Source organism: Streptomyces lincolnensis (genome assembly GCF_021173675.1).
Classification (GTDB): Bacteria; Actinomycetota; Actinomycetes; order Streptomycetales; family Streptomycetaceae; genus Streptomyces; species Streptomyces lincolnensis_B.
Genome location: NZ_JAIHON010000016.1, coordinates 172,258 through 223,844, shown reverse-complemented (window position 1 = coordinate 223,844; position 51,587 = coordinate 172,258). Strand labels below are relative to the sequence as shown.

Sequence of the window (51,587 nt, the reverse complement as noted above, 5' to 3'; positions counted from 1 at the left end):
ACGCGGCCGAGCGCGGCCTGGTCGACGACGTCATCGACCCGGCCGAGACCCGCGAGGTCCTCATCTCCTCCCTCGCCATGCTCCAGACCAAGCACGCCGACCTGCCCTCCCGCAAACACGGCAACCCCCCGCAGTAACCCACGGGTACCGCTGCGGAAACCTCTCTCACGGAGACTGTGACCTATGACCACGCCTGACATCCGCGTCGAGAAGGGCCACGCCGAGCCCGAGGAAGTCGCCGCCATCACGGCCCTCCTCCTGGCCCGCGCCGCCGCCCGGCCCGCCGACCCCGCCCCGACCCACCACGGCCGCCCCAGGGCCGGCTGGCGCCGCCTGGAGCGCGAGGGCGGCTTCCGCGCCCCGCACAGCTGGCGCTGACGCCTCCGGCGGTTAGCGGCCCCGTTCTCCCGTTGGGAGGGCGGGGCCGTTGGTGTGTGTGGCCGTCCGCCTGAGGGGTCGGGGGCTGGGTCTCGTGGGCGGCTGCGGGAAGTCGTGGGCTGGTCGCGCAGTTCCCCGCGCCCCTGAGTGAGTGGGGCCACTGGTCCCAGTTGAGGGGCGCGGGGAACTGCGCGAGCAACCACAAGGGCTGCCGCAGACGGCACACAACCGTCCGAGGCAGCCCAGTAGCCGCACGTACTACTACCTACCGCAGACGAGCCATCAACGCGTGCTCCACCAGCGTGATGAGCGCCGACTTCGCGTCCGCCCGATGCCGCGCGTCCGTCGTGATGATCGGGGTGTCGGGACCGATCTGGAGGGCCTCGCGGACCTCGTCCGGGTTGTACGGCTGGTTCCCGTCGAACCCGTTCAGGGCGATCACGAACGGAAGACCCGAGTTCTCGAAGTAGTCGACCGCCGGGAAGCAGTCGGCGAGACGCCTCGTGTCGACGAGGACGATCGCGCCGATCGCGCCGCGCACCAGGTCGTCCCACATGAACCAGAAGCGGTCCTGGCCGGGCGTACCGAAGAGGTACAGGATCAGGTCCTGGTCGAGGGTGATACGGCCGAAGTCCATGGCCACGGTGGTCGTGGTCTTGTCTCCGGTGTGGGTGAGGTCGTCGATGCCCGCCGAAGCTGACGTCATGACGGCCTCGGTGCGCAGCGGGTTGATCTCCGAGACGGCGCCGACGAACGTGGTCTTGCCCACGCCGAAGCCGCCAGCCACCACGATCTTCGCGGACGTGGTGGAGCGGGAAGGCCCTCCGCTAGAGCTTGCGAAGTCCACTGAGCACCCTTTCGAGCAGTGTCACGTCTGGCTGGCCGCCGGCGTTCTCGTCGCCGCCGGGCTGATGAATGGCGACCAGGCCCGCCTCCGCCAAGTCGGCGACGAGGATCCTGGCCACGCCGAGAGGGATCGTGAGGAGCGCCGAGATCTCGGCGACCGACTTGATTTCCCGGCAGAGATGGCAGATCCGCTGATGCTCGGGCAGCTGGCCCTGCATCTGGTGCGGCTGCGCGGTGGTGTGCACCAGCGCCTCGATGGCGAGCTGGTAGCGCGGGCGGGTCCGTCCGCCCGTCATGGCGTACGGGCGCACCAGCGGGTTGCTGGCGCCTCCCGCGGGTGAAGGCTCAGGGGTGCGTCGGTGTGGCTGCACGGGCTGGATGCGCGGGGCCGGCGGCTGGTCGTACGGCGACGGCCCGGGACCCTGGGGGCCCTGGGGCGCGTACGGCTGCTGACGCCGCTGGCTCGGTGCGGAGGGGAAGTTGTACCGGTTCGGGTTCTGCGAACCGTCACCCTGGCCGCCCTGGGCAGGGCCGTACGACCAGTCGCCCGCTGACGAACCGCCTGGGGGTGTTGCCACTTTCTCTCCTCCTCCGACTGTGCCGGGCACCCATCACTGTGGAGCCGCGTCCCGAAACCTTACGACTCCGGGACGCCAAAACGCACCGTCTGTCTGTCAGTTGAGCAGGCTCCCCTGGAGCTCCGCACGCAGATCGGGCGTCAGGACCGTACCGGCACGGTCCACCAGAAGCGCCATCTCGTAACCGATGAGGCCGATGTCCGCCTCCGGATGTGCGAGAACCGCGAGCGACGATCCGTCGGAGATGGACATGATGAAGAGGAATCCCCGCTCCATCTCCACAACCGTCTGGTTCACGCTGCCGCCCTCGAAGATGCGGGAGGCGCCTGCCGTCAGGGACGTCAGACCTGACGCGACGGCCGCGAGCTGGTCGGCACGGTCGCGCGGAAAGCCTTCGGACATCGCCAGAAGGAGTCCGTCGGCGGAGACCACCACGGTGTGGGACACCCCCGGGGTGTTGTCCACGAAGTTGGTGATCAACCAGTTCAGGTTCTGCGCCGCCTGGCTCATCGGGCTCACACTAACGCTCCTGGTTGTAGGTGCTGTCAGAACCGAAGCCCTGACCGTTCGTTTCACTGCCTGCGGTGCGTCCTCGCTGGACACCGCGGCGCAGGTTGCTCAGCCTGCCCCGGATGTCCTCGGGGGCGCGGGAGACCTGTGGGCCACCCTGTGGGGTCGATTCGGCGGCTCCCTCGACCAGGTTGGCCTTGGGCACCCGCCGCGGCAGGCCGGAGGAGGTGACCCCGCCCGCCTTGGGCTTCCGGAGCTGCGAGGCCTGCTGCCAGCGCTCGTCGTTGGCCGAGCGCCAGGAGTCGGTGCCGTTGCTCTCCGGCGTGGAGGCCGGCGGCTCCTGGTTCGCAGGCCGCGTGCCGTTCGAGCCGTTCGCGCCGCCCGCGGTGGATCCGCGGCGGGGAAGCCCGGCGTCGGTCAGCTGGTGACCCGCGGTGGAGGGGGCCGGTCCCGGACGGTCGAAGCCTACGCGGTCCTGCTCACTCACGTCAGCGGCCTGCGCAGATTCCGCTTCCGGAGCGTACTGGTCCGGGTATCCGTTGCGGTAACCGTCCGACTGCGGCCAGTCATCCTGGTAGGACGGCTCTTCGAACGCCGAGAACCTCTCCGGTGCGGCGGCCCGGGCCGACGCGGGCTCCTCCTGAACCGGCTCCGTATAGGAGGGCTCCGGGTAGCCGCCGTTCGAGGGGTACCCGCCGTTCTGCGGCACGGAGCCGTTCTGGCCGCCGTTCGGGGAGAACAGGTCGTTCTGCGGCAGACCGCCGTTCGGCGCGTAGTACTGCTCGTCGTACGCCGGCTGCTGCTGCTCTTCGTACGACGGCTGCTGCGGTTCCTCGTACGACGGCTGCTGCGGCTCCTCATAGCCGGGCTGCCGGTCGAACGCGGCGGTGTCGGGGTGCTGCTGCTCCTGGAAGTCGCCCTGGCCGGTGCCGTAGCCGGACCGGGCGTCGAAGCCCTCGGCGTAGGCGGCGCCCTCCGCGGACTCCTGGCCGTGCGTCTGGGCCTCCAGGGCCGCCCGGCGCTCCTCGCGCATCAGGGAGCGGCCCACCGGGTCCAGCTCGCGTATGTCGTCCGGGACCTCGGTGTAGCGGCTGTCGTCGAAGCCGAGCTCCGCGGCCGTACGCATCGGCAGGCCGTTGCTGAAGTCCTCGCCCTGGTAGCGCTGCTCCGGGATGATCTGCGAGACGGTGAACTCGTCCTGCAGCGGCTGCTGCTCGCCGCCGCCACCGCCGTGGGTGATCGCGTCGGGCAGCATGACCAGGGAGGTCGTGCCGGCCTGCTCGCCGGAGGGGCGCAGCTGGACGCGGATGCCGTGCCGGTCGGAGAGGCGGCCGACCACGAAGAGGCCCATGCGCTGCGAGATCGCGGCGTCCACGGTGGGCGGGTTCGCGAGCTTGTGGTTGATGTCCGCGAAGTCCTCGGCGGTCAGGCCGATGCCCTTGTCGTGGATCTCGATCATGATGCGGCCGTCGGGCAGCCGGGTCGCGGTGACGCGGACCTTGGTCTGCGGCGAGGAGAACGTGGTGGCGTTCTCCAGCAGCTCGGCGAGCAGGTGCACGAGGTCGGTGACCGCGCGGCCGTGGATCTCGGCCTCCGGGACGCCGGACAGCTCGATGCGCTCGTACTGCTCCACCTCGGAGGAGGCGGCGCGCAGCACGTCGACCAGCGGGACCGGCTGGTCCCAGCGGCGGCCGGGCTCCTCGCCGGCGAGGACCAGGAGGTTCTCGCCGTTGCGGCGCATACGGGTGGCCAGGTGGTCCAGCTTGAAGAGGTTCTCCAGCTGGTCCGGGTCGGCCTCGTTGTTCTCCAGGTCGGTGATGAGGGTCAGCTGGCCCTCGATCAGCGACTGGTTGCGGCGCGAGAGGTTGGTGAAGATCGCGTTGATGTTGCCCCGCAGCAGGGCCTGCTCGGAGGCGAGCCGGACCGCCTCGCGGTGGACCTGGTCGAACGCGCGGGCGACCTCGCCGATCTCGTCCCGGGTGTTGATCGGGATCGGCTGGACACGGGTGTCCACCCGGCCCGGGTCGGTGCGCGAGAGCTGGTCGACCAGCATCGGCAGCCGCTGCTCGGCGATGCCGAAGGCGGCGTTGCGCAGCTGGCGCATCGCGCGGGACATCTGGCGGGCCACCATGCCGGCCAGGATGAACGCGGCGAGCAGGGCGACGACGACGGCCGCACCGGTGATCAGCGCGTCCCGCTTGGCGCTGTCGGCGATGTCGGAGGCCTCGTTCACCGCGGTGTTCGCGAGTTCCGTCTCGATCTTGTTGTACGCGTTGAACTTGAGGGTGTTGACCGCCCACCAGTTCTCCGCGGTGATGCCGTCCTGGGCGAGGGCGGCCCGCTCGCTGGTGTCGGTGGAGGTCAGCGCGCCGAGCCTGGTGACCATCGTGGTGTCGCCCGCCGGCGGCGGCACGTACTCCGGGTCCTTGGCCTTGGCCTCCTTGGCCATCCGCTCACCCTCGGCCCGGATCTGCGTCGCGGCCGTGGTCAGCTTGGCGTTGTCCTCCTCGGTGCCACCGCTCTGGTACTCCTGGACGGCGATGCCCTCCAGGTAGGCGTACGAGGTCAGGGCGACGCGCTGCTTGGCCAGGTCCGCGGCGTCGGGGCCGGGCTTGATCAGCATGTGCATGCCGATGGAGCGGTCCAGCGAGACCGCGCCCTTGGCCAGCGAGATGGCGTAGACCGTACGGCCGTAGCTGGTGATGTTGCCGGTGCCCAGGCCGAGCTCGTTGGCGAACTCCAGCAGGCGGTGCTCGGTCTCGACGTAGCCCTCTTCGGTCTCCACGCCGTTGAGCCGCTCGGTGTAGGCGGCCTTGCGCAGGTCCGTCAGCTTGGGCTCGACCTCGCGGAAGCGGTCCAGGCGCCGTACCAGGTTGGGCCGGTCCGGCATGCTCTTGACGGCCTCGTCGAAGGCGTCGGCCGCCCGGTCGGTGTTCGCGCGGGCCTGGACGACCGTCGGGTCCTTCTCGCCCTTGCCCTGGAGCAGGGGAGCGGCGGTGACGTCCCGCTCGACGAGGAGTTCGTTGCCGTAGGCGAGCGCGGCCCGCACCACGCGCGCGGTGTTCTCCGCGTCCTCGGCCTCCTGCCAGGTGTCGATCGAGCTCTTCACCTGGAAGCCGCCCATGACGAGGCCGACGCCCACGGGTATGAGCAGGATCGCGTTCAGCCGGGTCGGTACCCGCCAGTTACGGGGGGAGAGGCGGCCGCCGCTCGGAGCGGGCACCGCCGTTGGTTCCGATCCGGGCACAGGGGCGGGCGCCGCTCCGCGCGGCGGCGGGGTGAAGTTGCCCCGGGCCGACGGCTCGGGACCGTTCTTGCTTCGCCTCACTCGACCAACAACCTTCCGGCGGTCGGCACCAACGTTGTGCCGCAGTGTCTCAGAGCCCAGTACGCCTCGACCGTGAGTACGTCTTTGACTATTGGGCAGTTCAGGCATTCCAGCACGTCCGCCTACGCTCCTCCAAACAGTGGAGGGCGTGGATTCGAAGTGATGTAAGCCCCAGATAAAACGGTCATAAAGAGCGAGCCCCGTCAAAAGACGGGGCCTTTGTGCGCGCAGCGGCATCGGTTGACCGCGACGCGTGGCCGTACCACCCGATTCCTCTGCCGAAACGTTATGAACACCGGGGCCGACCGTGTCAAAGGACACAGTCGGCTCCGCCGCATCTACGACAACTGCCGTATGGCGCTGCCGACTTGGGTACCCACTCGTGATGTGCCTGGGGAGTTACCGCAGGCGGGCCATCAAAGCGTGCTCCACCAGCGTGATCAGTGCGCCCTTGGCATCCGAGCGGTGTCGGGCGTCGGTGGTGATGATCGGGGTGTCGGGGCCGATCTGCAGGGCCTCGCGCACCTCTTCCGGCTGGTAGGGCTGGTGTCCGTCGAAGCCGTTGAGGGCGACGACGAACGGCAGACCGCTGTTCTCGAAGTAGTCGACCGCCGGGAAGCAGTCGGCCAGACGGCGGGTGTCGACCAGGACCACCGCGCCGATCGCGCCGCGCACCAGGTCGTCCCACATGAACCAGAAGCGGTCCTGACCCGGCGTACCGAAGAGGTACAGGATCAGGTCCTGGTCCAGGGTGATGCGGCCGAAGTCCATGGCGACCGTGGTGGTCGTCTTGTCCCCGGTGTGGGTGAGGTCGTCGATGCCCGCGCTCGCGGACGTCATGACGGCCTCGGTGCGCAGCGGGTTGATCTCGGAGACGGCGCCGACGAACGTGGTCTTGCCCACGCCGAAGCCGCCCGCGACCACGATCTTGGCGGAAGTGGTCGCCCGGCCTCCGTCAGAGCTTGCGAAGTCCACTGAGCACCCTTTCGAGCAGTGTCACGTCCGGAGCGCCAGTGGACTCGTCGCCGCCGGGCTGGTGAATGGCGACGAGGCCGGCCTCCGCGAGGTCCGCGACAAGAATCCGGGCCACACCCAACGGCATGGCCAGCAGCGCCGAGACCTCGGCGACGGACTTCACCTCACGGCAGAGGTGGCAGATGCGCTGGTGCTCAGGGAGCAGCCCCATGAGCGCCGCCGGGTCGGCCGTGGTGCTGATCAGGGCCTCGATGGCGAGCTGGTAGCGCGGCCGGGTCCGGCCGCCGGTCATCGCGTACGGACGTACCAGCGGCTGGTCGCCCTCATCCTCGTACGGCTCCGCGTACGGATCATGAGAGGCGGTGGGCGGGGTCATGAATCCTCCGGGCGGGACAGCAAGTCGGTCAGTCAAGCCGTCTGACGAGGCCGGTGGGGGGACTGTGGCGGCCGGACGGTGATGTGGTGAGGGGGGTTGGATTCGTGCGGGTCAGTGGAGCAGACTTCCCTGGAGTTCGGCGCGCAGGTCGGGCGTGAGTACCGCGCCCGCACGGTCGACCAGGAGTGCCATCTCGTAACCGACGAGACCGATGTCGCAGTCGGGGTGGGCGAGGACGGCCAGCGACGAACCGTCCGAGATGGACATGAGGAAGAGAAATCCCCGTTCCATCTCGACGACCGTCTGTGCCACGTCGCCGCCCTCGAAGATCCGGGAGGCGCCGGCCGTCAGTGAGGTCAGTCCCGACGCGACCGCCGCCAGCTGATCGGCCCGGTCACGCGGAAAACCCTCGGACATTGCCAGCAGCAGGCCGTCGGCGGACACGACGACGGTGTGGGACACCCCGGGGGTGTTGTCCACGAAGTTGGTGATCAACCAGTTCAGGTTCTGTGCCGCCTGGCTCATCGGACTCAACTAACGCTCCTGCTGGTGAGTGGGGCTCGGGAAGCTACCGGTCTGGCCGGTACCGGGGCCGGTACCCGCCTGTCGACCCTGCGCGATGCCCCGACGGAGATTGGTCAGCCGGCCGCGTACGTCGTCAGGCGCACGCGAGACCTGCGGACCGGCTTGGTGCTGTTGCTGCTGCGCCGTGCCCGGGACGAGGTTCGCCCGGGGTACCCGGCGCGGCAGACCGGAGGTGGTGACACCGCCCGCGGCCGGCTGCCGTACGCGCTCCGCCTGCCGAACGAGATCGTCGTTCGGCGAGCTGCGCCAGGAGCCGGTTGCGGGACGTTGAGGAGCGGCCGGAGCCGGGGACTGCTGCGGGGCCGCCGGAGCCGAGCCGTTGCCGCTCTGCTGCTCCTGGGGGCCGCCGTGGAACCAGTTGGTCTCCAGCGTGTCGTACAGCGGCGTCCGTCCGTCGCCGGGGCCCGCGGGCGGCAGCGCCTCGGGCTCCTGGCGGGCGGGACGCTGCTGCGGACGCGGCGGCATCGGCGGACGCGGGGCACCGAAGTCGGCGCCCTGGTTGCCGTTGACCTGCGGGCGGTCGAACTGGCCCGTGATGGAGGAGGTCTCACCCTGGTTCCGGCCGGGCAGGGCGTGCTGCCCGGTGGAGCCGTCGTCGTAACCGGGCCGGCTGAACGGGCCGGTAGCCCCGTTGTCGGTGCCCGGCATGGCGAACTGGCCGGTGGAACCGTTGTCGTACGCCTGCGGAGAGGCGAACTGGCCCGTGGTGGACGGGGTGTTCTGGCCGGGGGCGCCGAAGACGTCCGAGCGGACGAACGAGCCGCCGTCGCCGCTCTGGGCGTTCTGGTCGCCACGGCCGTTCGGTCCGCCGGTGCCCGGACGGGGGAACTGTCCGGTGTTCTGCGGGAGGTCGAAGTCGGAGCGGGTGAAGTCGTCGGCCGGCCCGGGGCCCTGGCGGCCGTCGGGGCGCGGGATCGCCGGCATCTCCGTGGTCGCGCCCGGACCCTGCCGGTCGTCGATCCGCGGCATCCGCGAGGTGTGCGCCGAGTCCTGCTCGTCGTGGCCGCGCGGGGTGTCCAGCGAGGCCCGCGGCACCGGAGGCTGCGCGTTCTCGTCGCTCCAGCTGGGCGTGCGGGGCTGCTGCGGGTTGCCACCGGGCAGCTCGGCCCGCGGACCGCCGCGACCCGGCAGCTGCGGCCGGCGACGCCGGGACTGCTGCTGCTCACCGCCGGTGCCGGAGGGCGACTGCGACGGGGGCGCGGGATTCCGGGAACCGCCGAAGGCGTCCTGACCGCCGCCGAAGGCGTCGCGGCCACTGCCGAACGAGTCCTGGCCACCACCGAAGGCGTCCTGCGGCCCGCCCGTGCCCGCGGCCTGGAGGCCCTGCGGAGCACCCGGAGCCTGACCGCCGAAACCGGAGCCCGCACCGGCCGGAGCCGGCCGGCCCTGCGGCGCACCCGGACCCTGCGGCCCGCGCGCCCCGCCCGGTCCACCCGGACGACCGCCGTTGTCGCGGCCCGGCAGTGCGGCCCGCGGACCCTGACCGGCGTTGAGCCGGCCACCCGTGGGCGCACCGGCGCCGAGAGCGCCGCCGCCGGGAGCACCGGCACCGAGGGGACCGCCACCCGGCTGGCCACCGCCACGACGGGCGGCGGCGACACCGGCGGCGGCAGCCGCCGCGGCACCGCCCCCGGAGGGACCGCCCTGGCCGGGCTTGCCCGGAGCGGGCTTCTTGCCGCCCTGGGCGACGTCGACGGGGAGCATGACCAGCGCGGTCGTACCGCCGGAGTCGGAGGGCCGCAGCTGGATGCGGATGCCGTGGCGCTGCGACAGCCGGCCGACCACGAACAGACCCATGCGGCGGGAGACGGAGACGTCCACGGTGGGCGGCGAGGCGAGCCGCTCGTTGATCGCGGCGAGGTCCTCGGGGGAGAGGCCGATGCCGGTGTCGTGGATCTCGATCAGCACCCGGCCGTCGGGCAGCGCGTGACCGGTGACCTTGACCTTGGTCTGCGGGGAGGAGAACGAGGTGGCGTTCTCAAGGAGCTCGGCGAGCAGGTGGACGAGGTCGTTGACCACGCGGCCGGCGACCTCGGTGGTCGGCACGGAGGCCAGCTCGATGCGCTCGTACTGCTCCACCTCGGACGCGGCGGCGCGGAGCACGTCGACCAGCGGGACCGGGCGGGTCCACCGGCGGCCGGGCTCCTCACCCGCGAGGACGAGGAGGTTCTCACCGTTACGGCGCATACGCGTCGCGAGGTGGTCGAGCTTGAACAGCGAGGACAGCTGGTCCGGGTCGGCCTCGCGGGACTCCAGTTCGGAGATCAGCGAGAGCTGGCGCTGGATGAGGCCCTGGGAGCGGCGCGAGAGGTTGGTGAACATCGCGTTGACGTTGCCCCGCAGCAGGGCCTGCTCGGCGGCGAGGCGGACCGCCTCGCGGTGCACGTCGTCGAAGGCCGCGGCGACCTGGCCGATCTCGTCCCGGGAGTGCACACCGACCGACTCGACGGAGGTGTCGACGTCCTGCGGGTCGGACTCGGACAGCTGCTTGACCAGCTCGGGCAGCCGGTCCTGGGCGACCTTGTTGGCGGACTCCTGGAGGCGGCGCAGCGAGCGGATCATGGAGCGGGCCACGACGAACGCGCCGACCAGCGAGATACCGAGAACGATCAGGATCAGCGCACCCGAGATGATCGCGTCGCGCTCCGACTCGTTGCGCAGCTCGCGGGCCTTCTGCTCCATCTGCTCCAGGAGCGTGTGCTCGATGTTGCCCATCTGCTCGATCTTGATCGAGCTGTCGTCCACCCAGTCCTTGTACGACCGCTTGTCCAGACCGGCCAGACCGTCCGTACGGCCCAGGGCACGGGCCGCGTAGAGGTCGGTGGCCTGGATGGTCGGGTTGCCCTCCTGGACGGGCTTGAGGAGCTCGGGGGCGGCGTCCGTGCCGTAGATGCTGCGGAAGCTGGCGAGGTCGGACTCCTCGCTCTGGAGCGCGCCCTCGGCGTAGAGGCGGTCGCTCTCGGTGAGGTCGCCCGCGGTGTTGTTGCTGACGGGGAGGGCCGCCGCGAGGATCGCGCGCTGCACGGACGCGTACTCCTTGGCGGACGAGAAGGCCGCCAGGGCGCGCGTGCGCTGGATCATCTCGGGGTTGCTCGTGGCCTCCGCCATGTCCTGCGAGAGTTCCAGCAGGTTGCTGATGAGGCGGTGGTAGCCCTCGACCGTCTGGGAGGTGTTGCCGTCGGTCGTGTAGGCCGAGGAGCGGATCTTCGACAGACCCGCCAAGTCGCGGACGAGACCGACGAGGTTCTCGCGGACGCCCTGGAGGTTGCTGTCCTCGGAGGGGGTGTCGATGTCCTCGGCGGCGGCCTTGAAGGTGTCGACCGCCCGGTCCGTCTTGTCCCGGTAGCCCTTGACCGTGTAGTCGGTCGAGGTCCCCGTCTTGTGCGAGAGCGGACCGGCCGACTGGTCGCGCTCCTCCTGGAGCGCGGCGGCCAGCTCGGTGGCCTGCTTGGTCATCTCCGTCAGCAGCTTCATGTTGTCGAGCTGCTGGATGTCGTCCATCGAGTCGTTGATACGCAGCGCGCCCAGCGAGGTGGCCGCCACCACCGGGAGCGTGAGCAGAGCGACCAGACGCGTGGAGATGCGCCAGTTGCGCAGCGCTATTCGGGGGCCGGGGCCGGACGGGCCCTTCGGCGGCTTCACCGCCGGTGTGGTCGGAGCGGACGGGCTCGACGACGCTGACGACGCACCGGGGCGCCCGGAGCGCTCACCGCCGTCGCCGGACGGGGCCGTGCCCGGGTTCTGGGCGTGCTGGGGCGAGGAGCCGCCGGCCATCGGACCGGTCCCGCCACGCGGCTCCGGCTCCGCCGAAGCACTGCCATCCCTCTTGAAACGTCCCTGCACTAGCGTCGCAACCTCTGGACCAGGCGCCCTTCCGGATGAACGGAAGGACACGGTGTCGGCGTCGTAGGGGGCGTCCTGAATTACGCACCCTGGTGGTCGTGAGTGACCGGCGCTGGCTCCCCCTTCTCACCGCCGCTCGGCGCTTCTCTGCGCCCCCTGCGCGCCGGCTCGATCCCGCGGCGGTCCGTGGAATTCCAGCACAGTGCCGGATCTCCAACAAGGCCCGTGGGTCAGGGCGTGACCGGCGTGACAGAACGTGAGTGCGAAGTCACCACGTGTGGCAACTGATCTCCCGCATAACGGACTTATGCCCGCGAGTCTCCTGGGGGTACCGGGTGTCCCAGTCGCCATGATCAGGAGCGGAATGAGGGCTTCAGGGAGTCAATGTCCGTTTCGTTGGGGTGGGTTGAGGTTCGCAATTGTCCGTTATGCCCATAGGTCAGTGAGCAAACTCACACAGCAGTCACAGGGTCTTCGCGGCTTCGGCGGGGAATGGCGTGTTTAGCCTGACGCTTTACAAGAAGGCAGAATCTGCCAACTCACAACCATCGAGGTCGAGTACAACCGTGAAGACGACGACGATGTTCCACAAGATCGCCAACCCGCGACGCACCACGCTGGCGCACCTGAAGGACGCCGACGAACTGCAGACCGTGGAGCAGCCGGAGCACTCCGTCGACCTGCCGGCCCAGACCGCCAATCCGCGGCGCACGATCCTTATGGAGATGCCCGCCTCGGCGGGCGCGGTCCAGGTGGGCGCGGCCCAGGAGTAGATCGTAGATCACGGGTGGATCACCGGCGTCACCGGCCGGGTCGAGGGCGTCCCGCGGCATCCGCGAGGCGCCCGCCCTGTGCCGCGTTAGCCTGGAGCGTCAGACTCCAGCAGCTCAGTGACTCAGTGAGGGGCGCCAGGATCCCGTGCGCATCGCCAGATTCTCCATCGACGGGAACGTCGCCTTCGGCGCGGTCGAGGGCGACAGGCCGGACGAGCTCGTCCTCGACATCATCAAGGGCATCCCGTTCGCGGACTTCGAGCTCTCCGGTACGAAGGTCCCGGTCAACAAGGTGCGTCTGCTGCCGCCGGTGCTGCCCAACAAGGTCGTGGCCTTCGGCCGCAACTACGCCGAGCACGCCAGGGAACTGGGCAACGAGGTCCCCGACGCCCCGTTCGCCTTCTTCAAGCCCTCCACCTCGGTGATCGGCCCCGGCGACGAGATCCAGTACCCCTCCTTCTCCGAGGAACTGCACCACGAGGCCGAGCTCGCCGTCGTCATCGGGCGCATGTGCCGTGAGGTCCCGCGCGAGCGCGTCAAGGACGTGATCTTCGGCTACACCTGCGCGAACGACGTCACCGCCCGTGACGTGCAGAAGCGCGAGAAGCAGTGGGCCCGGGCCAAGGGCTTCGACACCTCCTGCCCGCTGGGCCCCTGGGTGGAGACGGACCTCGACCTGGAGACGGCGTCCGACCTGACCGTCCAGCTCACGGTCAACGGCGAACAACGCCAGCTCGGCCGCACCAGCGAGATGATCCACGGCATCGAGGATCTGATCGTCAACATCTCCGAGGCCATGACGCTGCTCCCCGGCGACGTGATCCTCACGGGCACCCCGGCAGGCGTCGGGCCGCTCACCGTCGGCGACGAGGTCGCCGTCACCATCGAAGGCATCGGCACTCTCACCAACAAGGTTGTCAAGCGTGGCTAGCGCACCCGGCTCCCCCGTTCGCGTACGTTTCTGCCCCTCGCCCACCGGTAACCCCCATGTGGGCCTGGTCCGCACCGCCCTGTTCAACTGGGCGTTCGCGCGGCACCACCAGGGCACCCTGGTCTTCCGCATCGAGGACACCGACGCGGCCCGCGACTCCGAGGAGTCGTACACGCAGCTGCTCGACTCGATGCGCTGGCTGGGCTTCGACTGGGACGAGGGCCCCGAGGTCGGCGGCCCGCACGCGCCGTACCGCCAGTCGCAGCGGATGGACCTCTACAAGGACATCGCGGGCAAGCTCCTGGACGCCGGTCACGCCTACCGCTGCTACTGCTCCCAGGAGGAGCTGGACACCCGCCGCGAGGCCGCCCGCGCCGCCGGCCGGCCCTCCGGCTACGACGGTCACTGCCGCGAGCTGACTGCCGCCCAGGTCGAGGAGTACCGGGCCCAGGGCCGCGAGCCGATCGTCCGCTTCCGCATGCCCGACGAGACGATCACCTTCACGGACCTGGTCCGCGGCGAGCTGACCTTCACCCCGGAGAACGTCCCGGACTACGGGATCGTCCGGGCCAACGGCGCGCCCCTCTACACGCTGGTGAACCCGGTCGACGACGCGCTGATGGAGATCACCCACGTCCTGCGCGGCGAGGACCTGCTCTCCTCCACCCCCCGCCAGATCGCCCTGTACAAGGCGCTGATCGAGCTGGGCGTGGCGAAGGAGGTCCCGGCCTTCGGTCACCTGCCGTACGTCATGGGCGAGGGCAACAAGAAGCTGTCCAAGCGCGACCCGCAGTCCTCGCTGAACCTCTACCGCGAGCGCGGCTTCCTGCCCGAGGGCCTGCTCAACTACCTCTCGCTGCTGGGCTGGTCGCTCTCGGCCGACCAGGACATCTTCACGATGGACGAGATGACCGCGGCCTTCGACATCGCGGACGTCAACCCCAACCCGGCCCGCTTCGACCTGAAGAAGTGCGAGGCGATCAACGGCGACCACATCCGCCTGCTGGACGTGAAGGACTTCACCGAGCGCTGCGCCCCCTGGCTCAAGGCCCCCTTCGCGCCCTGGGCGCCGGAGGACTTCGACGAGGCCAAGTGGCAGGCGATCGCCCCGCACGCCCAGACCCGCCTGAAGGTCCTGTCGGAGATCACCGACAACGTCGACTTCCTGTTCCTGCCGGAGCCGGTCTTCGACGAGCCGTCCTGGACGAAGGCGATGAAGGAGGGCTCGGACGCGCTCCTGCGTACGGCCCGCGAGAAGCTGGAGTCCGCGGACTGGACCTCGCCGGAGTCCCTCAAGGAGGCCGTCCTGGCCGCCGGCGAGGCCCACGGCCTCAAGCTCGGCAAGGCCCAGGCCCCGGTCCGCGTCGCCGTCACCGGCCGCACCGTCGGCCTGCCCCTCTTCGAGTCCCTGGAGATCCTGGGCAAGGACACCACGCTGACCCGCATCGACGCGGCACTGGCGAAGCTCGCGGCGTAGGTCACGCACACGAGAAGGGGCGGTGCCCGGCAGCCCGGGTACCGCCCCTTCGCGTGCCGGTCACTGTGCGTCGGCTTCGTCGATCAGGTACTGGCTTTCATCGAAGATCCAGACCACGACGACGACCATGATCGCGCCGGCCACCACGTATTCCAGCATCACGCCAGGGGCCACATAGGCCTTGCGCAGATTGTCGTCGGGTCCCAGTGGCGCGGTCGACGTCTTCCGAAACGGGTCACGGGCCAGTATCCGCACGGCCCTGTCCAACTGCGCTCGGCGCTCTGCGGGCAGGCCGTCGAACGTCGTACGGGCCTCGACGGTGAACTGGACGCGGTACTCGCTCATGTCCTCAGTGTGCCAGCCTGGCAGGGTGGTCAAAGCCGTTGTCCGGGACGTGGTGGACGACACCCTCTTCGACGCTGCATTCATCGGGGGATAGCCCCCGAACCCCCAGCCGATCCGGCGTACCGTCGGTGTCATGGTGATCAGAGCCGTGGTCTGGGACGTGGACGACACCCTCTTCGACTACACCGCCGCCGACCGCGCCGGTATGCGGGAGCACCTCGCGGCCGAGGGCCTGATCGACGCGTACGAGAGTGTGGAGCGGGCCATCGCGCGCTGGCGGGAGGTCACCGACGCCCAGTGGGCCCGGTTCTCGGCCGGGGAGGTCTCCTTCCAGGGCCAGCGTCGGGACCGCGTCCGGGTGTTCCTGGGCGAGGAGCTGAACGACACAGAGGCCGACGCCTGGTTCGAGCGGTACATCGGGCACTACGAGAGGGCCTGGGCCCTCTTCCCGGACGTCCTGCCGGTCCTGGACGCCCTCGCCGCCAGCCACCGGCACGCCGTGCTGTCCAACTCCAGCATCCACGTCCAGGACCGCAAGCTGCGCGTCCTCGGCGTCCACGGCCGCTTCGAGGCCATCCTGTGCGCGGCGGAGCTCGGCGTCTCCAAGCCCGAGGCCCGCGCCTTCCTGGCGGCCTGCGAGGCACTGGAACTCGATCCGCACCAGGTGGCGTACGTCGGCGACCACCCGGAGATCGACGGGCGGGGAGCCGCCGACGCCGGACTGCTCTCGGTGTGGATCGACCGCGACGGCGTGTACACCGGCGCCGCCGCGCCCGCGGGCCCGCACCGGATCGCCTCGCTGGCCGAACTCCCCGCTCTCCTCGGCGCCGATACCCGTTTTGGAGCCCCGTCCACCTTCGGGTAATGTTCTTCCTGCGCCGCCGGAGAGCGGGCCGAAAGGCCGGAACCCGGGGGAGCAAACTAGAACAAGATCCCCACAGGGGCTTGCGTTCCAGTGGCCTATGGTGTAATTGGCAGCACGACTGATTCTGGTTCAGTTAGTCTTGGTTCGAGTCCAGGTAGGCCAGCTCGCAGAGCTCATCTGCATCGCCCCCGTTGTGTAGCGGCCTAGCACGCTGCCCTCTCAAGGCAGTAGCGCCGGTTCGAATCCGGTCGGGGGTACTGGTTCCGATCTTCTCGGGATCGCTAGGGCCCCCGTTGTGTAGCGGCCTAGCACGCCGCCCTCTCAAGGCGGTAGCGCCGGTTCGAATCCGGTCGGGGGTACAAACTGGTCTAAACCACATTGGTCTATGGTGTAATTGGCAGCACGACTGATTCTGGTTCAGTTAGTCTTGGTTCGAGTCCAGGTAGACCAGCTCGGATCTGCGGCGGTGCACATCAAACGCTTGCAAGATCCTCGCCCCCGTTGTGTAGCGGCCTAGCACGCCGCCCTCTCAAGGCGGTAGCGCCGGTTCGAATCCGGTCGGGGGTACGTGATGGAAGGGCCCTCCCTCGGGAGGGCCCTTCCGCGTTTCCCCGGTCGGACCCCGGCTCACCTGCCGCCGAACCGCCGACGTGACTCCTCCGCCTGGGCCAGCCTGCGCAGGCTCAGCAGCACCGGCTCGTACAGCACGGTCAGCGCCACCGCCGCCTCCACCTGCTCCTCCGGCGTCCGGTAGCGCTCCACCAGGTCGAGATCACTGACGGCCATGCGCTCCATCGCGCGGCCGTACGGCTCCAAGTCCTCTACGGAGCACGGGTAACCGAGCCGGGACAGCGTGGCGATCGCGGTCACCAGCATCCCGTACGCCGGTGCGGCGGGAGCGTCGGCCGTGGGGCCGTAGTCCCAGTCGAGCCGGTCCAGGAGGGCGTCGGCGGTGCGCCGGCCCACCTCGGTCGCCGGGTCGTCGTCGTCCGGAGCCGGCCCGTGCGGCAGGGCCCACACGGCGCTGCCCAGCCGCTGGTTGCGGTCGAGGTCCCCGTCCTGAAGGGCGGCGAGCACCTCGCGGGCCGAGGCCACCGGGATGCCTCCCACCTGGATCAACGCCCGCACCAGACGCAGGCGCCGCAGATGCCCCTCGTCGTACTCGGCCTGTGTGGCCGTGACGCGGCGGCCGGCGTGCAGCAGCCCTTCGCGCAGGTAGTACTTGATCGTCGCCGTGGAGACACCGCTGCGCGTGCTCAGCTCCGCCAGTCGCATCCGGCCCGCACCCTCTTTCCTCTTGCGCTCCCCGTTGGGGAGTGCCACTATCCAAGCATGGATAGCTTCACTATCCAATACGCGATCGTGAGGGAGCGGGGGACGCGATGAGTGGCAGGCCGATCGAAGGACGCACGACGGCGGCGGGCGAGGAGGAGGTGGTCGTCTTCCTGATCGGAATGCGGGTCAACAGCTTCGCCGCACCGCGCAGTTGGCTGCCCGTGGCCAGGGCCATGGGCCCGATGATCGCGGAGCTGTCGCGGGAGAAGGGCAGCGGACTGCTCGGGTACCAGTTCCTGCTGGGCTTCCCGCGCGTGCTGTACGTGGTGCAGTACTGGGACTCGAAGGAGAAGCTGCTCGCCTACGCGTCGGCGCCGGACGGGAAACACCGGCCGGCGTGGGCCGCCTTCAACCGGCGGCTGCGCGAGGGGAAGGGCAAGGTCGGCTTCTGGCACGAGACATACGTCGTGCCGGCGGGGTCGTACGAGTCGATCTACGTGAACATGCCCGAGTTCGGCCTCGGGAAGGCCACCGGGGTCGTTCCGGTCGGGCGGCGGGGTGACCGTGCGGCCGACCGTCTCCGGCTCGGCTGAGGGTCTCGGTCGACCGGCGGTGTGGCCGACGGGAGGGGCCCTGCCGCGGCGTTGAGGCGGGCCCTTCGTCGGATCCCGCGGTCAGCCCGTCCGGCGCAGGGCCTCGGAGAGGCGGGCGGCGGCGTCGATGACCGCCTGGGCGTGCATCCGGCCCGGGTGGCGGGTCAGGCGCTCGATGGGGCCGGAGACCGAGACGGCGGCCACCACGCGGTTGGAGGGCCCGCGCACGGGCGCGGAGACGGACGCGACGCCCGGCTCGCGCTCGCCGATGGACTGGGCCCAGCCGCGGCGGCGTACGCCGGAGAGCGCGGTGGCCGTGAAACGGGCGCCCTGGAGGCCGCGGTGCAGGCGCTCCGGCTCCTCCCAGGCCATGAGGATCTGGGCCGAGGAGCCCGCCTTCATCGTGAGCGTGGAGCCGACCGGGACCGTGTCCCGCAGGCCGGACAGGCGCTCCGCCGCGGCCACGCAGATGCGCATGTCGCCCTGGCGGCGGTAGAGCTGCGCGCTCTCGCCCGTGATGTCACGGAGGTGGGTGAGCACCGGGCCTGCGGTGGCGAGGAGGCGGTCCTCACCCGCGGCGGCGGCCAGTTCCGCCAGGCGGGGGCCGAGAATGAAACGGCCCTGCATGTCACGCGCCACCATCCGGTGGTGTTCCAGAGCCACGGCCAGCCGGTGGGCCGTGGGTCGTGCCAGCCCGGTCGCCGCGACCAGACCCGCGAGGGTGGCCGGACCGGACTCCAGAGCGCTCAGGACAAGGGCTGCCTTGTCCAGAACGCCGACGCCGCTACTGTTGTCCATGAAACGATACTCGCGTCTCACTCTGTGAAACGCAAGTTCAATTTTCCGTGGAACACGCCACTCTGGAATGACACAGCGGCCCGTGTGACAAGGGCCCGGCGGCGGTCGTCCGGAACAGGGGCCCGGGCAGTCGCCTCCTCAAGATCTCTAGTTGGGCCGGTGGACGCTCGCCGGCCGGAGGGAAAGCGATGGGTAGGACACTCGCGGAGAAGGTCTGGGACGACCACGTCGTCCGGCGCGCCGAGGGCGAGCCCGACCTCCTCTTCATCGATCTCCACCTCCTGCACGAGGTGACCAGCCCGCAGGCCTTCGACGGTCTGCGCAAGAGCGGCCGCACGGTGCGCCGCCTGGACCTCACCATCGCGACCGAGGACCACAACACCCCCACCCTCGACATCGACAAGCCCATCGCCGACCCCGTCTCGCGCATCCAGCTGGAGACGCTGCGCAAGAACGCCGCCGACTTCGGCGTGCGCCTGCACCCGCTGGGCGACGTCGAGCAGGGCGTCGTGCACGTCGTCGGCCCCCAGCTGGGCCTGACCCAGCCCGGTATGACGGTCGTCTGCGGCGACTCCCACACCTCCACGCACGGCGCCTTCGGCGGTCTGGCGTTCGGCATCGGCACCTCCCAGGTCGAGCACGTGCTGGCCACCCAGACGCTCCCGCTGGTCCGCCCGAAGACCATGGCCATCACGGTCAACGGCGAACTGCCCGAGGGCGTCACCGCCAAGGACCTGATCCTGACGATCATCGCCAAGATCGGTACCGGCGGCGGCCAGGGCTACGTCCTGGAGTACCGCGGCGAGGCCATCGAGAAGCTCTCGATGGAGGCCCGCATGACCATCTGCAACATGTCGATCGAGGCCGGCGCCCGCGCGGGCATGATCGCCCCCGACCAGACCACCTTCGACTACCTGGAGGGGCGCCCGCACGCCCCCAAGGGCGAGGACTGGGACGCGGCCGTCGCGTACTGGAAGACGCTCAGGACGGACGACGACGCCGAGTTCGACGCCGAGGTGGTCATCGAGGCCGCCGAGCTGGCGCCGTTCGTCACCTGGGGCACCAACCCGGGCCAGGGCGCGCCGCTTTCGGCCCACGTCCCCGATCCTGCTTCGTACGAAGACGCTTCGGAGCGCCTCGCCGCCGAAAAGGCCCTGGAATACATGGGGTTGGAGGCCGGACAGCCGCTGCGCTCCATCAAGGTGGACACCGTCTTCGTAGGCTCGTGCACCAACGGCCGCATCGAGGACCTGCGCGCCGCCGCCGAGCTCGTCAAGGGCCGCAAAGTCGCCGACGGCGTACGGATGCTGGTCGTCCCGGGCTCCGCGCGGGTCGGTCTCCAGGCCGTCTCCGAGGGCCTGGACGTCGTCTTCAAGGAGGCCGGCGCCGAGTGGCGGCACGCGGGCTGCTCGATGTGTCTGGGCATGAATCCCGACCAGCTGGCCCCGGGCGAGCGCTCCGCGTCCACCTCCAACCGCAACTTCGAGGGCAGGCAGGGCAAGGGCGGCCGTACCCATCTGGTGTCGCCGCAGGTCGCAGCCGCTACGGCGGTGCTGGGCCACCTGGCCTCCCCGGCCGACCTGTCCGACGCCGAGACCCGTACGCCCGCTGGAGTCTGATCAGTCATGGAAGCTTTCACCACGCACACCGGCCGGGCCGTCCCGCTGCGCCGCTCCAACGTCGACACCGACCAGATCATCCCTGCTCACTGGCTCAAGAAGGTCACCAGGGACGGGTTCGAGGACGGGCTGTTCGAGGCCTGGCGCAAGGACGAGAAATTCATCCTCAACCAGCCCGAGCGCAAGGGTGCGACCGTCCTGGTCGCCGGCCCCGACTTCGGCACCGGCTCCTCCCGCGAACACGCCGTCTGGGCGCTCCAGAACTACGGCTTCAAGGCGGTCATCTCCTCCCGCTTCGCCGACATCTTCCGCGGTAACTCGCTCAAGAACGGCCTGCTCACGGTGGTTCTGGAGCAGAAGATCGTGGACGCGCTCCAGGAGCTCACGGAGCAGGACCCCACGGCCGAGATCACGGTCGACCTCCAGGCCCGCGAGGTGCGCGCCGAGGGCATCACCGCCGCCTTCGAACTCGACGAGAACGCCCGTTGGCGGCTGCTGAACGGGCTGGACGACATCTCCATCACCCTCCAGAACGAGGCCGACATCGCCGCCTACGAGGCCAAGCGGCCCTCGTACAAGCCGCGGACGCTCCCGGTCTGACCCGGAGTGCTCGACTTCTGACCGAAGTCTTCGCCCGGAGCAACTGAACAGGTCGAGTTTCGGCCACCGCGACACCCCCGCCGTACCCCCGATCAGCCCGATCGGGGGTACGGCTGTGTCTGCACCCGATCGGCCCTGCGCCCGGCTCGACGGCCTCCCAACTTCCCACGTTACGACGGTTGTTGTCGGGGTACGCGTCCCTTGGGACCGTGGCTTCCGCATGCGCCCGGAAGGCCGTTTGAGGTGGCAGTTGCACCCCTGGCAGGCGACAACTCGCCCCAGATGGCACAATCTGTGCATGGAACACGACGGCCAACTCCAGCTCTATGCGGCAGTCGCGGACCAACTCAAGGAAGCGCACACAAGGGTGCGCGCACTGCAAGTCCCGGAGGGCGTACGGATGGCGCTGGCCCGGAAGCTGCTGGTCATTACGGCCGCGGCCAAGCACGATCTCGCCGACGCGGCAAGGCGTCTGGAGGCGTTCACGGCGGACCTGGACGAGGGTCGATTCCCCGAAGAGGAACGCTGAACAAGTCCAAGACGACCGAGTCCGTTGCGGCACAAGGGTGATAAGCCCGTTTCGTGTTTGATTTGCGGTATATATCTGCCTAACGTGCGAAAAAGCTTGAACACTTTCGTTCTGGCGATGTCTCCGAAGGGGAAGACGTGAACAAGGCGCAGCTCGTAGAAGCGATTGCCGACAAGCTGGGCGGCCGTCAGCAGGCCGCCGAGGCTGTCGACGCGGTCCTGGACGCGATCGTCCGCGCGACCGTGGCGGGGGACCGGGTCTCGGTCACCGGGTTCGGTTCGTTCGAGAAGGTCGACCGTCCCGCCCGCTACGCCCGCAACCCCCAGACGGGCGAGCGGGTTCGGGTCAAGAAGACCTCCGTTCCGCGCTTCCGCGCGGGCCAGGGCTTCAAGGACCTGGTGAGCGGCTCGAAGAAGCTCCCGAAGAACGACGTGGCGGTCAAGAAGGCGCCCAAGGGCAGCCTGTCCGGCGGGGCTTCGGCCACGGTCAAGAAGGCGGCGGCCAAGAAGGCGGCCCCGGCGAAGCGGGCGACGGCCGCGGCGAAGAAGACCACCGCGAAGAAGACGACGGCCAAGAAGACCACGGCCACCGCCAAGAAGACCACGGCGAAGAAGGCGCCCGCCAAGAAGGCGACGACCGCGGCCGCCTCCAAGTCGACCGCGGCGAAGAAGACCACCGCGAAGAAGGCGACGGCCAAGAAGGCCCCGGCGAAGAAGGCGACCGCCAAGAAGGCGCCCGCCAAGAAGTCGACGGCTCGCACGACCACCGCCAAGAAGGCCACGGCCCGCAAGCGGTAAGGGCACAGGGGCACTCACGCGCCGGGCCGGACTCCCTGTCGGAGTCCGGCCCGCGGCGTGTCTGCGACGCGCTCAGAAGGTCTGGAGCGTCACGAGGGTGACTTTGGTCCCCTCCATCTCGATACGGACCCGTTGGCCGGGGCGGAGTAGGCGTAGGCCGCCGGCCTCGAAGGCAGGGGCGTCGAAGGGCATGGGGGTGCCGTCGTCGAGGAGTACCTGGCCGGTGTGGGTGTCGGGGTCGTATGTGTACGCGGTGGCCTGCATGGCGGCAGGGTAGTGCCTCGAATGGTTCGTCTCCGGGGTGCGGCCTGGATGTGGCTGGTCGCGCAGTTCCCCGCGCCCCTAAAGGGGCGCTTCAGGAGCCCGGGATCAAGAGGCGGGCCGCTGCTGCTGCCGTGCGTGGGCCCAGCCCCAGGGCCAGTGCCGCTCTTAGGTCCGCGCCCGTGTCGACGTCCTGGCGGACCGAGTCGACCGCGGTGAGGGTGAGTTCCACGGCGCCGCCGGCTCGGTGGCGGGCTCGGGAATCCGTGCCGAAGGCGGGGTGCAATTGTTGGCCCTCTCCGGCGGCCAACAGGGTGGTTCCTATTGCGGCGGCGTCCGGGAGAAAAGCGCGGGGGAATTCCGCGGCGGCGTCCAGGACCCGGGCCAGTTCCAGGGGGCGCAGTGCCGGAAGGTCGGCGTTGAGGGCCGCCACGGCGCTGTCGGGGCGGGTTTCCCTTACGGCGGCGGCCGCGTGGGCCAGGGCCGGATTGAGGCCGCCCCGGGGTTCGTCGGTGACGATGCGCGCGCCGAGCGCGGCCAGTTCCCGCCCGGCAAGGAGATCGTCCGTGACGACTGCCACATCCTTGACCGACGGGCAGGCCAGCGCGGCTGTCACGGTGTCCTGTGCGAAGGCGAGAGCCAGGCCGGGGCGCACCCCGTCGTCGGCGGTGTCCGCGAGCCTGCTCTTCGCCCGCGCCAAGGGCTTCAGGGGTATGACCAAGGTCCACTGCACGAGCGTTTCCGTCTCTCTCTAGTCGCGGCCATTGTTACTCAGCCGTCACCGGGGCATCTGTCCGTCGCGAGGGCGAGGCGTACGGTGTTCTCGACAGACCGGCGGCCTGGGGCGACACTTGTGCGGCCCCCTGGCCCTAGAGGAAGGTGTCCGCGTGCCCCGCCGCAGAATCGGCTTCTGGTACCGCTTCGCAGCGGTGATCTGCAAACCGCCGCTGGTGGTTCTGATCAAGCGGGACTGGCGCGGAATGGAGAACATTCCGGCCGAGGGCGGATTTATCACCGTGGTGAACCACAATTCGCACATCGATCCCTTCGCCTACGCCCACTTTCAGTACAACACCGGCCGCGTTCCGCGATTCCTGGCGAAGAGCGGTCTTTTCAAGAAGGGATTCGTCGCCGCCGCGATGCGCGGCACCGGACAGATCCCCGTCTACCGCGAGAGCACCGACGCCCTGAGCGCCTTCCGGGCCGCTATCGCCGCCGTGGAGCGCGGAGAGTGCGTCGCCTTCTACCCCGAGGGCACCCTCACCCGCGACCCCGACGGCTGGCCCATGACCGGCAAGACCGGCGCCGCGCGGGTCGCCCTGGAGACCAGGTGCCCGGTCGTCCCGGTGGCCCAGTGGGGCGCCAACAAGGTGCTGCCGCCGTACGCCAGGAAGCCCGACCTGCTGCCCCGCAAGACCCACCATGTGCTCGCGGGCCCGCCGGTGGACCTGTCGCGGTTCTACGACAAGGAGATGACCCCGGAGCTCCTGAAGGAGGCGACCGAGGTCATCATGGCCGCCATCACCGCCCAGCTGGAGCAGATCCGCGGCGAGAAGGCACCCGCGACGCCCTACGACCCGCGCCGGGAGCGGATCGAGCAGCGACGCCGGACACGGGCACAGAGCAAAGGCAAGCAGGCAGAAGGGCAGGGCACGTGAGCAAGCCGGTCAAGGCGGCGGTCTTCGGCACCGGATCGTGGGGCACCGCCTTCGGCATGGTGCTCGCCGACGCGGGGTGCGAGGTGACCCTGTGGGGGCGCCGCGCGGAACTCGCCGAGGCGGTCAACTCCACGCGTACCAACCCCGACTACCTTCCCGGGGTCGAACTCCCCGAGAACCTGCGGGCGACGACGGACGCCGCCGAGGCGGCGCGCGACGCCGACTTCACCGTGCTCGCGGTGCCGTCGCAGACACTGCGCGGCAACCTCGCCGAGTGGGTGCCCCTGCTCGCTCCCCAGACGGTCCTCGTCTCGCTCATGAAGGGCGTCGAACTCGGTTCCGCCATGCGGATGAGCGAGGTCGTCGAGGACGTCGCCAAGGTCGGTCCGCACCGGATCGCCGTGGTCACCGGACCCAACCTCGCGCGGGAGATCGCCGCGCGGATGCCGGCCGCCGCAGTGGTCGCCTGCACCGACGAAGCGGTCGCCCAGCGGCTCCAGGCGGCCTGCCACACGCCCTACTTCCGCCCGTACACCAACACCGACGTGGTGGGCTGCGAACTCGGCGGCGCGGTCAAGAACGTCATCGGTCTCGCCGTCGGCATCGCGGACGGCATGGGGCTCGGCGACAACGCCAAGGGCTCGCTCATCACCCGCGGTCTCGCCGAGACGACCCGGCTCGGGCTCGCGATGGGTGCCGACCCGCTGACGTTCTCCGGACTCGCCGGTCTCGGCGATCTGGTGGCGACCTGTTCCTCGCCGCTGTCCCGCAACCACACCTTCGGCACCAACCTCGGCAGGGGCATGACCCTCCAGGAGACCATCGCGGTCACCAAGCAGACCGCCGAGGGCGTCAAGTCCTGTGAGTCCGTGCTGGATCTGGCGCGCAGGCACGGCGTCGACATGCCGATCACCGAGACGGTCGTCGCCATCGTGCACGAGGGCAAGCCGCCGGTGGTCGCCGTCAAGGAGCTGATGTCGCGCAGCGCGAAGCCGGAACGACGCTGAGCGACGCCGTTCTCGCGGCGCGGGGCGCACGCTGTATCAGCGCACTACCAACGGGTACTCTCAACGCGATATGAGCACCGAGAACCTCTCCCAGAGCCCTGAGCAGCCGCCTCGCAAGCCGCGCGTGGCCGTCGTGTTCGGCGGGCGCAGCTCCGAACACGGGATCTCCGCCGTCACCGCGGGCGCCGTCCTCAAGGCCATCGACCGGACCAAGTACGACGTCCTGCCGATCGGCATCACCCGCGAGGGCCGGTGGGTGCTCACCGCCGACGAACCGGAGCGCATGGCGATCACCGACCGCCGTACGCCCGACGTGGCGCAGCTCTCCGACTCCGGCGAGGGTGCCGTGGTGCTCCCGGTCGACCCCGCCAACCGTGAAGTCGTCTACAGCGAACCGGGATCGGTGCCCAAGGCGCTCGGCGAGATCGACGTCGTCTTCCCGGTGCTGCACGGCCCCTACGGCGAGGACGGCACCCTCCAGGGCATGCTGGAGCTCTCCGGAGTGCCGTACGTGGGGTCCGGGGTGCTCGCCTCGGCCGTCGGCCAGGACAAGGAGTACATGAAGCGGGTGTTCACCTCCTTCGGGCTCAAGGTGGGCCCCTACGTGGTGATCCGGCCGCGCGAGTGGGAGCGGGACGAGTCCGCCGCCCGCAAGAAGATCATCGACCTCGCCGGCGACCACGGCTGGCCGCTGTTCGTGAAGCCCGCGCGCGCGGGTTCCTCGATCGGCATCACCAAGATCGACGACCTGTCCGGGCTGGACGAGGCGATCGCCGAGGCGCGGCGGCACGACCCCAAGATCCTCGTGGAGGCCGCGCTGCGGGGCCGCGAGATCGAGTGCGGGGTCCTGGAGTTCGAGGACGGCCCCCGGGCCTCCGTCCCCGCGGAGATCCCCCCGCCGCAGGCGCACGCCTACTACGACTTCGACGCGAAGTACATCGACTCCACGCCCGGCATCGTCCCGGCCCCGCTCACACCCGAGGAGACGGCCGAGGTGCGGCGGCTCGCGGTGGACGCCTTCGAGGCGGCCTCCTGCGAGGGCCTGGTCCGCGCGGACTTCTTCCTCACCGAGGACGGCGAGTTCGTGATCAACGAGATCAACACGATGCCCGGCTTCACGCCCATCTCGATGTACCCGCAGATGTGGCAGGAGAGCGGGATCGGCTACCCGGAGCTGGTCGACCTGCTGATCCAGGCGGCCCTGCGCAGGTCTACGGGCTTGCGCTGACCTGCAGGTCTACGGGCTTGCGCTGACCTGGGGGCCACGGGGGGCGACACCCTTGGGTATCGCCTTCTTCACGGCCGCCGCCAGGTCGATCAGCACCCCCGAGGTGTCCCGCCCCTTCGGCACGGTCACCTCGACGTAGGCCTCACGATTGGCGGTGGTGAAGCGGTACGAACCGTCGTCCTGCTTCTCCATCAGCCAGTCGACGCCGTTCACCCCGCCTGCCACCGCGTCCGGGTCCCCGCCTTCCGCGACCTTCGGGTCGACCATCTTCGGCGGCTGGGGGACACCGCAGCGCAGTATGATCTCGGGGCCTCCCCAGCCCGCGGTCAGCGCGGAGGCGGGCTCGGGATCGTGGCGGCTCTCACCGTCCACCTCCGACGGCAGTACCTTGTCCAGATCCCGGCACAGTGCGGCCGTCCTGGCCACCGGACTGGGAACCGCCGCCGACTGGTTGTCGTCTGCTGATGAGCAGCCCGCGGTCGTGATCAGCACGACGAGCGCGGGCGGCCCGATCAGGATGCGGAGTCGGTGGCGGAAGAAGTTCACCGGCCAAAGGGTAGACGGGGCTACAGATGAACGACCGGGCAGGTCAGGGTGCGCGTGATGCCGTCCACTTGCTGGACCTTCGCGACCACCATGCGGCCGAGGTCGTCCACGGTGTCGGCCTGGGCACGCACGATCACGTCATAGGGTCCTGTCACGTCCTCGGCCTGGAGCACCCCAGGAATCTTGCTGATCGTCTCGGCGACGGTCGACGCTTTGCCGACCTCCGTCTGGATCAGGATGTACGCCTGTACCACGGAACCTCCAGGGCGGCCACGAGGATCATGTGGGGAAAAGGAACGCCACGGTATCGCGTCGCCGCTCGCCAGGGGGAGACCTGCGGGGGCCGGGGTACGCGCGCCGGGGTGCAGGCACGACAGAAGTTGACGGCCACCTCGACCGTATCGAGGACACTGGTGACGCGCGACCGGGCACGGACAGGGACAGAAGGGGCGTAAGGGCAATGAAGGGCACTGTTGGTGAGCTGGGGGAGTTCGGGCTCATCAGGGAGCTCACCTCCCGTCTCACCACCACCCCGGCGGTCCGGGTCGGCCCCGGCGACGACGCCGCGGTGGTCGCCGCTCCCGACCGCAGGGTCGTGGCCAGCACCGACATCCTCATCGAGGGACGGCACTTCCGCCGCGACTGGTCCACCGCCTACGACGTCGGACGCAAGGCGGCCGCACAGAACCTCGCGGACATCGCCGCCATGGGCGCCGTGCCGACCGCGCTGCTGCTCGGCCTGGTCGTCCCGGCCGAACTCCCGGTGACCTGGCCGACCGAGATGATGGACGGCCTGCGCGACGAGTGCCAGGTCGCGGGCGCGTCCGTGGTCGGCGGTGACGTCGTACGCGGCGACACGATCATGGTGTCGATCACCGCGCTCGGTGATCTGCGCAACCAGGAGCCCGTCACGCGCGGGGGCGCGCAGCCCGGTGACCTCGTCGCGGTGACGGGCTGGCTGGGCTGGTCCGCGGCCGGCTACGCGGTCCTCTCCCGCGGCTTCCGCTCCCCGCGCGCCTTCGTGGAGGCGCACCGGCGCCCGGAGCCGCCGTACCACGCGGGACCGGCCGCCGCCGGGCTCGGGGCGACGGCGATGTGCGACGTGAGCGACGGCCTGATCGCCGACCTCGGGCACATCGCGGAGGCCAGCAAGGTCAGGATCGACGTCCGCTCCGGCGCGATCGACATCCCCTCCCAGATGTACGACATCGGGCAGGCCGTCGGTGTCGACCCCATGCAGTGGGTGCTCACCGGGGGAGAGGACCACGCGATCGTGGCGACCTTCCCGCCGGACGTGAAGCTGCCCGCCCGCTGGAAGGTGATCGGCGAGGTGCTCAACCCCTCGGCGCTGCCCCAGGTGACGGTCGACGGGGCGCCGTGGACCGACAAGGGCGGCTGGGACCACTTCGGCGGGGACATCGAGTCATGATCCCTCGTGTCCTCACGGTGGCGGGCTCCGACTCCGGCGGGGGCGCGGGCATCCAGGCCGACCTGAAGACGATGCTCGCGCTCGGCGTGCACGGCATGAGTGTCGTCACGGCGGTCACCGCGCAGAACTCCCTCGGGGTGCAGGGGGCTTGGGAACTGCCCGTGGAGGCCGTGCGGGCCCAGTACCGCAGTGTCGTGGACGACATCGGCGTACAGGCGATCAAGACCGGGATGCTGGCCTCGGCCGAACTGGTCGAGGCGGTGGCCGAGTTGATCGGCGGCACGGACGTGCCGACGGTGATCGACCCGGTCGGGGTCTCCAAGCACGGGGATCCGCTGCTGGCCGCGTCCGCGCTGGACTCCGTACGGACGGCCCTGCTGCCCGTGGCCACCGTCGCGACGCCGAACCTCGACGAGGTCGCGCAACTCACCGGTGTCCGGGTCGACTCGGAATCCGGGATGCGGGAGGCCGCCGAGGCCCTGCTGGCGTACGGACCGACGTGGGCGCTGATCAAGGGCGGCCATCTCGCCGGTGACGCGGTGGACCTGCTCACCGACGGCTCCGAGGAGCACTGGCTGCGCGCGCCCCGGTACGACAACCGGCACACCCACGGCACGGGCTGCACGCTCGCCTCGGCCATCGCCTCGTACCTGGCCCGGGGGCGGTCCGTGCCGGAGGCGGTGGCGGCGGCCAAGGAATACGTCACCGGGGCGATCAGAGCCGGGTTCGCGCTCGGCGGGGGGATCGGGCCGGTGGATCACGGGTGGCGGCAGCGGTCGTAGACACGGCGGTGGCGGCATGCGTCCGTAGGCGGCACGTCCGTAGGCACGGCAAAAAGCCGGTCCACCTTTCGGTGGACCGGCTCAGTGCAGCGAACCAGCGGTGGCCGCGCGCTTAGCTGTGCGTCAGCGCGAGACCTTGCCGGCCTTGATGCACGAGGTGCAAGCGTTCACGCGCTTCGGCGTCCCGCCGACCACGGTACGGACGCGCTGGATGTTCGGGTTCCAGCGACGGGACGTACGGCGGTGCGAGTGCGAGATGTTGTTGCCGAAGCCCGGCCCCTTGCCGCAGACGTCGCAGTTGGCAGCCACGGGTCACTCCAAAGACTTCAGATGCACTTACGGTGGATCCCGGCAGGCCGGGATCGAGATCGCAGGATCAGAGATCTGAGTGGCGTTGCCAGGGGATTTGGCCCGATCGGATCGGGCAACCGGAGCAGCATACAACGACTGCGCCTGTGGAACGAAACTACCATGGCTGCTCAGGGGCCTGCCCCCGGCCCTCTTCCGGCCGACAGGGGCCCGAGGTCTACGCTGCCTCCCACGTCCAGCAGCTGGGAGGCGCAGGTGGCGCAGGTGCCGCAGACATTCCTCGATGCTCTCGCGGTGCGTACCTGGTGCGGTCTCGCGCTGGCCGCGCTCGGGCGAGCGCGCGAGGAGATCGACGCGATCAACGTCTATCCCGTGGCCGACGGCGACACCGGCACGAACCTGTATCTCACCGTGGAGTCGGCGGTGACCGCCGTGGAGGCCGTGTTCGAGGCGCACGGCACCGGCGGCCCGGGGAAACCGACCCTCGCCGACGCCACCCGCGCGATGGCGCACGGAGCCCTCATAGGCGCCCGGGGCAACTCGGGCACGATCCTCGCCCAGCTGCTGCGCGGCATGGCCCAGGTGCTGGCCGACGACAGTGAGACGGTTCACACGGACGGCGAGGGCCTGCGGCTCGCCCTGAGGCACGCGGCCGACTCCGCCCGGCAGGCCGTGGCCCGCCCCGTCGAGGGCACGGTCCTCACCGTCGCCGCGGCCGCCGCCGACGCGGCCGGGGAAGCGGAGGGCGACTGCGGGACGGTCGCACGGGCGGCCTACGACGGGGCGCGGGCCGCGCTGGCCGCGACACCGGGCCAGCTGGCCGTTCTGGAGCGGGCGGGAGTGGTGGACGCCGGCGGGCGGGGGCTGGTGGCGGTGCTGGCGGCGCTGGTGGAGACGTTCACGGGGGAGGCGCCCGGGGGAGTCCCCGTGGTGGCGGACACGGCACACGCGCGCGTAGCGGACACGGCACACGCGCGCGTGGCGGAGGCACCGGCCTCGGAAACCGCCGGGACCCCGCTCGACGAGTGCGCCGATGCCCCGGAGACCGGCGGGCCCGCCTTCGAGGTGATCTACCTGCTGGAGGCCGAGGACACGGCCGTGGACCGGCTGCGGGACCGGCTCGACGCCCTCGGGGACTCTCTCGTCGTGGTCGGCGGCGACGGCCTGTGGAACGTCCATGTGCACGTCGACGACGCGGGCGCCGCCGTGGAGGCGGGCGTCGAGGCCGGGCGGCCGTACCGGATCCGGATCACGCACTTCGGGCTCGGCGACGTGCACACCACCGGTGCCGAACGGCCGGTCCGGGAACGGGCCCAGCGCGCCGTCGTGGCCGTCGTGCCCGGCGAGGGTCTGGCCGGGCTCTACACCGAGGCGGGCGCGACCACCGTGCTCGCGCGCCCCGGGGAGCCGCCCGCGAGCGGAGAGCTCGTCCAGGCCGTACGGCGGGCCCACGCGCGCGAGGTGGTGCTGCTGCCCAACGACGCGGAGCTGCGCCACACCGCGGCCGCGGCGGCCGAGCAGGCCCGCACGGAGGGCATCCGGGTGGCCCTGATCCCGACGCGCTCCGCGGTCCAGGGGATCGCCGCGCTCGCCGTGCACGAGCCGGAGCGCCGCTTCGACGAGGACGTCGTGACGATGACCTCGGCCGCGGGCGCCACCCGGTACGCCGAGGTCGTCGTCGCCGAACGCCAGTCCTGGACCATGGCCGGCATCTGCCAGGCCGGGGACGTCCTCGGGCTGATCGAGGGCGACGTGGCCGTGATCGGCACGGACGTCACCGCCACCGCCCAGACCGTCCTGGACCGCATGCTCTCGGCCGGCGGCGAACTCGTCACGCTCGTCCTGGGCGACGAGGCGCCGGACTCCGTCGCCGAGCGCCTCGAGGCGCGGGTGCGGGAGGCCTACCTCGCCGTCGACACGGTGGTGTACCGGGGGGGTCGGCAAGGGGCGCTGCTGCTCATCGGGGTCGAGTAGGAGACGCCTCCCCTACGCGCCCTGGTCCTCCGCGAGCCGGAGCATCTGTTCCGCCTCGGCTCGCCGGGCCGACGCGGTGTCGTCGTCCGCGGCACCCTCGTACGCCGCTCGCACCGCACGCGCGCGTGCCAGTGCCCGGGAGGGGCGGCCCAAATCGGCCTCCAGCCAGCCCGCGGCGAGTTCGGCGCCGGTGCGGCTGTGCAGGGCGTCGGCGCCGAGCGAGGCGAAGACCACGATCGCCTCCGTCATCTGGGACAGGGCCTCCTCCAGGACGGCCCGGATCGAGTCGTCCTCGGTGTCGTCGGCGTCTTCGGCGGCCTCGGTGTCCTCGGCGGCGGAACGGGCGAGCAGGTCGCCGAACTGGCGGCGGGTGTGGCCCAGTTCGGCCACGAGCCGCAGCCGCGCGGCCTCGGCGGCCGTGGCCTCCTCGTCGTCCGGGACCGCGGCGCCGGGCTCCGCGGTGACGGCGGTCGAGCCCAACGCGGCCTCGCACGCCCGGACCGCGCTCGCCATCAGTTCCCGGGCCGTGCCGGAGCCGTTCTCCGTGCGCAGGGCGAGCCAGGCGCGGGCGCGCAGGGCGCGGACCAGGCCGTGGACGTCGCCGAGCGAGCGCCACAGGTCACCGGCGCGCGCGTAGGCGCGGTCCGCCTCGTCCGCGAGACCCGCCTGACCGAGGGACTCGGCGGCGAGGTGGGCGAGCGTGGCGTGGTCCTGCTGCTCGGGCCAGTGCCGGGCGATCTCGGCCGCCTGGAGCCGCCGCTGTGCCGCCTCGCGGTGATCGCCGAGCTCGCCCAGGCAGTCACCGAGCCACCACAGGGCCTGTACGACCGCGCCGTCGCCGTGGGTCTCGGCGCGCAGGTCGGGCAGCGCCGACTCCAGCACCTCCGCGGCCTCGGCCCACCGGCCCCGCCGCAGCAGGAACCCGCCGAGCTGGTGCCGGGCGAAGGCGCCGAACGTCGGACCCTCCCCGGCCTCGTCGGCCCAGTGCGCCGCCTCCAGGGCGTGCTGGGCGGCCTCCTCGGCGCCTCCCCGGCCGCCGACGACCTCGGCGAGCTGGAGATGCAGCTGCGCCCGTCCCGTGGCCTCCAGCTCCGCCCCGCCGTGCTCCAGGGCGGCCCGCAGCGCCCGCTCCGTCCCGGCGAGGTCGCCGAGGTGGTGCGCCAGCCCGGCCAGCCGGGCCTCGTACTCCACCGCGAACCACGGCAGTCCCGCGGCGACGAACGCGGCCGCCGCGCGCGCGTACAGCTCCGCGGCCACCTCCAGGTCGCCGCCCTGCGCCGCCAGCTCGGCCAGCATGGCCTGCGCCTCGGCGGCCCGCGCGGCCAGCCGTACGTCGTCCCCGGTGTGTCCCTCCACCAGGGCGAGCACTTCCCGGGCGGCGACCTCGGCGTCGGCGAGGACTCCGCTCAGGGTGGGCGCGGGGCCGGTCGAGGGGGCGCTCTGCTCCACCACCTGCTGCACCCGCCGCATCAGCACCCGGGCCCGGCCCATCAGCACAGCGGCGGTCTGGAGTACGCCGGTGCCGTCCTCGGCGTAGAGGGCGAGGATCTCGTCGTAGGGGCCGGAGACGGCCGCGAGGGCCTCCTCGACGTGGCCCGTGAGAGCGTCGACGTAGGCCGCGCGGGTGCGGGCCGCCAGGGCCTCGCCGGGGTCGCCGGCCGCGGCGTAGAGCTCGGCCGCGTGCTCGAAGAGCGGGATGCCCTCGGGGCCGCGGTCCATCGCCTCGTGCTCGGCGATCTCGGCCCGGTCGCGGGCGTCCAGCTCGACGCCCTCCGCCGCCCGCGCCACCGCGGCCCAGGCCTCCACGGCGTGCGGCCGGAGGGCCTCCGACAGGCGCCTGGCCTCGGCGATCAGGGCGGGCAGGTCGGGCTCCGCGGAGGGCACGGGCGCCGCCGGCGGCACCACCGAGGGGGCCGCGCGGACCGTACGCACGCCCAGGGGCAGCCGTTCGACCAGGGGGCGCTGCGCCATACGCGCGCGTGCACACTCGCCGACGTGCGGGGTGCCGTTGCGGTCGTCGAAACGGGCGGCGAGGGCGAGGGCCTCCCCACGCGCGTGGGCGGCGAGTTCCCGCGCGGTCCACTCCCGGTCGGGAGGTCCGGGCACCCGCCGGTCGCCGAGACCGAGCTCGGCCAGCCGGTCCATCAGCAGGGTCACCACGGCCAGGAAGTCCAGCCTGCTGCGCGGCTGCCCGTCGTCCGTGAAGTACGCCGGCCGCTCGGCGAGGAGTTCGAGGCCGCGTGCCTCGTTGCCGGTCAGCGCGCAGAACTCGACGTGGTCCGCGTAGGCGCCGCGCATGCTCTCCATGGCCCGCACGAGCCGGAGGCCGCGCAGATGGTGGGCGCGCGCCTCGTCCACACGGCCCAGCCGCAGCAGGGGCGCCAGGGAGGACGCGAGCACCGTGTGCGGCTCGTGCGCGCAGGTGAACTCGCCCTCCAGGACCGGCGCCCACAGCCGCAGCGCCTCCGCGTCCCGGCCGCGCTCCACCTGCCAGCAGCCCTGCCCGTGCAGTTCGCAGGCGCGGCAGTCGGCCATGGCGTCCCGGTCGGCGGCCAGCCACGCGGCGTACGCCCGCTCGGCCCGCACCATGTCCCCGACATGCGCGGCCACGCTGAACTCCGCGCTGCGCACGGCCCGTTCGGAGTGCCCGGCCAGCCGGTAGCGGTGCTCCATCTCGCCGAGCCACTTCTCGACCGAGGCGAGCGGGATGTGCGGCTGGTCGAGCATGCCCGAGGACATCCACTTGAAGACCCAGTGCAGCGAGTGCGTCTCGTACGCGTCGAAGTCCTCCGGCCGCTCGTCCCACATGCGCAGCAGACGCGCGAAGGGGACGAACATCTTGTCCTTCTCGGAGCTGTAGTTGTAGACCTTCAGCTGGTGCCCGAGCGCCTCGATCACGGCGAGCGGGATGTTCAGCCGCTCCGCCTCGGCGAGCAGCTGCTCCGCGCGCGCGTTGCGGGCGGGACCCTCCGGCCGCTCGGAGTTCTCCGCCATCGCCTCGCGGAGGGAGTCGAAGTCCGTGATCGAGCTCATCGCCGCCCGTCCTCGCTGTGCGTGGCCCATTCCAGCAGGCCGATGAACGCCCGGTTCAGCAGCGCCGAGTCGGCCGGCCTGAGGGGGCGCTGCGCCATCAGCAGCGCCTGCCCGTAGAGGGACTCCGTGGCGGTGCCGACGAGGTCCGGTTCGCGCAGTGAACTGATGCGCCGGATCAGCGGGTTGAGATGGTTGAGCACCAGACGCGCGCGGGGTGCGCTGCCGCGCAGCGAGCCCAGGATGCCCGCCCACAGGTCGTCTGCTTGCTCCTCGGCCTCGGCACGGGCCTGCTCGTGCCGCGCCGCCCGGTCGTCCAGGTGCAGCGCGGGCACCGACAGCGGGTGGAAGGCGCGCAGCACCACGTCACAGCCCAGCGGGTCGAGCTTGGCCCGCGCGACGGCCAGGAAGGCCGACAGGGCCAGCTCCTCGGCCGGGTCGACCGCGTCCAGGTGCGCGGTGACGGTGTCGGCGTCCAGCTCCGCCACGACCGTCCCCGGGCGCACCGAGGGCAGCGCCTCGACCAGTTCGCTGTCGTAGGTGTAACCGCCGTTGACCACCCCGACGCCCTGCGCGGACGCGATCGGCGCGACCTGGCGGTACTCCTCGACGGTCCGCGTGAAGTGCACCACCGGGTGCCGCTGCGCGAACTCCTCCAGGGACAGCTGCCCGTCGGTCGTCTCGAAGGGGAGCCACGGCAGCATCGTGCGCAGCATCTCCCGGTCGTGCCGCGCCAGCGACTTCACGCCCAGGTGGTGCACGTTCAGGAAGGCCGCCAGCCGCTCCGGATCACCGGCCGCCAGGCCCGTCAGCCACGCCCGGATCCGCTCGCCGAGCGCCTCCCGTACGGCGGCCAGCGTCTCGTCCTCGTACAGCGACTCACGGGACGCGGTGGGCCGCAGGCTGTCGGTGTCCAGGACGCAGCGCACGAAGAACGCCCAGTCGGGCAGCAGCTGTTCGCCCCGCTCGGTCAGCAGCATGCCCTTCAGGTGCACCCGGTGACTCGCCCGCTGCGCCGGACTGACCGCCGACGGCAGGACGTACGCCACCCCGCGGATCCCGGCGAGCGGCACGTCCAGGTCGATCGCGTCCAGCGGGGTGAACCCGAACAGGTCGTGACAGTGCCGGGCCAGCGCCACCCGGCGGTTGGCGGGGCTCGGATAGGCCCGGTCCCAGGGCGCGGGCAGATCGGTGACCGCCTCCTCGCCCACCCGCACGTCGTACGGCAGCAGCACCCCGAAGTCGCGGGCCAGCGCCAGGACGCGCTCCTCGGCCAGCCACTCGCCGGCCCCGGCCCGCGCCACCAGGTGCACGGTGGTGCCCGGCTCGGGACGCGCGTCGTCGGGCAGCGTCCGCACGGTGTACGAACCGTCGTCGCTCGCCGTCCACTCCACGGGCGGCGCCTGGGGCGTACGGGCGCTGCGGCTGACCACGCGGATCCGCTCGGCCACCACGAAACAGGCCAGCAGCCCGATACCGAACTGCCCGAGGAAGTCCGAGCGGACCTCCGCCAGTCCGTCGGCCCGCTTGGAACTGCGCCCGATCGTGGCCAGCAGGGTGTGCACGTCCGCCTCGGTGAGACCGACCCCGGAGTCCTCGACACGCAGGGACCCGCCGTCGGCGTACAGCCGCACCCGCGCCGGGGCGTCGGGCTGCTCGGCCCGCCGGGCGGTGATCGCGTCCACCGCGTTCTGCAGCAGTTCGCGCAGGTAGACCTTGGGGCTGGAGTAGAGGTGATGGGAGAGCAGGTCCACCAGACCACGCAGGTCGACCTGGAAGGTATGGGGTGACGGGGATGCCTGGGATGACGATGAGGTCTGGGAGTCCATCGCAGCAGCGCCGATGGGGGGACGGGCGACGGCGCGGGGTCGGGCGGTCCCGGTGAGGCGGTGACCGCGGATGGCAGGGGCCGGGAGCGCGTCATCCTACGGCCCAACCAGCCGTCTGACCAGGGGTTTCCTCAGACGTATACGGCAATGTCAGTGGGGTGGTGTGCAATGGATCTCGTGCTCGCATCGCAAGGACCACTGGAACAACCGCTGAAGGCGGTGCTCGGACCCGCCACCGCGAAGGTGATGGCCGAGCACCTCGGCCTGCACACCGTCGGCGACCTCCTGCACCACTATCCGCGCAGATACGAGGAGCGCGGCCAGCTCACCCACCTGGCCGACCTCCCGATGGACGAGCACGTCACGGTGGTCGCCCAGGTCGCCGACGCCCGCCTGCACACCTTCGCCTCCGCCAAGGCACCCCGGGGCAAGGGCCAGCGGCTGGAGGTCACCATCACCGACGGCAGCGGCCGCCTCCAACTGGTCTTCTTCGGCAACGGCGTCCACAAGCCCCACAAGGACCTCCTGCCGGGCACCCGCGCGATGTTCGCGGGCAAGGTCTCCCTCTTCAACCGCCGCCTTCAACTGGCCCATCCTGCCTACGAGTTGCTGCGAGGCGACGCGGAGGAGACGGTCGAGACCTGGGCCGGCGCCCTCATCCCGATCTACCCCGCCACCGCCAAGCTGGAGTCCTGGAAGATCGGCAAGGCGATCCAGACGGTGCTGCCCAGCGCCCAGGACGCCCTCGACCCCCTCCCCGCCTCCCTCCGCGAGGGCCGGGGCCTGGTCGAGCTCCCCGAGGCCCTCCTCAAGATCCACCGCCCGCACACCAAGGCCGACATCGAGGACGCCCGCTCCCGCCTCAAGTGGGACGAGGCCTTCGTCCTCCAGGTCGCCCTGGCCCGCCGCCGGCACGCGGACTCCCAACTCCCCGCGGTACCGCGGAAACCGGCCCCGGACGGCCTCCTGACCGCCTTCGACGACCGCCTGCCCTTCACGCTCACCGACGGCCAGCAGAAGGTGTCCAAGGAGATCTTCGACGACCTCGCCACGGACCACCCGATGCACCGGCTGCTGCAAGGAGAGGTGGGCTCGGGCAAGGCCCAGCCGCTCGACTCGCTCGTCCTCACACCCGCTGGTTTCCGTCGTATGGGGGACATGAGGGTGGGTGACGAGATCGTCGTGCCCGACGGGGAGATCGCGCTGATCGACGGTGTCTTCCCGCAAGGCGAGCGCGATGTCTGGCGGCTGGTCCTTTCGGACGGCAGCTCCGTCGAGTGCGACGACGAGCATCTGTGGATCGTTGGCACGAGTTGCGGGTGGCACCGTGGCCAGGCCCCCAAGGTCATGACGACTCGCGAGATTCGACTGGACACCTTCAAGGCCAACGGATCGTCGAAGTGGTATCTCCCGGCCGTCACCCCGGTCGACCTCGGAGACGACTGCGCGCTGCCCCTCGATCCGTACCTGTTCGGCCTTCTTCTGGGGGACGGCTCTTTCCGGCACAACCTGCGTCTGTCCACGGTCGATGCCGAGATCCGTCATGCGGTCGAGACCGCTGTGGCACCGGAATGTCGGCTGGTTCCGGTGAGCGGTTCCCATTGTGACTACACGATCCAGCTCACTCACCGCGCGGGCGGCGTGCGCAATCCAGTGATCCAGGCTGTGCGAGACCTGAACCTTTGGGGTGTGACGTCGCATGGCAAGTTCGTTCCCGACGAGTTCAAGAACACGTCGATCAAGCACCGTCTCGCCGTGCTGCAAGGGCTCATGGACACGGATGGCACAGTCGACAAGGGCGGCCTCAGCATCTCGTTCTGTTCGGTCTCGCGGAGGCTCGCGGAAGACGTCGCGTGGCTGGTTCGTTCCTTGGGCGGCCGGGCGCGAATCCTGCCGAAGCGGGCGGCGTTCAACGTCTCCGTTTCTCTTCCAGGCGAGTACGCCCCGTTCAGGCTGAGGCGAAAGGCCGAACGTGTGGGTCCCCGCCCGAAATACAACACATTCCGAAGGGGAATCCGGGCGGTCGAGTACGTGGGACGCAAGCCCGTCCAGTGCATCAGCGTCGCCCACCCCGGCCACGCCTACGTCACCGACAACTTCACCGTCACCCACAACACGCTGGTCGCCCTGCGCGCCATGCTCGCCGTCGTCGACGCCGGCGGCCAGGCCGCCATGCTCGCGCCCACCGAGGTCCTGGCCCAGCAGCACCACCGCTCGATCGTGGAGATGATGGGGGAGCTCGCCGAGGGCGGGATGCTGGGCGGCGCCGAGCAGGCCACCAAGGTGGTGCTGCTCACCGGCTCGATGGGCACGGCCGGCCGCCGGCAGGCGATGCTGGACCTGGCCACCGGAGAGGCCGGGATCGTGATCGGCACGCACGCGCTGATCGAGGACAGGGTCCAGTTCCACGACCTCGGCCTGGTCGTGGTCGACGAACAGCACCGCTTCGGCGTCGAACAGCGCGACGCCCTGCGCGGCAAGGGCAAGCAGCCGCCCCACCTCCTGGTCATGACGGCCACCCCCATCCCGCGCACGGTCGCCATGACGGTCTTCGGCGACCTGGAGACCTCCGTCCTCGACCAGCTCCCGGCCGGCCGCTCGCCCATCGCCAGCCATGTCGTCCCGGCCGCCGACAAGCCCCACTTCCTGGCCCGCGCCTGGGACCGCGTGCGCGAGGAGGTGGAGAACGGCCATCAGGCGTACGTCGTGTGCCCCCGCATCGGCGACGAGGAGGACGACCCGAAGAAGGCGGGCAAGAAGAAGTCCCCGGAGGACGAGGCGGAGAAGCGCCCGCCGCTCGCCGTCCTGGAGGTGGCCGACCAGCTGACCAAGGGCCCGCTGAACGGCCTGCGCGTCGAGGTCCTGCACGGTCGTATGCACCCCGACGACAAGGACGCGGTCATGCGCCGCTTCGCCGCGGGCGAGACCCACGTCCTGGTCGCCACCACGGTCATCGAGGTCGGCGTCAACGTCCCCAACGCCACCGCCATGGTGATCATGGACGCCGACCGCTTCGGCGTCTCCCAGCTCCACCAGCTCCGCGGCCGCGTCGGCCGCGGCTCGGCCCCCGGCCTCTGCCTCCTCGTCACCGAGATGCCGGAGGCCAGCCCGGCCCGCCAGCGCCTGAACTCGGTGGCCTCGACGCTGGACGGGTTCGAGCTCTCCCGCATCGACCTGGAACAGCGCCGCGAGGGCGATGTCCTGGGGCAGGCCCAGTCCGGCGCCCGCACCTCCTTGCGCGTCCTCGCCGTGATCGAGGACGAGGAGATCATCGCGGAGGCGAGACAGGAGGCCACGGCGATCGTGGAGACGGATCCGGAGCTGAGGGGGCTTCCCGGACTCCGGACAGCCCTGGACGCCCTCCTGGACGAGGAAAGGGAGCAGTACTTGGAAAAGGGGTGAGCGGAGACACTGGTCAGGGGCGCGGGGCTGTATTGGATATGCGGCTACCGCCGCGTGCGCGCGACCAGCCACAATGAACCTTGAAGCCGCCCACGACCAAGGACCCGAGATGACCCGCGTGATCGCCGGCGCAGCCGGCGGACGACGCCTGGCAGTCCCGCCAGGCAACGGCACCCGCCCCACCTCCGACCGCGCACGCGAAGGTCTCTTCTCCACCTGGCAATCCCTGCTGGGCGGCCCCCTGGACGGCGAACGCGTCCTCGACCTCTACGCGGGCTCGGGCGCCGTGGGCCTGGAAGCCCTGTCCCGGGGCGCGGGTCACACCCTCCTCGTGGAGGCCGACGCCAAGGCGGTCCGCGTCATCCGCGAGAACGTCAAGAACCTCGGCCTCCCCGGCGCCGAGGTGAGGGCGGGCAAGGCCGAACAGATCATCCGGACAGGGCCGCCGACCGAGCCGTACGACCTCGTCTTCCTCGACCCCCCCTACCGAGTCACAGATCACGATCTTCGCGAGATCCTCCTCACACTCGGCTCGGAGGGCTGGCTAGCACCGCACGCACTGGTCACCGTTGAGCGCAGCACCAGAGGCGGCGCATTCGACTGGCCCGACGCCTTCGAACCGCTCCGGGCCCGTCGCTACGGCGAGGGAACGTTTTGGTACGGTCGCGCCGCCATGGGCGACAACGCCTCTACGTGCGAAGACGCACGATGACCGGACCGGAGAGCGAGGGATCTCAAGTGCGCCGCGCCGTCTGTCCCGGGTCGTTCGACCCGATCACCAACGGACACCTCGACATCATTTCCCGCGCCTCACGTCTGTACGACGAGGTCTACGTCGCGGTGATGATCAACAAGTCAAAGAAGGGCCTGTTCGAGATCGACGAGCGGATCGACCTGATCCGCCAGGTCACCGCCGAGTACGAGAACGTCCGGGTCGAGGCCTTCCACGGCCTCCTCGTCGACTTCTGCAAGGAACGCGACATCCCGGCCATCGTCAAGGGGCTGCGCGCGGTCAGCGACTTCGACTACGAGCTCCAGATGGCCCAGATGAACAACGGCCTGTCGGGCGTGGAGACCCTTTTCGTCCCCACCAACCCCACCTACAGCTTCCTCTCCTCCTCCTTGGTCAAGGAGGTCGCGACCTGGGGCGGAGACGTCTCCCACCTGGTTCCCCCGCTGGTCCTCGAAGCCCTGAACACGCGCCTGCGCAGGGACTGATGGGGCTACAGTCGTCCCGTCCGTCTCCAACACAGCTGTAGAGAGTGGCGAGCACAGGTGGACGTGCAGAAGAAGCTCGACGAGATCGTCGCCTCGGTCTCCGGCGCCCGGTCGATGCCCATGTCGGCCTCGTGCGTGGTCAACCGCGCCGAACTGCTCGCGATGCTCGAAGAGGTGCGCCAGGCCCTGCCCGGCTCCCTCGCGCAGGCCCAGGAGGTGATCGGCGACCGTGAGCAGATGGTCGAGCAGGCCCGCCAGGAGGCCGAGCGGATCATCGGGCAGGCGCACGCCGAGCGCGGCTCCCTGATCTCCGACACCGAGGTCGCCCGCCGCTCCCAGGCCGAGGCCGACCGCATCCTCACCGAGGCCCGCCAGGAGGCCGAGGAGATCCGCGCGGAGGCCGACGACTACGTCGACTCCAAGCTCGCCAACTTCGAGGTCGTCCTCACCAAGACCCTCGGCTCCGTCGGCCGTGGCCGGGAGAAGCTCCTCGGCACCGGCCCCGGCACCGACGAGCAGGGCTACGAGGACGAGGACGCCCCCGAGCGCAGCCACGACCCCGACACCCTGCGCCGCACCGCCGATGAGTACGTCGACATCAAGCTCGGCGCCTTCGAGGCGGTCCTCGCCAAGACCCTGGAGGCCGTCGGCCGCGGCCGCCAGAAGCTGCACGGCCGTATCGCCACGGACGACCTCGGCGCCCTCGCCGACGACACCTCCACCCTCCAGCACTCCAGCGACGCCGACTACCTCGCCGACCTGGCCGGCCACGCGGCACAGAGCGCCCCGGCCCCCGCCGAGCAGCCCGCGCCCGTACCCCAGCAGTACGACCCGCACGCTCCCCAGCAGCCGTACGAGTACCAGCAACAGGCCGACCCCTACGGCGGCGGCTACCAGCAGCCCGCCTACGCCCAGCAGGCCCAGCAGGACCCCTACGGCTACCAGCAGCAGGCCGACCCGTACGCCTACCAGGGCTACGACGGCGGACAGCAGGCCGGCTACGACCAGAGCCACGCCCAGAACCCCCAGCCGCACGCCCAGCAGGCGTACGCCCTCGACGAGACCAGCCTCTTCGACACCGGCATGATCACCCCGGAGCAGCTCAGGGCCTACGAGCAGGGGCGCGGGGCGAGCTGAACCGGTGCCGGTGGCCGAGAGCGCACACCGGATTGGGCCGTGAGCGAAAGGTCCAGTATCCTGGCTCTTCGGTCGCGCGTACGTCCGCGATCAACGCTGCCCGGGAACACCGAAGGGCAGCGCCCCAGAGCTCAGCAGATCGAAAGCAGGAATGGCCCTGAACGCCCGCCTCGACCACCGCAACCCACTCGTGTTCGACACGCACGAGCTGGGTCGGCGGCCTGGTGCGCTGCAGCGCCTGACCCGCGAGATCGACGCCCCCAAGGATCTCGGGATCCAGGGAGTCGTCGGGGTGCCGGAAGGCGCCCCGGTGAAGCTCGTACTCCGGATCGAGTCGGTCATGGAAGGTGTGCTCGTCACAGGCACCGCCCGTGCACAGGCCGAGGGGGAGTGCGTAAGGTGTCTGGAGCCGCTGGAGCTGACGCTCGACGCGGACTTCCAGGAGATGTTCTCGTACCCCGAGGCCGACGACCGTGGCCGCCCCAAGGCGGAACCGGCCGACGACGCCGAGGGATCCGCAGAGGACGAGGACAGGCTCTTCATCGAGGACGGTCTGTTCGACCTCGAACCCGTGCTGCGTGATGCGGTGGTGCTCGCACTGCCGATGCAGCCGGTGTGCCAGGACGACTGCCCCGGCCTGTGCTCCGAGTGCGGAGCACGGCTCGCGGACGACCCGGACCACCACCATGACGCCGTCGACATCCGTTGGGCGGCACTGCAGGGACTCGCCGGTTCACTCGAGCCAGGCGAGAAGGACGAGATCAGCGGCGCCGAACCGGGCGTCGACGAGAAGCAGGAGAAGTAGCCGTGGCTGTTCCGAAGCGGAAGATGTCGCGCAGCAACACGCGCCACCGCCGGTCGCAGTGGAAGGCTGCGGTCCCCACCCTGGTTGCGTGCGAGCGCTGCCACGAGCCCAAGCTGCAGCACATCGCGTGCCCGGCTTGCGGCACCTACAACAAGCGCCAGGTCCTCGAGGTCTGAGCGGCTGGTGACAGGCACTGTGTCCACGCCAAAGAAGAACGGCACCCGCGCAGGCGCGGTAGGCCCGGCGGACAACACGGCCTCGTCCCACACGCTGTTGGAAGGGCGGCTCGGCTACAAGGTCGAGTCCGCCCTTCTGGTGCGTGCGCTGACCCACCGTTCCTTCGCGTACGAGAACGGCGGCCTGCCCACCAACGAGCGTCTGGAGTTCCTCGGGGACTCCGTGCTCGGCCTGGTGGTCACGGACACGCTGTATCGCACCCACCCCGACCTGCCCGAAGGCCAACTGGCCAAGCTGCGGGCCGCGGTGGTCAATTCTCGTGCGCTGGCGGAGGTGGGCCGCGGGCTCGACCTCGGCTCCTTCATCCGGCTCGGCCGCGGTGAAGAGGGTACGGGTGGCCGGGACAAGGCATCCATCCTCGCCGACACCCTGGAAGCGGTGATCGGCGCGGTCTATCTCGACCAGGGGCTGGACTCGGCGGCGGAGCTGGTGCACCGCCTGTTCGACCCACTGATCGAGAAGTCCTCGAACCTCGGAGCCGGCCTGGACTGGAAGACCAGTCTCCAGGAGCTCACCGCGACCGAGGGGCTCGGTGTCCCCGAGTACCTGGTCACGGAGACCGGCCCCGACCACGAGAAGACCTTCACTGCTGCCGCCCGCGTCGGAGGCGTCTCGTACGGCACCGGCACCGGCCGCAGCAAGAAGGAGGCGGAGCAGCAGGCCGCCGAGTCCGCATGGCGGTCCATCCGGGCCGCGGCGGACGAGCGAGCCAAGGAGGCGGCCGAGCGGGCCGCCCAGGACGGCGAAGGTCCGTCGTCCGTCTCCGCCTGACCGATCAAGCGCGACCCGAGCGCCCGCCCCCTTCACCGAGGGCGGGCGCTCGACTCATACACCGAATGTGACGGGGGAGCCCCATGCCCGAGTTGCCCGAGGTCGAGGTCGTACGGCGGGGCCTCGCGCGGTGGGTCGCCCATCGGACGGTCGCCGAGGCCGAGGTGCTGCACCCGCGCGCGGTGCGCCGCCATCTCGCCGGCGCCGACGACTTCGCGCACCGCCTCAAGGGCCACCGCATCGGCACGCCCAGCCGCCGCGGCAAGTATCTGTGGCTGCCGCTGGAGGACACGCACCAGGCGGTCCTGGCGCACCTCGGCATGAGCGGGCAGCTGCTGGTCCAGCCGCACGGTGCCCCGGACGAGAAGCACCTCAGGATCCGGGTGCGCTTCGCGGACGAGGTGGACACCGAACTCCGCTTCGTCGACCAACGCACCTTCGGCGGCCTGTCGTTGCACGACACCTCCCCGGACGGCCTGCCCGACGTCATCGCGCACATCGCCCGGGATCCCCTCGACCCGCTCTTCGACGACGAGGCCTTCCACCAGGCGCTGCGCCGCAAGCGCAGCACCATCAAACGGGCCCTGCTCGACCAGTCGTTGATCAGCGGGGTCGGCAACATCTACGCGGACGAGGCACTGTGGCGCGCCCGTATCCACTACGAGCGCCCCACGGCGAACTTCACCCGCCCCCGCACCGCCGAACTCCTGGGCCACGTCCGGGACGTGATGAACGAGGCGCTGGCGGTCGGCGGCACGAGCTTCGACAGCCTGTACGTCAACGTCAACGGCGAGTCGGGGTACTTCGACCGGTCGCTGGACGCGTACGGGCGTGAGGGCCTGCCGTGCAAGCGGTGCGCCACACCGATGCTCAGGCGGGCGTGGATGAACCGGTCCAGCTACTTCTGCCCACGCTGTCAGCGGGCGCCGCGACTGGCGTCGTAGCGCTCGCGGGCCGCCATGACGTCGTCCATCCGCCCCTCCACGAAGCGGATGAGGGTCATCAGCCGATCGGCGACCTCGCGGCCGAGCGGGGTCAGTTCGTAGTCCACGCGGGGCGGGTTGGTGGGCTGGGCCTCACGGTGGACCAGGCCGTCGCGCTCCAGGGCGTGCAGCGTCTGGGACAGCATCTTCTCGCTCACGCCGTCCACGCGGCGGCGCAGCTCGTTGAAACGCATCGAGCCCTCGTGCAGGGCGCCCAGGGTGAGACCGCCCCAGCGTCCGGTGACGTGCTCCAGGGTGCCCCGGGAGACACAGGCCCTGGCGAACACGCTGTACGCGAGGTCCTGCTCCTCCGTCTGCTCGTGAGTGGTGCTCATGACTCCAGAGTACGCGAAGACAGCGCTTACCAGAAGGGGGCGCTAACTAGTGGTTAGTGGTGTGGTGGGTGGGCCGACAGCACACAGGGGCGAGCCGCCGGTGCGGTCCGCCCCTGTGGGAACGGCGTTCTAATACCCGAAGTCCTGCGTCCACCACGGGCCGCCCGACCCGAAGTGCACGCCCACGCCCAGCGTCTTGAAGTCGCAGTTCAGGATGTTGGCCTTGTGGCCGGGGCTGTTCATCCAGGCGTCCATCACCGCGGCGGCGTCGGCCTGCCCCCGGGCGATGTTCTCGCCGCCGAGGTCGGTGATCCCGGCCTTCGCCGCCCGGTCCCAGGGGCTCGCCCCGTCGGGGTCGGTGTGGTCGAAGAAGCCCCGCGCGGCCATGTCGTCACTGAAGGCCTCGGCCAGCTCGGACAGCGCGCTGTTGGCGGCCACCGGGTTGCAGCCCACCTTGGCCCGCTCCTGGTTGACGAGCTTGAGGACCTCCGCCGAGGCCTGGGCCTCCGCGGACACCGTGACCGGCTCGGTGGTCTTCTCGGGCGCCTTCGTGGCCGCCTTGGACGGCGGCGTCACCGGCTTCTTGCCCTGGTTCTCCTTGGGCTTCTTCGACGGCGTCTCGGTCGGCGTCGCCGTCGGCGCGGAGGGGGAGGGCGTGGGCGAGGCGGAGCGTTCGGCGTCCCGGCTGGTCGATCCGCCGGTCTCGCGGTCCTCGGCGCTGCCGGAGGTGCCGCCCTGCTCGATCGGGGTGTTGGTCGGCGCGCCCGTCGCCTGCACCTGGTCGGCGCTGTTGCTGTTGCCGCCGCCGAGCTTGTAGTTCTCCAGGCCGGGCACCGCGCCGGTGGCGACGGCGACCGTGCCGAGGGCGACCGCGGCGGAGACGCCGAGCAGCCCGGTCTTCACCGGTGCCGGCCGCTTGCGGCGGCGGTGCGAGCCGGAGCGCCGGGGTCCGCCGTCGGGCGTGTAGCTCTCGCCGCGGAAGATCGCGTACTCCTCCTCCGAGGCGAAGAGGTAGGCGTCGCTCCTGGCGTTGGCCTCCTCGTACGCGGTGGCCTCCGCATCGGCGATGGTGTCGGCGGACGCGGTCGTCCCGGTGTGCGGGCCGACGTCGTCGTACGTCCCGTTGTTCAGGTAGGGCGCGATGCCGGTCGTGGTGCGACCGGCCGCGTACGAGCCCTGCGTCTGTGTGACCCCCGTGGCGCGGCCCGTGGCGGCGCGGCCGGCGGCGGAGCGTCGGTGGCGTCCCATGTCCTTGCCTTCCTCATCCTGGCGGTCGACGCGTCCCCCCGGCCAACCAAGCTCACAAAACTCACACGATCGAGTGAGTTTCGTATGAGATTCATTGGTGGAGGACGGTACCGCATGGCGCCAGAGGAGGAAGTGCCCAGAGAGACTTTGGCCCATTAGGTTGCACTCATGAGCGAGGATGTGCGACTGGTCGCCTGGGTGCGAGGACATGTCCAGGGTGTGGGTTTCCGCTGGTTCACGCGGGCCAAGGCCCTGGAGATCGGCGGCCTGAGTGGTTTTGCTCTCAATTTGGCCGACGGCCGGGTCCAGGTGGTTGCCGAAGGGGCCCCCGCGGGCTGTCAGGGGCTCCTCGACTGGCTCCAGAGTGACGACACGCCCGGGCGCGTGGACGGCGTCACCGAGATCTGGGACACACCCCGGGGAGGGTACGACGGTTTCGCCATCCGTTGAGCCGGTTCTGTAAAACAGCCCAGGCGGAAGCGGAGGGACCTGACGCCGGCATATGCCCGAAGCAGAAAGGCCCTGGTGGTTGCCAAGAATCGCTTGCCGTGGCAGGCTCCGCACGTAAGGATGATCGCCACGCCCCGAGGGCCCCGCAGGAGTCGCGTCGCCGCCGGTTCAGGCCGCGCAGACCCGGGTTGCCCGCCAATACGGGGCGTGATCGTGTTGACCGTCAAACTTTTTGGTGAGACGCTGAAAGCACCCCGCGCACCTTAGCTGTTTGGCATGGATGAACGGCAGCACGAACTCAAGAGTGTCAAGCACCGCGGGTGCGAATCCCTCACGACCCACACCGCTTCGGTCGGTCACTCAGTGTGGAGGACCATCCATCATGGCAAAGGCGCTTCTCGGTTACGTCGGCGGCTCCGACCCTCGACTCCTCGCCGAGATGCGACGGCTCCAGCAGCGCGTCCAGGACCTGGAATCCGAGCTCGTACGGATCCAGGCGGAGAACGAGGCGCTTGCGGCTGCCGCTTCTCACGACAGGATCATGGAGAGCATCGACGCACACCAGGCGGAGCCTGCGCTCACCTGATCACTGCATCGCTCCACAACAGCACACGCAGTGGTTGGGCGGCCTGTATCAACCGCTAAGTTGTCAGAGTTTGCAAGGGACGCTTCGGCGTCCCTTCTTTCTTGCCTCTTGCTTGCCCCCGCACCCTTTCACTGTCTTTAACGTTTGGTGTGCCCTGCATGTTCACGTGTGAAACCGCAGCGTGACGTGTGTTCGTGGAGTGAGACATCCCCGTTGGGTAGAGTCCAGCGGCGTGCACCTCAAGGCCCTGACCCTCCGCGGGTTCAAGTCGTTCGCCTCGGCGACCACGCTCCGGTTCGAACCGGGGATCACGTGTGTCGTGGGACCCAACGGCTCGGGCAAGTCCAATGTGGTGGACGCGCTCAGCTGGGTCATGGGCGAGCAGGGCGCCAAGTCACTGCGCGGCGGCAAGATGGAGGACGTCATCTTCGCCGGCACCACCGGCCGCCCCCCGCTGGGCCGCGCCGAGGTGTCCCTGACCATCGACAACTCCGACGGTGCGCTGCCCATCGAGTACGCCGAGGTCACCATCACGCGGATCATGTTCCGCAACGGCGGCAGCGAGTACCAGATCAACGGCGACACCTGCCGTCTCCTCGACATCCAGGAACTGCTGTCCGACTCCGGCATCGGCCGCGAGATGCACGTCATCGTCGGCCAGGGCCAGCTCGACTCCGTCCTGCACGCCGACCCCATGGGCCGCCGCGCGTTCATCGAGGAGGCGGCCGGCGTCCTCAAGCACCGCAAGCGCAAGGAGAAGGCGCTCCGGAAACTGGACGCGATGCAGGCCAACCTCGCGCGCGTGCAGGACCTCACCGACGAACTGCGCAGACAGCTCAAGCCGCTCGGCCGCCAGGCCGCGGTCGCGCGCCGGGCCGCCGTCATCCAGGCCGACCTGCGCGACGCCCGGCTGCGCCTGCTCGCCGACGATCTCGTACGACTGCGCCAGGCGCTGAAGGCCGAGGTCGCCGACGAGGCCGCGCTGAAGGAGCGCAAGGAGGCCGCCGAGCTGGAGCTGAGGAAGGCGCTCCAGCGGGAGGCGCTCCTGGAGGACGAGGTCCGGCAGCTCAGTCCGCGCCTCCAGCGCGCCCAGCAGACCTGGTACGAGCTGTCCCAGCTGGCCGAGCGGGTGCGCGGCACCATCTCGCTGGCCGACGCGCGCGTGAAGAGCGCCACCTCGGCGCCCCCGGAGGAACGGCGCGGCCGTGACCCCGAGGACATGGAGCGCGAGGCCGCCCGGATCCGTGAGCAGGAGGCCGAGCTCGAAGCCGCCCTGGAAGCGGCCGAGCGGGCCCTGGAGGACACGGTCGCCCACCGCGCCGATCTGGAACGCGAGCTCACTGGGGAAGAACGGCGCCTGAAGGACGTCGCCCGCGCCATCGCCGACCGCCGCGAGGGCCTCGCCCGGCTGAACGGCCAGGTCAACGCGGCGCGTTCGCGTGCCACCTCCGCCCAGGCCGAGATCGACCGCCTCGCCGCCGCCCGCGACGAGGCGCAGGAACGTGCCGTCGCCGCGCAGGAGGAGTACGAGGCCCTCAAGGCCGAGGTCGACGGCCTGGACGCGGGCGACGCCGAGCTGGGCGCCCGGCACGACGCGGCGAAAGCGGCGCTGGCCGAGGCGGAGGCCGCGCTCGGCGCCGCCCGCGAGGCGGCCACGGCGACCGAACGCAAGCGGGCCGCCACCCAGGCCCGCCACGAGACCCTGGCCCTGGGCCTGCGCCGCAAGGACGGCACGGGCGCGCTGCTGGGAGCGAAGGATCGTCTCACCGGACTGCTGGGCCCGGCGGCGGAACTGCTGACCGTGACCCCGGGCCACGAGGTCGCCCTCGCGGCGGCCTTCGGCGCGGCGGCGGACGCGCTCGCGGTGACCTCGCCGTCGGCCGCGGCGGACGCGATCAGACTGCTGCGGAAGCAGGACGCGGGCCGAGCGTCACTCCTCTTGGCCGGCGGCCAGGAAGACGCGCCCCACAGGGACACGGGGAACGGCGCGACCAGCCACGACGAACCCGCGGACGCCACACATCAGCACGCTGCAGATCTGGTCCGCGCACCCTCGGACCTGATGCCGGCCGTCCGCCGCCTCCTCCACGGCATCGTGATCGTCGGCACCCTCGAAGACGCCGAGGACCTCGTCTACGCCAACCCCCACCTCACCGCCGTCACCGCCGAAGGCGACCTCCTCGGCGCCCACTTCGCCCACGGCGGCTCCGCGGGCGCCCCCAGCCTCCTCGAAGTACAGGCCTCCGTCGACGAGGCAGCCGCCGAGCTCGAAGAGCTGGCCGTCCGCTGCGACGAACTCGCCGAGGCGCAGCAGGCCGCCGCGGAACGCCGCAAGGAATCCGCCGCGCTGGTCGAGGAGCTGGGGGAGCGGCGCCGGGCCGCCGACCGGGAGAAGTCGGCCGTATCGCAGCAGTTGGGGCGGTTGTCCGGGCAGGCGCGGGGTGCCGCGGGTGAGGCCGAGCGCTCCACCGCGGCGGCCGCGCGGGCGCAGGAGGCGCTGGAGAAGGCGCTCGAAGAGGTCGAGGAACTCGCCGAACGGCTGGCCGTCGCCGAGGAGATGCCGGTCGAGGAGGAGCCCGACACCTCGGTGCGGGACCGCCTCGCCGCCGACGGGGCCAACGCCCGCCAGACCGAGATGGAGGCCCGCCTCCAGGTCCGTACACACGAGGAGCGGGTCAAGGGACTGGCCGGCCGTGCCGACTCCCTCGACCGGGCCGCCCGAGCGGAGCGGGAGGCACGCGCGCGTGCCGAGCGGCGGCGGGCCCGTCTGAGGCACGAGGCCGCGGTCGCGGAGGCCGTGGCGTCCGGCGCCCGGCAGCTCCTCGCGCACGTGGAGGTGTCGCTCGGGCGGGCGGACGCGGAGCGGACCGCCGCCGAGGCCGCCAAGGCCCGAAGGGAACAGGAGTTGACCGTGGCCCGGAACACGGGCCGCGATCTCAAGGCGGAACTCGACAAGTTGACGGATTCGGTCCACCGGGGCGAGGTACTCGGCGCCGAGAAGCGGCTGCGGATCGAGCAGCTGGAGACCAAGGCGCTGGAGGAGCTCGGTGTCGAACCGGCGGGGCTCGTGGCCGAGTACGGCCCGCACCAGCCGGTGCCGCCCTCGCTCGCCGCCGAGGGCGAGGAGCTGCCGGAGGATCCCGAGCACCCGCGCAACCAGCCGAAGCCGTTCCACCGGGCCGAGCAGGAGAAGCGGCTCAGGTCCGCCGAACGTGCCTACCAGCAGCTCGGCAAGGTCAACCCGCTGGCCCTGGAGGAGTTCGCCGCGCTGGAGGAACGCCACAAGTTCCTCAGTGAGCAGCTGGAGGACCTGAAGAAGACCCGGGCCGACCTCCTCCAGGTCGTCAAGGAGGTCGACGAGCGCGTCGAGCAGGTCTTCACCGAGGCCTACCGGGACACCGCCCGTGAGTTCGAGGGCGTGTTCAGCCGGCTGTTCCCGGGCGGCGACGGGCGGCTGATCCTGACCGATCCCGACAACATGCTCACCACGGGCGTGGACGTCGAGGCCCGGCCGCCGGGCAAGAAGGTCAAGCGGCTGTCCCTGCTCTCCGGCGGCGAGCGTTCACTGACCGCGGTGGCCCTGCTGGTGTCGATCTTCAAGGCGCGGCCCAGCCCGTTCTACGTCATGGACGAGGTCGAGGCGGCGCTCGACGACACCAACCTCCAGCGGCTGATCCGGATCATGCAGGAGCTCCAGGAGGCCTCCCAGCTGATCGTGATCACGCACCAGAAGCGCACGATGGAGGTCGCCGACGCGCTCTACGGCGTCTCCATGCAGGGTGACGGCGTGTCGAAGGTCATCTCGCAGCGCCTGCGGTGACACTGCGCCTGCGGTGACACCTGCCTATCTTCAAGAAGTGAACGCAAGTGGTCTTGCAGCGTCTCAAAACTCACACCGTTCTGCCCCTTGACTTCGAAACTTGAAGGCATAGTCTCGGCAACGTTGCTTTTACCTTCAGGTAGCACGTATCTGGAGGGGCTGAACCGTCCGGCAGCGTTGCCGGAGCCGAGGAGTACACGTGACCAGCACAGCGCAGGCATCGAAGTCAGGGGCCGTTCCGGCTCATCCCGATCATCTCGGGCACGTCATCTTCATCGCGGCGGCGGCCGCGATGGGCGGGTTCCTCTTCGGCTACGACAGCTCCGTGATCAACGGGGCCGTCGAGGCCATCCGGGACCGCTACGACATCGGGCCGGCGGCGCTGGCGCAGGTCATCGCCATCGCCCTGATCGGCTGTGCGATCGGCGCGGCGACCGCGGGCCGGATCGCCGACCGGATCGGCCGGATCCGCTGCATGCAGATCTCCGCGGTCCTCTTCACCGTCAGCGCGGTCGGCTCGG

The 51,587-nt window shown here is 70.6% G+C and carries 49 protein-coding genes and 5 tRNA genes (1 of these 54 running past the window's edge); 34 read left to right on the top strand and 20 right to left on the bottom strand.

The features are described from left to right. Both K4B79_RS48050 and K4B79_RS39050 read left to right on the top strand, forming a co-directional pair. A partial coding sequence (locus tag K4B79_RS48050) for a carboxyl transferase domain-containing protein (protein WP_269463368.1) occupies nt 1-137 on the top strand: 137 nt, incomplete at its 5' end. Nucleotides 138-183: 46 nt separating this feature from the next. Beyond that, entirely contained in the window at nt 184-378 is a 195-nt protein-coding gene (locus tag K4B79_RS39050; RefSeq protein ID WP_232032166.1) for an acyl-CoA carboxylase epsilon subunit, read from the top strand. A 265-nt stretch (nt 379-643) separates the two neighbouring features. Here the strand turns inward: K4B79_RS39050 and K4B79_RS39045 are convergent, their stop codons facing one another. From K4B79_RS39045 to K4B79_RS39010, 8 genes are all read right to left on the bottom strand, one after another. Beyond that, nucleotides 644-1,225, bottom strand: coding sequence for a GTP-binding protein (locus K4B79_RS39045; protein ID WP_026248371.1), 582 nt, complete (start codon nt 1,223-1,225; stop codon nt 644-646). Next, nucleotides 1,206-1,802 (bottom strand): DUF742 domain-containing protein, encoded by a 597-nt coding sequence (locus tag K4B79_RS39040; RefSeq protein WP_067440302.1) that lies wholly within the window; start codon nt 1,800-1,802, stop codon nt 1,206-1,208. Before K4B79_RS39040 ends, K4B79_RS39045 begins: the two co-directional genes overlap by 20 nt. A gap of 96 nt (nt 1,803-1,898) precedes the next feature. Beyond that, nucleotides 1,899-2,312 carry a roadblock/LC7 domain-containing protein gene (locus K4B79_RS39035; RefSeq protein WP_004983065.1) on the bottom strand — a complete coding sequence of 138 codons (414 nt, stop codon included), beginning with the start codon at nt 2,310-2,312 and terminating at the stop codon, nt 1,899-1,901. Nucleotides 2,313-2,322: 10 nt separating this feature from the next. After that, entirely contained in the window at nt 2,323-5,640 is a 3,318-nt protein-coding gene (locus K4B79_RS39030; RefSeq protein ID WP_232032165.1) for a nitrate- and nitrite sensing domain-containing protein, read from the bottom strand. A 399-nt stretch (nt 5,641-6,039) separates the two neighbouring features. After that, nucleotides 6,040-6,615, bottom strand: coding sequence for a GTP-binding protein (locus K4B79_RS39025; protein ID WP_067440310.1), 576 nt, complete (start codon nt 6,613-6,615; stop codon nt 6,040-6,042). After that, nucleotides 6,596-6,991 carry a DUF742 domain-containing protein gene (locus K4B79_RS39020; protein WP_030611532.1) on the bottom strand — a complete coding sequence of 132 codons (396 nt, stop codon included), beginning with the start codon at nt 6,989-6,991 and terminating at the stop codon, nt 6,596-6,598. The genes K4B79_RS39025 and K4B79_RS39020 overlap by 20 nt, the downstream gene beginning before the upstream one ends. 111 nt (nt 6,992-7,102) lie before the next feature. Next, nucleotides 7,103-7,516, bottom strand: coding sequence for a roadblock/LC7 domain-containing protein (locus K4B79_RS39015; protein ID WP_123999246.1), 414 nt, complete (start codon nt 7,514-7,516; stop codon nt 7,103-7,105). A 9-nt stretch (nt 7,517-7,525) separates the two neighbouring features. After that, nucleotides 7,526-11,419, bottom strand: coding sequence for a sensor histidine kinase (locus K4B79_RS39010; RefSeq protein WP_232032164.1), 3,894 nt, complete (start codon nt 11,417-11,419; stop codon nt 7,526-7,528). Nucleotides 11,420-11,985: 566 nt separating this feature from the next. Between K4B79_RS39010 and K4B79_RS39005 the strand changes: the two genes are divergently transcribed. The 3 genes from K4B79_RS39005 to gltX all read left to right on the top strand — a co-directional run bounded on the left by K4B79_RS39005 (nt 11,986) and on the right by gltX (nt 14,600). Next, nucleotides 11,986-12,192 carry a hypothetical protein gene (locus K4B79_RS39005; protein WP_232032163.1) on the top strand — a complete coding sequence of 69 codons (207 nt, stop codon included), beginning with the start codon at nt 11,986-11,988 and terminating at the stop codon, nt 12,190-12,192. A 145-nt stretch (nt 12,193-12,337) separates the two neighbouring features. Continuing rightward, nucleotides 12,338-13,123 (top strand): fumarylacetoacetate hydrolase family protein, encoded by a 786-nt coding sequence (locus K4B79_RS39000; RefSeq protein ID WP_232032162.1) that lies wholly within the window; start codon nt 12,338-12,340, stop codon nt 13,121-13,123. Then, nucleotides 13,116-14,600 carry a glutamate--tRNA ligase gene (gene gltX / locus K4B79_RS38995; RefSeq protein ID WP_232032161.1) on the top strand — a complete coding sequence of 495 codons (1,485 nt, stop codon included), beginning with the start codon at nt 13,116-13,118 and terminating at the stop codon, nt 14,598-14,600. The genes K4B79_RS39000 and gltX overlap by 8 nt, the downstream gene beginning before the upstream one ends. Before the next feature lie 60 nt (nt 14,601-14,660). On the opposite strand, the gene K4B79_RS38990 is transcribed toward gltX, so the two are convergent. Further along, nucleotides 14,661-14,945, bottom strand: a complete 285-nt coding sequence (locus tag K4B79_RS38990) for a type II toxin-antitoxin system RelE family toxin (RefSeq protein WP_232032160.1) — start codon at nt 14,943-14,945, stop codon at nt 14,661-14,663. Between the two features lie 133 nt (nt 14,946-15,078). Here K4B79_RS38990 and K4B79_RS38985 point away from each other — a divergent pair, with 133 nt between their 5' ends. From K4B79_RS38985 to K4B79_RS38960, 6 genes are all read left to right on the top strand, one after another. Further along, nucleotides 15,079-15,810, top strand: a complete 732-nt coding sequence (locus K4B79_RS38985) for an HAD family hydrolase (protein WP_232032159.1) — start codon at nt 15,079-15,081, stop codon at nt 15,808-15,810. A 91-nt stretch (nt 15,811-15,901) separates the two neighbouring features. Further along, nucleotides 15,902-15,973, top strand: a tRNA-Gln gene (locus K4B79_RS38980). A gap of 21 nt (nt 15,974-15,994) precedes the next feature. Continuing rightward, nucleotides 15,995-16,067, top strand: a tRNA-Glu gene (locus K4B79_RS38975). Between the two features lie 29 nt (nt 16,068-16,096). Further along, nucleotides 16,097-16,169, top strand: a tRNA-Glu gene (locus K4B79_RS38970). A gap of 20 nt (nt 16,170-16,189) precedes the next feature. After that, a tRNA-Gln gene (locus K4B79_RS38965) sits at nt 16,190-16,261 on the top strand. Nucleotides 16,262-16,304: 43 nt separating this feature from the next. Next, nucleotides 16,305-16,377: transfer RNA gene (locus tag K4B79_RS38960), tRNA-Glu, on the top strand. Between the two features lie 60 nt (nt 16,378-16,437). Here the strand turns inward: K4B79_RS38960 and K4B79_RS38955 are convergent. Beyond that, nucleotides 16,438-17,085: a MerR family transcriptional regulator gene (locus K4B79_RS38955; RefSeq protein ID WP_232032173.1), complete on the bottom strand. Its 648-nt coding sequence runs from the start codon at nt 17,083-17,085 to the stop codon at nt 16,438-16,440. 107 nt (nt 17,086-17,192) lie between these two features. Between K4B79_RS38955 and K4B79_RS38950 the strand changes: the two genes are divergently transcribed. Continuing rightward, nucleotides 17,193-17,678 (top strand): DUF4188 domain-containing protein, encoded by a 486-nt coding sequence (locus K4B79_RS38950; RefSeq protein WP_232032158.1) that lies wholly within the window; start codon nt 17,193-17,195, stop codon nt 17,676-17,678. Between the two features lie 81 nt (nt 17,679-17,759). On the opposite strand, the gene ndgR is transcribed toward K4B79_RS38950, so the two are convergent. Then, on the bottom strand, nt 17,760-18,476 hold the full coding sequence (gene ndgR / locus K4B79_RS38945; protein WP_007384919.1) for an IclR family transcriptional regulator NdgR: 717 nt from the start codon (nt 18,474-18,476) through the stop codon (nt 17,760-17,762). 188 nt (nt 18,477-18,664) lie between these two features. Here ndgR and leuC point away from each other — a divergent pair, with 188 nt between their 5' ends. From leuC to K4B79_RS38925, 4 genes are all read left to right on the top strand, one after another. Then, nucleotides 18,665-20,095: a 3-isopropylmalate dehydratase large subunit gene (gene leuC, locus K4B79_RS38940; RefSeq protein WP_232032157.1), complete on the top strand. Its 1,431-nt coding sequence runs from the start codon at nt 18,665-18,667 to the stop codon at nt 20,093-20,095. A gap of 6 nt (nt 20,096-20,101) precedes the next feature. Beyond that, a complete protein-coding gene (gene leuD / locus K4B79_RS38935) occupies nt 20,102-20,695 on the top strand; it encodes a 3-isopropylmalate dehydratase small subunit (protein WP_232032156.1) in 594 nt (197 codons plus the stop codon). 298 nt (nt 20,696-20,993) lie between these two features. Then, nucleotides 20,994-21,224: a hypothetical protein gene (locus K4B79_RS38930; RefSeq protein WP_232032155.1), complete on the top strand. Its 231-nt coding sequence runs from the start codon at nt 20,994-20,996 to the stop codon at nt 21,222-21,224. 137 nt (nt 21,225-21,361) lie between these two features. Beyond that, nucleotides 21,362-22,021, top strand: coding sequence for an HU family DNA-binding protein (locus K4B79_RS38925; protein WP_232032154.1), 660 nt, complete (start codon nt 21,362-21,364; stop codon nt 22,019-22,021). 72 nt (nt 22,022-22,093) lie between these two features. On the opposite strand, the gene K4B79_RS38920 is transcribed toward K4B79_RS38925, so the two are convergent. Further along, entirely contained in the window at nt 22,094-22,285 is a 192-nt protein-coding gene (locus K4B79_RS38920) for a hypothetical protein (RefSeq protein ID WP_232032153.1), read from the bottom strand. 91 nt (nt 22,286-22,376) lie between these two features. Next, nucleotides 22,377-23,015, bottom strand: coding sequence for a 2-phospho-L-lactate guanylyltransferase (gene cofC / locus K4B79_RS38915; protein ID WP_232032152.1), 639 nt, complete (start codon nt 23,013-23,015; stop codon nt 22,377-22,379). 154 nt (nt 23,016-23,169) lie between these two features. Between cofC and K4B79_RS38910 the strand changes: the two genes are divergently transcribed. The 3 genes from K4B79_RS38910 to K4B79_RS38900 all read left to right on the top strand — a co-directional run bounded on the left by K4B79_RS38910 (nt 23,170) and on the right by K4B79_RS38900 (nt 26,175). Further along, nucleotides 23,170-23,940 (top strand): lysophospholipid acyltransferase family protein, encoded by a 771-nt coding sequence (locus K4B79_RS38910; protein WP_232032151.1) that lies wholly within the window; start codon nt 23,170-23,172, stop codon nt 23,938-23,940. Beyond that, on the top strand, nt 23,937-24,947 hold the full coding sequence (locus tag K4B79_RS38905) for an NAD(P)H-dependent glycerol-3-phosphate dehydrogenase (RefSeq protein ID WP_232032150.1): 1,011 nt from the start codon (nt 23,937-23,939) through the stop codon (nt 24,945-24,947). The genes K4B79_RS38910 and K4B79_RS38905 overlap by 4 nt, the downstream gene beginning before the upstream one ends. A gap of 70 nt (nt 24,948-25,017) precedes the next feature. Next, nucleotides 25,018-26,175: a D-alanine--D-alanine ligase family protein gene (locus tag K4B79_RS38900; protein WP_232032149.1), complete on the top strand. Its 1,158-nt coding sequence runs from the start codon at nt 25,018-25,020 to the stop codon at nt 26,173-26,175. A 9-nt stretch (nt 26,176-26,184) separates the two neighbouring features. On the opposite strand, the gene K4B79_RS38895 is transcribed toward K4B79_RS38900, so the two are convergent. Both K4B79_RS38895 and K4B79_RS38890 read right to left on the bottom strand, forming a co-directional pair. Further along, entirely contained in the window at nt 26,185-26,721 is a 537-nt protein-coding gene (locus K4B79_RS38895; RefSeq protein ID WP_232032148.1) for a DUF3515 domain-containing protein, read from the bottom strand. Between the two features lie 20 nt (nt 26,722-26,741). After that, nucleotides 26,742-26,975, bottom strand: coding sequence for an Lrp/AsnC family transcriptional regulator (locus tag K4B79_RS38890; RefSeq protein WP_003993216.1), 234 nt, complete (start codon nt 26,973-26,975; stop codon nt 26,742-26,744). 206 nt (nt 26,976-27,181) lie between these two features. On the opposite strand from K4B79_RS38890, the gene K4B79_RS38885 reads away from it, so the two are divergent. Together K4B79_RS38885 and thiD are read left to right on the top strand one after the other, a co-directional pair. Next, nucleotides 27,182-28,150: a thiamine-phosphate kinase gene (locus tag K4B79_RS38885; protein WP_232032147.1), complete on the top strand. Its 969-nt coding sequence runs from the start codon at nt 27,182-27,184 to the stop codon at nt 28,148-28,150. Then, nucleotides 28,147-28,932: a bifunctional hydroxymethylpyrimidine kinase/phosphomethylpyrimidine kinase gene (thiD, locus tag K4B79_RS38880; protein WP_232032146.1), complete on the top strand. Its 786-nt coding sequence runs from the start codon at nt 28,147-28,149 to the stop codon at nt 28,930-28,932. Before K4B79_RS38885 ends, thiD begins: the two co-directional genes overlap by 4 nt. A gap of 123 nt (nt 28,933-29,055) precedes the next feature. Here the strand turns inward: thiD and rpmB are convergent, their stop codons facing one another. Next, on the bottom strand, nt 29,056-29,241 hold the full coding sequence (gene rpmB / locus K4B79_RS38875) for a 50S ribosomal protein L28 (protein ID WP_003993230.1): 186 nt from the start codon (nt 29,239-29,241) through the stop codon (nt 29,056-29,058). Nucleotides 29,242-29,496: 255 nt separating this feature from the next. Between rpmB and K4B79_RS38870 the strand changes: the two genes are divergently transcribed. Further along, nucleotides 29,497-31,215, top strand: coding sequence for a DAK2 domain-containing protein (locus K4B79_RS38870; RefSeq protein WP_232032145.1), 1,719 nt, complete (start codon nt 29,497-29,499; stop codon nt 31,213-31,215). A gap of 12 nt (nt 31,216-31,227) precedes the next feature. Here the strand turns inward: K4B79_RS38870 and K4B79_RS38865 are convergent, their stop codons facing one another. Both K4B79_RS38865 and K4B79_RS38860 read right to left on the bottom strand, forming a co-directional pair. After that, entirely contained in the window at nt 31,228-34,248 is a 3,021-nt protein-coding gene (locus K4B79_RS38865; RefSeq protein ID WP_232032144.1) for a tetratricopeptide repeat protein, read from the bottom strand. Beyond that, nucleotides 34,245-36,074, bottom strand: a complete 1,830-nt coding sequence (locus K4B79_RS38860) for an HSP90 family protein (protein ID WP_232032143.1) — start codon at nt 36,072-36,074, stop codon at nt 34,245-34,247. Before K4B79_RS38860 ends, K4B79_RS38865 begins: the two co-directional genes overlap by 4 nt. A gap of 168 nt (nt 36,075-36,242) precedes the next feature. On the opposite strand from K4B79_RS38860, the gene K4B79_RS38855 reads away from it, so the two are divergent. The 8 genes from K4B79_RS38855 (at nt 36,243) to mutM (ending at nt 44,588) form a co-directional block, all read left to right on the top strand. Next, a complete protein-coding gene (locus K4B79_RS38855; RefSeq protein WP_232032142.1) occupies nt 36,243-39,476 on the top strand; it encodes a helicase-related protein in 3,234 nt (1,077 codons plus the stop codon). A gap of 109 nt (nt 39,477-39,585) precedes the next feature. Continuing rightward, nucleotides 39,586-40,188, top strand: a complete 603-nt coding sequence (rsmD, locus tag K4B79_RS38850) for a 16S rRNA (guanine(966)-N(2))-methyltransferase RsmD (protein ID WP_232032141.1) — start codon at nt 39,586-39,588, stop codon at nt 40,186-40,188. A 26-nt stretch (nt 40,189-40,214) separates the two neighbouring features. Continuing rightward, nucleotides 40,215-40,694: a pantetheine-phosphate adenylyltransferase gene (gene coaD, locus K4B79_RS38845; protein WP_232032172.1), complete on the top strand. Its 480-nt coding sequence runs from the start codon at nt 40,215-40,217 to the stop codon at nt 40,692-40,694. Nucleotides 40,695-40,751: 57 nt separating this feature from the next. Next, entirely contained in the window at nt 40,752-41,831 is a 1,080-nt protein-coding gene (locus tag K4B79_RS38840) for an ATP synthase F0 subunit B (protein ID WP_232032140.1), read from the top strand. Between the two features lie 151 nt (nt 41,832-41,982). Continuing rightward, nucleotides 41,983-42,636 carry a YceD family protein gene (locus tag K4B79_RS38835; RefSeq protein ID WP_232032139.1) on the top strand — a complete coding sequence of 218 codons (654 nt, stop codon included), beginning with the start codon at nt 41,983-41,985 and terminating at the stop codon, nt 42,634-42,636. 2 nt (nt 42,637-42,638) lie between these two features. Further along, complete coding sequence (gene rpmF / locus K4B79_RS38830; RefSeq protein WP_006139588.1) at nt 42,639-42,812, top strand: 50S ribosomal protein L32; 174 nt, start codon at nt 42,639-42,641, stop codon at nt 42,810-42,812. A gap of 19 nt (nt 42,813-42,831) precedes the next feature. Next, nucleotides 42,832-43,644 (top strand): ribonuclease III, encoded by an 813-nt coding sequence (rnc, locus tag K4B79_RS38825; protein ID WP_232032138.1) that lies wholly within the window; start codon nt 42,832-42,834, stop codon nt 43,642-43,644. Between the two features lie 83 nt (nt 43,645-43,727). After that, nucleotides 43,728-44,588, top strand: a complete 861-nt coding sequence (gene mutM / locus K4B79_RS38820) for a bifunctional DNA-formamidopyrimidine glycosylase/DNA-(apurinic or apyrimidinic site) lyase (protein WP_232032137.1) — start codon at nt 43,728-43,730, stop codon at nt 44,586-44,588. On the opposite strand, the gene K4B79_RS38815 is transcribed toward mutM, so the two are convergent. Both K4B79_RS38815 and K4B79_RS38810 read right to left on the bottom strand, forming a co-directional pair. Further along, nucleotides 44,561-44,962 carry a winged helix-turn-helix transcriptional regulator gene (locus K4B79_RS38815; protein ID WP_232032136.1) on the bottom strand — a complete coding sequence of 134 codons (402 nt, stop codon included), beginning with the start codon at nt 44,960-44,962 and terminating at the stop codon, nt 44,561-44,563. The genes mutM and K4B79_RS38815 overlap by 28 nt on opposite strands. A 129-nt stretch (nt 44,963-45,091) precedes the next feature. Beyond that, nucleotides 45,092-46,210, bottom strand: coding sequence for a CAP domain-containing protein (locus K4B79_RS38810; protein WP_232032135.1), 1,119 nt, complete (start codon nt 46,208-46,210; stop codon nt 45,092-45,094). A gap of 168 nt (nt 46,211-46,378) precedes the next feature. Between K4B79_RS38810 and K4B79_RS38805 the strand changes: the two genes are divergently transcribed. The 4 genes from K4B79_RS38805 to K4B79_RS38790 all read left to right on the top strand — a co-directional run. After that, nucleotides 46,379-46,660 (top strand): acylphosphatase, encoded by a 282-nt coding sequence (locus tag K4B79_RS38805; protein WP_232032134.1) that lies wholly within the window; start codon nt 46,379-46,381, stop codon nt 46,658-46,660. A 382-nt stretch (nt 46,661-47,042) separates the two neighbouring features. After that, nucleotides 47,043-47,246, top strand: coding sequence for a hypothetical protein (locus K4B79_RS38800; protein ID WP_232032133.1), 204 nt, complete (start codon nt 47,043-47,045; stop codon nt 47,244-47,246). A gap of 232 nt (nt 47,247-47,478) precedes the next feature. Then, on the top strand, nt 47,479-51,066 hold the full coding sequence (smc, locus tag K4B79_RS38795; protein ID WP_232032132.1) for a chromosome segregation protein SMC: 3,588 nt from the start codon (nt 47,479-47,481) through the stop codon (nt 51,064-51,066). 199 nt (nt 51,067-51,265) lie between these two features. Then, nucleotides 51,266-51,587, top strand: the 5' portion of a protein-coding gene (locus K4B79_RS38790; RefSeq protein WP_232032131.1) for a sugar porter family MFS transporter. Its footprint extends 1,097 nt past the window's final position; the window shows 322 of its 1,419 coding nt (coding positions 1-322); its start codon is at nt 51,266-51,268; its stop codon lies beyond the right edge, outside the window.

Coding starts and splice junctions, on each gene's coding strand:
- K4B79_RS39050 (WP_232032166.1), top strand. CDS start 184: ATGACCACGCCTGACATCCGCGTCGAGAAGGGCCACGCCGAGCCCGAG.
- K4B79_RS39035 (WP_004983065.1), bottom strand. CDS start 2,312: ATGAGCCAGGCGGCGCAGAACCTGAACTGGTTGATCACCAACTTCGTG.
- K4B79_RS39020 (WP_030611532.1), bottom strand. CDS start 6,991: ATGACCCCGCCCACCGCCTCTCATGATCCGTACGCGGAGCCGTACGAG.
- K4B79_RS39015 (WP_123999246.1), bottom strand. CDS start 7,516: ATGAGCCAGGCGGCACAGAACCTGAACTGGTTGATCACCAACTTCGTG.
- K4B79_RS38990 (WP_232032160.1), bottom strand. CDS start 14,945: ATGAGCGAGTACCGCGTCCAGTTCACCGTCGAGGCCCGTACGACGTTC.
- K4B79_RS38985 (WP_232032159.1), top strand. CDS start 15,079: ATGGTGATCAGAGCCGTGGTCTGGGACGTGGACGACACCCTCTTCGAC.
- K4B79_RS38955 (WP_232032173.1), bottom strand. CDS start 17,085: ATGCGACTGGCGGAGCTGAGCACGCGCAGCGGTGTCTCCACGGCGACG.
- K4B79_RS38950 (WP_232032158.1), top strand. CDS start 17,193: ATGAGTGGCAGGCCGATCGAAGGACGCACGACGGCGGCGGGCGAGGAG.
- ndgR (WP_007384919.1), bottom strand. CDS start 18,476: ATGGACAACAGTAGCGGCGTCGGCGTTCTGGACAAGGCAGCCCTTGTC.
- leuC (WP_232032157.1), top strand. CDS start 18,665: ATGGGTAGGACACTCGCGGAGAAGGTCTGGGACGACCACGTCGTCCGG.
- leuD (WP_232032156.1), top strand. CDS start 20,102: ATGGAAGCTTTCACCACGCACACCGGCCGGGCCGTCCCGCTGCGCCGC.
- K4B79_RS38930 (WP_232032155.1), top strand. CDS start 20,994: ATGGAACACGACGGCCAACTCCAGCTCTATGCGGCAGTCGCGGACCAA.
- K4B79_RS38920 (WP_232032153.1), bottom strand. CDS start 22,285: ATGCAGGCCACCGCGTACACATACGACCCCGACACCCACACCGGCCAG.
- K4B79_RS38900 (WP_232032149.1), top strand. CDS start 25,018: ATGAGCACCGAGAACCTCTCCCAGAGCCCTGAGCAGCCGCCTCGCAAG.
- K4B79_RS38885 (WP_232032147.1), top strand. CDS start 27,182: ATGAAGGGCACTGTTGGTGAGCTGGGGGAGTTCGGGCTCATCAGGGAG.
- thiD (WP_232032146.1), top strand. CDS start 28,147: ATGATCCCTCGTGTCCTCACGGTGGCGGGCTCCGACTCCGGCGGGGGC.
- K4B79_RS38865 (WP_232032144.1), bottom strand. CDS start 34,248: ATGAGCTCGATCACGGACTTCGACTCCCTCCGCGAGGCGATGGCGGAG.
- K4B79_RS38860 (WP_232032143.1), bottom strand. CDS start 36,074: ATGGACTCCCAGACCTCATCGTCATCCCAGGCATCCCCGTCACCCCAT.
- K4B79_RS38855 (WP_232032142.1), top strand. CDS start 36,243: ATGGATCTCGTGCTCGCATCGCAAGGACCACTGGAACAACCGCTGAAG.
- rsmD (WP_232032141.1), top strand. CDS start 39,586: ATGACCCGCGTGATCGCCGGCGCAGCCGGCGGACGACGCCTGGCAGTC.
- K4B79_RS38835 (WP_232032139.1), top strand. CDS start 41,983: ATGGCCCTGAACGCCCGCCTCGACCACCGCAACCCACTCGTGTTCGAC.
- mutM (WP_232032137.1), top strand. CDS start 43,728: ATGCCCGAGTTGCCCGAGGTCGAGGTCGTACGGCGGGGCCTCGCGCGG.
- K4B79_RS38815 (WP_232032136.1), bottom strand. CDS start 44,962: ATGAGCACCACTCACGAGCAGACGGAGGAGCAGGACCTCGCGTACAGC.
- K4B79_RS38810 (WP_232032135.1), bottom strand. CDS start 46,210: ATGGGACGCCACCGACGCTCCGCCGCCGGCCGCGCCGCCACGGGCCGC.
- K4B79_RS38805 (WP_232032134.1), top strand. CDS start 46,379: ATGAGCGAGGATGTGCGACTGGTCGCCTGGGTGCGAGGACATGTCCAG.
- K4B79_RS38800 (WP_232032133.1), top strand. CDS start 47,043: ATGGCAAAGGCGCTTCTCGGTTACGTCGGCGGCTCCGACCCTCGACTC.